The sequence below is a fragment of the Ramlibacter sp. Leaf400 genome (genome assembly GCF_001424545.1).
In the GTDB taxonomy this organism is placed as follows: Bacteria; Pseudomonadota; Gammaproteobacteria; order Burkholderiales; family Burkholderiaceae_C; genus Ramlibacter.
Genome location: NZ_LMQL01000001.1, coordinates 330410 through 385427, shown reverse-complemented (window position 1 = coordinate 385427; position 55018 = coordinate 330410). Strand labels below are relative to the sequence as shown.

Sequence of the window (55018 nt, the reverse complement as noted above, 5' to 3'; positions counted from 1 at the left end):
CTGCGTGGTGGCCGGCAGCACGTAGTCGGCGTAGTCGGCCGTGTCGGTCTGGAACTGCTCCAGCACCACGGTGAACAGGTCCTCGCGCGCGAAGCCCTGCACCACGCGGGCCGACTCGGGCGCCACCGCCACCGGGTTGCTGTTGTAGACCACCAGCGCCTCGATGCGCGGACCAAAGGCCGGCGAGGTGGGCCGCAGCAGGTCGTCGCCGATGGTGCTCATGTTGACCACGCGCGGCGTGCGTCCGGCCAGCAGGTCGGGCCGCTGCAGCGCCGCACGGTCGGCCGGCGACCAGCCGGAGCTGGACAGCAGCAGCCCGCCCGCGCGGTGGCGCCAGGCGCCGGTGAGCGCCGGCAGGCAGGCCACGGCGCGGGCCGCGTTGCCGCCGCCGCGCACCCGCTGCATGCCGTAGTTCAGGCGGATCGCCGCCGGCCGGGTGGTGCCGTATTCGCGCGCCAGGTCGCGGATCTGCTGCGCCGGGAGGCCGCACACCATCGCGGCGCGTTCGGGCGACCAGCGCAGCGCGCGCTCGCGCAGCGCCTCCCAGCCGAGTGTGTGCTGCGCCAGGTAGTCGTGGTCCAGCCAGTCGTGCTCGATCAGCTCGTGCATCAGGGCCAGCGCCAGCGCCGCGTCGGTGCCGGGCAGCAGGGCCAGGTGCTCGTGGCACTTCTCGGCGGTCTCGGTGCGGCGCGGGTCGATGCACACCAGCCGCGCGCCGTTGCGCTTGGCCTCCTGCGCCAGCCGCCAGAAGTGCAGGTTGCTGGTGATGGAGTTGCTGCCCCAGATCAGGATCAGCCGGGCCTCGGCAAAGAACTCCACCTTCATGCCCACCTTGCCGCCCAAGGTGTGGGTGAGGCCGGCGCCGCCGGCGCTGGCGCAGATCGTGCGATCGAGCAGCGACGCGCCCAGGCGGTGGAAGAAGCGCGCCGCCATGCCCTCGCCCTGCACCAGGCCCATGGTGCCGCAGTAGCTGTAGGGCAGGATGGCCTGCGGGTCGCGCGCCGCGATGTCCTTCAGGCGCGCGGCGATGTCGTCCAGCGCCTCGTCCCAGCCCACCGGCTCGAAGCGGCCCGAGCCCTTGGGCCCGGCGCGGCGCAGCGGCCGCAGCAGGCGCTCGTCGTGGTAGGTGCGTTCGGTGTAGCGCGAGACCTTGGCGCACAGCACGCCGTCGGTGGGCCGGTGCTCGGGGTTGCCCTGCACCTTGACCGCGACGCCGTCGACCACGGTGGTCACCAGCGCGCAGGTGTCGGGGCAGTCGTGCGGGCAGGCGCCACGCACCTGCTGCGGACCGCGAATGCTAGGGGGAATGCCGATGCCCGAATTCAAGGGTGAATCCTATAGTTCCTGCTGAGCTGAAATCTCTGAAATCCGTCGACCCAAGGAAACCCATGCATTCGATCCGCCAGTGGGCGCGAACCGCCATCGTAGCCGTCCTCGCCGCGGCCGGCACCGCGGCCCTCGCCGAGCCGGACGGCGTCACCAAGTCCAGCATCGTCATCGGCCAGTCGGTGGCCCTCACCGGCCCCGGCTCGGCGCTGGCCGCGCCGTTCTCGCAAGGCGCCAGGCTGTACTTCGACCGGGTCAACGCCGCCGGCGGCATCAACGGCCGCAAGATCGAACTGGTGACGCTGGACGACCGCGGCAACCCCGCCACCACCGCGGAGAACACGAAAAAGCTGCTGGGACAAGGCGTGCTCTCGCTGTTCGGCTACTACGGCTCGCCCCAGGTCACGGCCGCCTATCCGCTGATCAAGGAAAGCGACGTCGTGATGTTCGCGCCCATGGCGGCGGCCGACGAACTGCGCGGCGCGCTCTACCCCAACGTCTATTCCATCCGCCCGGGCTACTCGGAGGAGGCCGCGGCCATCACCAAGCACGCCGAGACGCTGGGCGCGCGCAAGCTGGCCATCCTGCACGGCAGCGACGGCGAGTCGATGGCGGCGCTCGATTCCGCCGTGCGCACCATGAGCGCGATGGGCGCCAACCTGGTGGCCCGCAACGCGGTGGCCAGCGGCAGCGTGGCCTCCAGCGTGGACAAGACCCTGGCCAGCAAGCCCGAGTCGGTGCTGGTGGTGGGCGACGCCAACGGCGCCGCCAGCTCGGTGCGCGACCTGCGCGCCAAGGGCTTCCGCGGTCCGATCTACGGCTTCTCCAACACCGGCGAAAGCCTGCTGGCCGAGGAGCTCGGCGCCACCGGCGCCGGCGTTGTGGTGGTGCGCGTGGTGCCCAAGAGCGACGGCTCCAGGATCGCCGTGGTGCGCGACCTGCTGGCCGATGCCACGGCCGCCCAGGCCGGCAAGCCCAACGTCTACATGCTCGAAGGCTACATCGCGGCGGGCGTCTACACCGAGGCGCTGCGCCGCATCTCGCGCGAGCCGTCGCGTGCGCGCCTGCGCAAGGCGCTGGAAGGCCTGGACGACCTGAGCGTGGGGGGCTTTCGGGTGCACTTCATCAACGAGCGGGTCGGCTCCAAGCTGGTGGAGCTGAGCCTGATCGACTCGCGGGGCCGGGTGCGCGAGTAGCGCCCATCAATGGGAGCTGTCGGCGCGCCGCGCGACCTGCTGTAGGAGCGTCTTGAACCTGCCCCAGCGGCAGCGGCGGCTTGCCATACTGCGCCTCATCCTTTTTCATCCAGGAACATCGATCAATGAAAACATCCATCCTCTCCGCCGCCCTGGTCCTGGCCTTCGCCGCCGCCCTGCCGGCCCAAGCGCAGGGCAGCAACCCGACCGGCCCGGACAACAAGTCCACCCAGAAGGCCGGCGAGGCCTACCCGAACGACAAGACGGCCGGCACCGACAAGGGCAAGCCCGAGACCGTGAAGAAGGTCGAGAAGACCCGCCCGGTGCAGGCCACCAAGGAAGTCGCCAAGGACGGCGGCAACGCCGTCAGCCGCACCGCCAAGCGCGCCGCCGACGCCACCCGCCGCACCGGCGACAACATCGCCGGCAAGCTGCCGGCCGGCAAGGAAGCCGCGCCCAAGCAGTGAGCGCGATGAGCGGGCCTTCGCGCCCGCTCAGCCGATCTCGCGCGTGGCCGCCAGGCCGCGCAGGAAGACCTCGCAGCGCGCCAGCTGCTCCAGGCTGACGTATTCGTCGGGCTGGTGCGCCTGCACGATGCTGCCGGGGCCGCACACCACCGTGGGGATGCCGGCCCGCTTGAAGAGGCCCGCTTCGGTGCCGAAGGCCACCAGCGTCGTGCGCTGCTCGCCCGCCAGCCGCTGGGCCAGGCGGGTGACCGGATCCTCCTCCGACCCCAGGAAGCTGGGGATCTCGCAGATGGTCTCGAAGCGGAAGCCCGCGTCGGGTGCCACCTTCTTCATCGCCGGCTCCAGCGATTGCGCGTGGGCCACCACCTGTTGCTGCATGGCGGCGGCGTCGGCCGTGGGCAGGTCGCGGAACTCGTAGCGGAACTCGGCGTCGCGCGGCACCACGTTGTCGGCGATGCCGCCGCGGAACTGGCCCACGCTGGCGGTGGAGAACGGCACGTCGAAGCCCTCGTAGTGCTTTTCCTCGCGCTCGAAGCCCTCGGCCATGTCGCGCAGCTTGCCGATCACGCGCGACGCCATCTCGATGGCGTTGACCGATTGCGGCGTCAGCGACGAATGCGCCTCCTTGCCGCGCACGCAGCACTTGTAGCGGTACACGCCCTTGTGCGCGATGGCCGGCACCATGGAGGTCGGCTCGCCCACGATGCAGGCCAGCGGCTTGACGCCGGCATCGCGCATGTCGGCGATGAGTTCGCGCACGCCGAAGCAGCCCACCTCCTCGTCGTAGCTGAAGGCAAAGTGGATGGCGAAGGGCGCGCGGCTTTCGAGGAAGGTCTGCGCATGCGCCACCGCGAGCGCAATGAAGCTCTTCATGTCGGCCGAGCCGCGGCCGTACAGCCGGCCGTCGCGCACCTGCGCCGACAGCGGGTCGACCGACCAGTCCTGCCCGTCCCAGGGCACGGTGTCGGTGTGGCCGGACAGGATCACGCCCGCAGGCTTGCCCTCGCCCAGGGTGGCGAACAGGTTGGCCTTGGTGCGCTCGGCGTTGAAGGTGAGCCGCGCGGTCACCCCCAGGCGGGCAAGTTCGTCGCGGACGAAATGGATGAGCTCCAGGTTGCTGTTGGCGCTGACGGTGTTCATTCGCACCAGGGCCTGCGCGAGCTCGAGCGCGCGGGCCGAAGGCGTGGCGGAGACAAGGGACATCGCCCGATTCTCGCGGATATCCCCTCATGCGCCTGGGGGGCCGCCACGGCTAGACTGTCCGGCTCGACTCACTCGAAGTTGCGACCATGAACGTCCTCGATTCCATCGTCACGCAGGCCGCGTCCATCGCCGCCGTGCGGCGCGACCTGCACGCCCACCCCGAACTCTGCTTCCAGGAAGTGCGCACCGCCGACCTGGTGGCGGCCAAGCTCACCGAATGGGGCATCCCCATCCACCGCGGCATGGGCACCACCGGCGTGGTGGGCATCGTCAAGAACGGCACCAGCGACCGCGCCATCGGCCTGCGCGCCGACATGGATGCGCTGCCCATGCAGGAGTTCAACACCTTCGCGCATGCGAGCAAGCATCCCGGGCGGATGCACGCCTGCGGCCACGACGGCCACACGGCCATGCTGCTGGCGGCGGCGCAGCACTTCGCGAAGAACCGCAACTTCGACGGCACGGTCTACCTGATCTTCCAGCCGGCCGAAGAGGGCGGCGGCGGCGCGCGCGAGATGATGAAGGACGGCCTGTTCGACAAGTTCCCGATGGAGGCCGTGTTCGGCATGCACAACTGGCCGGGCCAGGCGGTCGGCAACTTCGCCGTCAGCCCCGGGCCGGTGATGGCCTCGACCAACGAGTTCAAGATCACCATCCGCGGCAAGGGCGGCCATGCCGCCCTGCCCCACAACGGCATCGACCCGGTCCCGATCGCCTGCCAGATGGTGCAGGCCTTCCAGACCATCATCAGCCGCAACAAGAAGCCGGTGGACGCCGGCGTCATCTCGGTCACCATGATCCACGCGGGCGAGGCCACCAACGTGGTGCCCGACAGCTGCGAGCTGCAAGGCACGGTGCGCACCTTCACGCTGGAGGTGCTGGACCTGATCGAGAAGCGCATGAAGCAGATCGCCGAGCACACCTGCGCCGCCCACGAGGCGCAGTGCGAGTTCGAGTTCGTGCGCAACTACCCGCCCACGATCAACACCGCCCCCGAGGCCGAGTTCTGCCGCAAGGTGATGGCGTCCATCGTGGGCGAGGCCAACGTCCAGGCGCAGGAACCCACCATGGGCGGCGAGGACTTCGCCTACATGCTGCAGGCCAAGCCGGGCGCCTACTGCTTCATCGCCAACGGCGACGGCGCGCACCGCGAGATGGGCCACGGCGGCGGGCCGTGCATGCTGCACAACCCGAGCTACGACTTCAACGACGACCTGATCCCGCTGGGCGCCACCTACTGGGTGCGGCTGGCCGAAGCCTGGCTGGGGCAGGCCCGTCCATGACGCTGGACGACGCCTTCTCCCACAGCTACGCGCAGGCGCGGCGCAAGTTCATCGACGCGGCCGGCGCCGCCGGCGTGCTGGTGGAGGCCAAGCGCCACCCCGAGAAGGGCCGCGACGGCGAGGAGCTCGCGATGGACGTGGCGCGCGAGGGCGAGGCCGACGCGTCGCGCGTGCTGGTGCTGTCCAGCGCCTGCCACGGCGTCGAGGGCTTCTGCGGCAGCGGCGTGCAGGTGTCGGCGCTGCACGACGCCGAGTGGCGCGAGCACGCGCGCCGAAACGGCGTGGCGGTGGTCTACATCCATGCGCTCAACCCGTTCGGCTTCTCGCACATCCGGCGCACGACGCAGGAGAACGTGGACCTGAACCGCAACTTCCACGACTTCAGCAAGCCGCTGCCGCGCAACGCCCGTTACGGCGAGCTGCACGACATGCTGTTCCCCGACGAGTGGCCGCCGTCCAAGGAGAACGACGAAGCGCTGGCCGCCTGGGTGGAGAAGAACGGCCAGATGGCCTACCAGGCCGCCATCAGCAGCGGCCAGCACGAGTTCCCGCGCGGCATGTACTTCGGCGGCGAGGGCCCGACCTGGAGCAACCGCACGCTGCGCGAGGTGCTGCGCGCCCACGGCCGCCGCGCCGGCCGCATCGCCTGGATCGACTTCCACACCGGCCTGGGCCCCAGCGGCCTGGGCGAGCGCATCTTCGCCGGCCCGGACGATCCGGTGCAGGTGGCGCGGGCGCGCAGCTGGTGGGACGGCGGCGGCCGCACGCCGGTGACCTCGATCTACGACGGATCGTCCACGTCGGCCAAGCTGACCGGGATGATGTGGTCGAGCATCTTCGACGAATGCCCGCAGGCCGAGTACACCGGCATCGCGATGGAATACGGCACGCAGCCGGTGCTCCAGGTGCTGCATGCGCTGCGCGCGGACCACTGGCTGGACCAGCATCCGGAGGCTTCGCCGGAGCTGAAGGCGCAGATCAAGCGCGAGGTGCTGGAGGCTTTCTACACGGACACGCCGGAGTGGAAGCGGCGCATCGTGGAGCAGGCGCGCGAGGCGATGTTCCAGGCGGTGGACGGGTTGGCACACTAAGGCGGGAGCACTGGATTCCCGCCTTCGCGGGAATGACTGCTATTCGGCGAACTCCGCGAACACCTCGTCCAAGCGGTCCCGGTACTTGCGCTTCTCCCCGGCCCCGATGAAGCTGGCCTCGAAGCTGTTGTTCGCCAGCGTCCAGGCCTGCTGCGCCGACAGGCCGGTGGCCTCGAAAGTCTGCAGGAAGTTGTCGTTGACGTAGCCGCCGAAGTACGCCGGGTCGTCCGAGTTCACCGTCGCCATCAGCCCCGCGTCCAGCAGCTCGCGCAGGTTGTGGTCCTGCAACCGCGGGAACACGCACAGCTTCAGGTTGGACAGCGGGCACACGGTCAGCGGGATGCGGTCCTGCGCCAGCCGGCGCATCAGCTGCGGGTCCTTGCTGGACTGCACGCCGTGGTCGACGCGCTCCACCTTCAGCAGGTCCAGCGCGGTCCATACGTAGGCGGGCGGGCCTTCCTCGCCGGCATGCGCCACCAGGTGCAGGCCCAGCTCGCGGCAGCGCGCGAACACGCGGGCGAACTTCTCCGGCGGGTGCCCGACCTCGCTGGAGTCCAGCCCCACGCCGATGAACCTGTCGCGCCAGGGCAGCGCCTGCTCCAGGGTCTCGAAGGCCTCTTCCTCGCTCAGGTGCCGCAGGAAGCACAGGATCAGCGACGCGCTCACGCCCAGGTCGGTGGCCGCCTTCACGCAGGCCCGGTGCAGGCCGGCGATCACGGTTTCCATCGCCACGCCGCGCGCCGTGTGGGTCTGCGGGTCGAAGAAGATCTCCGCGCGCACCACGTTGTCGGCACGCGCCTTCTCCAGGTAGGCCCAGGCCATGTCGAAGAAGTCCTGCTCGGTGATCAGCACGCTGGCGCCGGCGTAGTAGATGTCCAGGAAGCTCTGCAGGTTGGTGAAGGCGTAGGCGCGCCGCAGTTCCTCCACGCTGGCGTACGGGATCGCCACGCCATTGCGCTTGGCCAGCGCGAAGATCAGCTCGGGCTCCAGCGAGCCCTCGATGTGGATGTGCAGTTCGGCCTTGGGCATGCGGCGCAGCAGCTCCGGGAGCCTTTGCGCGGGGATGGCGGGCAGCTTGTTCATGGCGGGCCATCGTAGCAACCGTGAGAAGGGTCCGCGCCTGTGTCCAATCCGAGACGGGCCCCTTGCCAAGAACACAATTTGAAACGACTATGCCCGACAGCAGACCTTGTCAAGGGCTTCGGGCAGTTGCGGAAGGGCCTCCGGCCAGCGCGCCACCGGCACTCGGCCACCGGTCCACTCCATTGAAGCAATCGTGAGAAAGAGGGTTCAACCAGCAGGACGGATCAGGGCCGCGAGCACGGCAGGCGCCGGGCTGCGCGTCGCGCTGTGCTGCGCCGCGGTGCTGCTGCCCCTGCAGGAAGCCCTGGCCCTGTCGCTGGGCCGGATGCAGGGCACGCCGACCCTCGGCCGGCCGCTGCAGGTGGCGGTGCCGGTCACGCTGCAGCCCGGCGAGGAGCTGCCCTGCGTGCGCGGCGAGCTGCTCCAGGCCGAGATGCTGCCCGCGGCCCTGACGTGGCGGCTGGACCGACAGGAGGGCGGCGCCGCCGTCCTGCGGCTGTCGTCCACCCAGAACGTGCTGGAGCCGGTGATCACCGTGCGGCTGGCGGTCGGCTGCAAGGACCAGTTCACCCAGGGCTACGTGCTGCTGGCCGACCCGCCGCGCGAGACGGTGCCGCTCGTCGTCGAGGCCCCCGCGGCGCCGACCGTAGCGGCTCCCGCGCCCGCGCCGGCCCGCGCCACCCCGCGCCCGGCCCCCGCCGCCCGCCAGGACGGCATGCGCTGGGAAACCTCGATCACCGCCCCCGTGCGCCCGCCCGCCGCGCCACCGCCCGCCCAGGCCGAGGCCCCGGCCGCGCAACCCGACAAGGCCGCCGCCGCGCCTCGCCGTCCCGCCCGGGTGGCGCAGGCGCCCACGCCGCCCAAGCCCGCGGCCGTCGCCGGCGAAGGCCGCCCGCGCCTGCAGGTGGACCTGCTGGACATCGAGATCGACCAGGCCCCGGCGTTGAAGGCATCGACCCAGCTCACGCCGCCGGCCGGCAACGCGCTCACCCGCACCGAGGCCGCCGCCGCGTGGCAGCAGATCAACGCGTCGCCCGAGCAGCAGATGGCCGCCGCGGCCCGCGAGCAGAACCAGGCGGTGCAGGCCGAGATCAAGGCCCTGCGCGAGCAGACCCGCCGCCAGTCCGAGCAGCTGCAGATGCTGGTGGAGCAGCGCAACCTGGTGCGCGACGTCGTCTCGGGCGTGGCCGGCGCCATCGCGCTCGGCCTGCTCCTGCTGCTCTGGCGGCGCTCGCGCGACACCTCGACCGGGCGCCCCTGGTGGCAGAAATCCCGCCCGGTGCCGGTGGCCGCGTCCCGGACCGACAGCAGCTTCGTCGACAGCAGCTTCCCCGTCCAGGACGACGCGCAGGTGCGCCTGGCGCCCGAGCCCGACAGCAGCTGGGGAACGCCCGCGCGCGCGCACGTCGCCGACGCCGTCGTCAGCAAGCTCCCGGAGAGCACCTACGGCCGCAGCCGCCTGCCCAGCGCCGACGAACTGCTGGACGTGCAGGAGAAGGCCAACTTCTTCCTGGCGGTCGGCCAGCCGGAGAAGGCGATCGAGCTGCTCGAGACGCGGCTGATGGAGCACCTGGGCGGCAGCCCCTTCCTCTGGCTGGACCTGCTGGACCTGTGCCGCAAGCTGAACCGCCGCGCCGACTACGAACGGGTGCGCCAGGAATTCCAGAAGGCCTTCGCCGCCCGCATGCCGGACTTCGACGACGCCCAGTTCAACAGCGAGGGCCTGGAGCGCTACCCGAAGGCGCTCTCGCGCATCGCACTGCTCTGGCCTTCGTCGCGCGTGCTGCTGGAGATCGAGAAGTCGCTGTTCGAGGAGCCGGCACCCGGCTCGATCATGTTCGACCTCGAGGCCTCGCGCGAGCTGCTGCTGCTGTACAGCGTGGCGATGGACGTGGTCTCGACGCACGAGGACGGCCGGCCCTACGACCGCACCGAGATCTCGCACCTCGAGACCCGGGAGCACAACACCACCATGCCGGTGCCGCTGATGGCGCTGGACGATTTCAAGCCCCAGCGGCATGAAGCGGTCGCCCTGGACCTGGACTTCGGCCGGCTGGTCATCCCGCCTCCCACGCCCGCACCGGTCGGCGCGGCGGCTGCGAAGCCGGTGGCGCCGTCGGCCGCCGAGATCCGCGCTGCCCGTCGTTCGGAGCCGCGCGAGATCGACTGGGTGATGCCGGACATGCCGGCTGTCGCGCCGCAAGCGCCGGCCCCCTTGCCCGAATCGGAAGCCGAGGAGGAAGCGGTGCTCCCGGCGCTCGACCTGGACCTGCAGGCCGACCCCACCCTGCCGCAGCCCCTGCAGCTGCTGGACGAGCCGCCTGCGGCCAACTGGGGCCTGGACATCGACCTCGACTTCAACGTCGCGCAGCCGGCCCGCACGCCGGTGAAATGAACGCCGGAGCCCCACCGTGAGACTTCGCGCCCTCCTCCATGCCGCCGCCCTGGCCGTGGCCGCGTCGGCCTTGCCGGCGCAGGCCGACGACTGGGTGAGCTACGGGCAGAGCGAGAACGGCTCGTACTACTTCGACCGCGCGACCCTGCGCACCGACGGCGACCGCAAGCGCGTGTGGCGCCTGTTCGCCCTGAAGGCGCCGCGCGGCGACGGCGTTCAGTCGGGCAAGGCGCTGATCGAGTTCAACTGCAAGGCCGAGACCTTCCGCTACCTGCGCACCATGTACTACTCGGGCCCCATGGGCCAGGGCCGCTATGTCGGCGGCGCCAAGGAGCAGTCGACCGAGCCGGTCGGGCCGGGCACGATGATCGGTGAGCTGGCGCGGAGGGTGTGTTAGCTCGCGCGCAGGCGCGCGAGCAGGGGCTAGGGACTAGGGACTAGGGGCTGGGGGCTAGGGAATAAAAAGGGGCTGGGGCCCGGGGCCATTCCCTAGCCCCTAGTCCCCAGCCCCTAGCCCCTGGCGAAAAGCGCCCGCCTCAGCGGGCGCGCCGCCTCACTTCTTCTCGCCGCCCGGCACCTTGCCTTCCACGCCCTGGACGTAGAAGTTGATGCCGCCCAGGAACTTGTCGTCGGCCGCGGCGTCCTTGGCCAGCACTTCCTTGCCGGCGTTGTCCTTGAGCGGGCCCTTCCAGATCACGAAGCTGCCGTCCTTCAGGCCGGCCTTGATCTCGTCGATGCGCTTCTTCGTGTCTTCCGGCACGTCAGCGGCGAGCGACACCATGTCGATGGCGCCTTCCTTCACGCCCCACCAGGCCTGCTGGCCGCCCTGCCACTTGCCTTCCAGCGCGTCGCGCACGGCCTTGGTGTAGTACGGGCCCCAGTTGATGATGGCCGAGCCCAGGTGGGCCTTGGGGCCGTAGGCCGTCATGTCGCTGTCCCAGCCGAAGGCGCGCTTGCCCATCTTCTCGGCGGTCTGCAGCACGGCCGACGAGTCGGTGTTCTGCATCAGCACGTCGGCGCCGCCGTTGATCAGCGAGGTGGCGGCCTCGGTCTCCTTGGGCGGGTTGAACCACTCGCCGACCCAGACCACGCGGGTCTTGACCTTGGGGTTCACCGACTGCGCGCCCAGGGTGAAGCTGTTGATGTTGCGCACGACCTCGGGGATCGGGATCGAGCCCACCACGCCCAGCGTGTTGGTCTTGGTCATCTTGCCGGCGATCACGCCGGCCATGTACGCGCCTTCGTAGGTGCGGCTGTCGTAGGTGCGCAGGTTCTCGCCGGTCTTGTAGCCGGTGGCGTGCTCGAACTTGACGTCCTTGCTGTCGTTGGCCACCTTGAGCATCGGCTCCATGTAGCCGAAGGTGGTGCCGAAGATCAGCTTGTTGCCCTGGCCCACCATGTCGCGGATGACGCGCTCGGCGTCGGCCGACTCGGGCACCTTCTCGACGAAGCTGGTGACGATCTTGTCGCCGAATTCCTTCTCGATCGCCTTGCGGCCGTTGTCGTGCGCGAAGGTCCAGCCGCCGTCGCCCACCGGGCCGACGTAGGCGAAGGCGATCTTCAGCGGCTCCGCCTTGGGCGCCGGGGCGGGGGCCGAAGCGGCGGGCGCGGCAGCCGTGGTCGCGGGTGCGGCTGCGGGCGCCGGCGGCTCCGACTTGCCGCAACCCACCAGGGCCGTGGCGGCGAGCGCCGACAGCGCGGCGGCCTGCAGCAGGGAGCGTTTTCCGAGATCGGTCATGGGGTCCTCTGATTGTTGAAGAAGGTGGAGGCGAAAGCGCAAATTATGTGCCCGGATGGAAGGGTTTCCCAAGCGAAGCCGGCATGTTGATGCGGATCCAGGCCGGGTTGCGGGAGATCAGCGCCAGCACCACGATGGTGGCCAGGTAGGGCAGCATCGTGAGGAACTGGCTGGGCACTTCAACGCCGCTGCCCTGCAGGTGGAACTGCAGCATCGTCACGCCGCCGAACAGGTAGGCGCCCAGCAGCACCCGGGCCGGCCGCCAGGTGGCGAAGGTGGTCAGCGCCAGCGCGATCCAGCCGCGTCCGGCGACCATGCCTTCCACCCACAGCGGCGTGTAGATCACCGCCAGGTAGGCGCCGGCCAGGCCGCACAGGGCGCCGCCCGCGACCACCGCCATCATCCGGATGCGGCGCACCGGGTAACCCAGCGCATGCGCCGAGTCGGGCGACTCGCCCACCGAGCGCAGCACCAGGCCGGCGCGCGAGCGGTACAGGAACCAGACCAGGAACACCACCAGGGCGATGGCCAGGTACACCATCGGGTGCTGGCGGAACAGCGCGGGGCCCACGAGCGGGATGTCGCCCAGCACCGGGATGGAGAACCGCGGCCGCTCGGGCAGCTTTTCCTGCACGTAGCGGATGCCGGCGAAGGCCGAGAAGCCGGCGCCGAACAGGCTGAGCGCCAGGCCGGTGGCGTACTGGTTGGTGTTCAGCCAGATCACCAGCAGGCCGAACAGGGCGGCCAGCGTGGCCCCGGCCGCCGCGCCGGCCACGAAGCCCAGCACGTCGCTGCCGGTGTGCACCACCGTCACGAAGCCGGCGAGCGCGGCGCACAGCATCATCCCTTCGGCACCCAGGTTGACGATGCCGGCCTTCTCGTTGACCAGGAGGCCCAGCGCCGCCAGCGCCAGGACCGTGCCCGCGTTGAGGGTGGCCGCCAGGAGCAGTGCGTAGCTGTCCATCACACCGCCTCCTTCCCGTCGTCCCCGCGCAGGCGACCCACCGCAACGTCATTCCCGCGGAGGCGGGAATCCAGTGCTTCCGCCTTCCCCGCCACCGCCGGCGCGCCGCGCGGGGTCCCCGCCTGCGCGGGAACGACGGCCTTCGTCCACCGCACCCGGTACGCGATCAGCGTGTCGCACGCCAGCAGCGTGAACAGCAGCAGCCCCTGGAACACCCCCGTGAGCGACTTGGGCAGCCCCAGCCGGCTCTGCGCCAGCTCGCCCCCGATGTAGAACATGCTCATGAGCACCGCCGAGAACACCATGCCCACCGGGTGCAACCGGCCGACGAAGGCCACGATGATGGCCGCGAAGCCGTAGCCGGCCGGCACGTAGGGCGTGAGCTGGCCGATCGGCCCCGCCACCTCCAGAGCACCCGCCAGCCCCGCGCAGCCGCCGCTCACCAGCAGCGCCAGCCACAGCGCCCGCCGCGAAGAGAAGCCCGCGTAACGCGCCGCCGCCGGCGCCAGCCCGCCCACCTGCTGCGCGAAGCCGGCCCGGGTGCGGAACAGGAAGACCCACAGCGCCGCCACGCCGGCCAGCGCCACCAGCACCCCGATGCTCACGCGCGAGCCCTGCATCAGCCGCGGGATCTGCGTGACGGAAGCGAAGGTCTTGGTCTGCGGGAAGTTGTAGCCGCCCGGGTCCTTCCAGGGCCCGAACACCAGGTAGAACAGCAGCTGCTCGGCCACGTACACCAGCATCAGGCTGACCAGGATCTCGTTGGCGTTGAAGCGGTCGCGCAGCAGCGCGGTGAGCGAGGCCCACAGCATGCCGCCCGCCACGCCGGCCAGCAGGATGGCCAGCACGATCCAGCGCCCGGTGGTCTTGTCCGCCATCAGCGCCACGCCGCCGGCCAGGATGGCGCCCAGCACGAACTGGCCCTCGGCGCCGATGTTCCAGACGTTGGAGCGGAAGCACACCGCCAGGCCCAGCGCGATGATCAGCAGCGGCGTCGCCTTCACCGTGAGCTCGCCCAGCGCGTACGGCGACTTGATCGGCTCCCAGAAGAACACCTGCAGCCCGCGCACCGGGTCCTTGCCCAGCGCCAGGAACAGCAGCACGCCGATGACGACGGTGAGCGCCAGCGCCAGCAGCGGCGAGGCGATGCTCCAGACCCGCGAGGCCTCGGGCCGTGCTTCCAGCCTAAGCATCGGCGGCCTCCCGTGCGGCGACTTCGGCGGGCGCGTCCCACAGGCCGCTCATCCACGCGCCGATCTTCTCCACCGTCGCCTCGCGGCGGGGCAGCGACGGCGACAGGCGCCCCTTGGCGATGACATGCAGCCGGTCGCTCACTTCGAACAGTTCCTCCAGTTCCTCGCTGACCACCAGCACGGCGCAGCCGGCGTCGCGCAGCGCCAGGATCGCGCCGCGGATCTGGGCGGCGGCGCCCACGTCCACCCCCCAGGTCGGCTGCGAGATCACCAGCAGCCTGGGATTCGCGTCGATCTCGCGCCCGACGATGAACTTCTGCAGGTTGCCGCCCGACAGCGATTTCGCCGCCGCGTCGGGCCCGCCCGCCTTCACGTTGAAGCGGCGGATCACGTCCTGCGCCTGCGTGCGCAGGCCCTTGACGTCGATCCAGCCGGCCCGCCCCACCGCGTCGGTGCGGGTGAGCATCAGGTTGTGCGCCAGCCCCAGCGAGGGCACGGCGCCGCGGCCCAGCCGCTCCTCCGGCACGAAGTGCAGGCCCAGCCGCCGTCGCTGCGCCGGACCCAGTCGCCCGGCGGGCTGGCCCGCGACGCGGACCGACGGCGCCGCCGCCCGCGTGTCCTCGCCCGACAGCGCGTAGAGCAGCTCGCGCTGGCCGTTGCCCGAGACGCCGGCGATGCCGACCACTTCGCCGGCGCGCACCTGCAGCGCGATGCCTTCCAGGTCCACGCCAAAGGGCGAGTCGCGCTCCAGCGTGAGCCCGTCGACCTGCAGCACCGCCTCGCCCGGCGCGTGCTCCCGGTGTTCCAGCTGCGGCGGCTCGGCGCCGATCATCATGCGGCTGAGCGAGGCGTTGCTCTCCTGGCGCGGATCGCATTCGCCGGTGACGCGGCCGCCGCGCAGCACGGTGCAGGCGTCGCACAGCTCGCGGATCTCGTGCAGCTTGTGGCTGATGTACAGGATGCTGCAGCCCTGCGACGCGAGCTGGCGCAGCACCACGAACAGCTTCTCCACCGCCTGCGGCGTGAGCACCGAGGTCGGCTCGTCCAGGATCAGCAGCTGCGGGTCGGTCAGCAGCGCGCGGATGATCTCCACCCGCTGCATCTCACCCACGGACAGCGTGTGCACCGGCCGCGACGGGTCGACGTGCAGCCCGTACTCGGCGGCCTTGGCCTCGATGCGGCGCGCGACTTCGGCGAGCTTCAGTTCCTTGCCCAGCCCGAGCCAGACGTTTTCGGCCACGGTCAGCGTGTCGAACAGGCTGAAGTGCTGGAACACCATGCTGATACCCAGTGCGCGCGCCTCGTGCGGGTTGCGCACCTGCACCGGCTGGCCGTTCCACAGCACCTGGCCGGCATCGGGCTTGACCGAGCCGTAGATGATCTTCATCAGCGTGGACTTGCCGGCGCCGTTCTCGCCCAGCACGGCGTGCGTCTGCCCGGGCAGCACCTGCAGCGACACGCCGTCGTTGGCGACCACGGCCGGATAGCGCTTGGTGATGCCCTGCAGCAGCAGGCGAGGGGTTGCGCTCATCGGGCCAGCCCCTTCTTTTCGTCATCCCCGCGAAGGCGGGGATCCAGTGCTTCCATCGAAGTCCGCTGAAGGCGGACGCTCTGGATTCCCGCCTTCGCGGGAATGACGGCGATGGAAGAGTTGCTCATGCTGGGTCCGTCCTCAGGCGGCCGGCCACGGCCTTGATGCGCCCGCGCAGCCAGCGCGCCGCCGCCGAGGCGTGGCTGCGCTCGTGCCAGAGCTGGTAGTACGTCAGCGGCGGGAAGTCCACCGGCGGCGCGAGCACGGTGACGGGAAGCCGCCCCAGGTAGCGCTCGCAGAACTGGCGGCCGGTCGTCATCACCAGCAGGCTGGAAGCGACCATGGCGGGGATCAGGCCGAAGTGCGCGCAGCGCGCCGTGATGTTGCGCGCCAGGCCCAGGCCTTCGAGGTGCTCGTCGATCACGCCGCGCGCGCCGGGGTGGGTGGGCGTGGGCGCGACGTGCTCCGAGGCCAGCCAGTCGTCCAGCGACCAGCCGCGGCGCACCGCCGGATGGTCGCGCGCCACCAGGCACACGACTTCGTCGGTGAACAGCTCGCCGCGGTGCAGGTCGCCGGGCGGCTGCAGCCAGTTGCCGATCACCACGTCGGTGTCGCCCTGCGCCAGCCGCTCGTGGTAGTGGCCGTCGGGCGAGAGCGGATGGATCTCGATGCGGGTGCGCGGCGCGGCCTGCTTCAGGTCGGCCACCAGGCCGGGCAGGAACTGCGGGTCCAGGTAGTCGCTCGCGGCCAGGCGGAAGGTGTGGGTGGCGGTGGCGGGGTCGAATCCGCGCGCATCGCTGAACAGGGATTCGGCCGCCTGCAGGATGCTGGCGCTGGGGTCCACCATGCGCAGCCCGGCGTCGGTGGGCACCATGCTGGCGCCCGATCGCACCAGCAGGGGATCTCCCGCGAGTTCGCGCAGGCGCTTGAGTGCCGCCGACACCTGGGGCTGGTGCATGCCCAGCCGCAAGGCTGCGCGGGAGACGCTGCGTTCTGTCAGCACGGTGTGCAGGACCCGGATGAGATGGAGATCGATCTTGTCGAAAAGCGCCTGGTCCCTCATACCCCCACCGGCATGGTTTTCATATGGCACGGCTTATGCCGGTGGCATGCTGGCGTTCTACGCTCCCGAAACCCGAGGGTCCTTCCTCCTGCCGCCTGCATGCATCCCAAGACCATCCGATTCATCCGCCGTGGCGAGCCCGTCGCGCTGGGCAATGTACCACCCGACCGCACGCTCCTCGAGGTGCTGCGCGAGGACCTCGGCGCCACCGGCACCAAGGAAGGCTGCGGCGAAGGCGACTGCGGCGCCTGCACCGTCGTGCTGGGCGAGGAGCGCGACGGCAGGCTGCACTGCAAGGCCGTCAACAGCTGCATCCAGCTGGCCCATTCGGTCGACGGCCGCGCGCTGTGGACGGTCGAGGACCTGGCCGGCGACGACGGCCAGCTGCATCCCGCGCAGGAGGCCATGGTGCAGTGCCACGGCTCGCAGTGCGGCTTCTGCACGCCGGGCTTCGTGATGAGCCTGTTCGGCATGTACCAGAACCATGTGGTCCCCGGCCGCCGCATCACGCGGGAGCTGGCGCAGGAAGAGCTGTCGGGCAACCTGTGCCGCTGCACGGGGTACCGGCCGATCCTGGAGGCGGCGCAGCGGATGGGGGAGTTGCCGAGGGTGGCGGTGGATGAGGCCGAGGTGCTCTCCCTGCTCGAACAAGCCCGTCATTCCGCCGAACCCCAACTTCGCCATTCCCGCGGAGGCGGGAACCCAGTGCTTCCCTCCCAGGGCGACGAAAGGCGGGAGCCCTGGATTCCCGCCTCCGCGGGAATGACGGGGACCGCGGGAATGACGGGGACCGAAACATCGTCCTACCTCGCCCCCGAATCCCTCGAAGGGCTCCTCGCCGCCCGCGCCGCCCATCCGCAGGCCCAGGTCGTGGCCGGCTGCACCGACGTCGGCCTGTGGGTCACCAAGCAGCACCAGCGCTTCGCCCAGGTCCTGGACGTCACGCGCGCCCGCGAGCTGCGCCGCATCGAGGACTACGAGCACCACATCGCCATCGGCGCCGCCGTCACGCTGACCGACGCCTACGCGGCCCTGGTCGCGCAGCGGCCGCAGCTCAAGACCTTCGCCAACCGCTTCGCCGGGCTGCCGGTGCGCAACGCGGGCACGCTGGGCGGCAACGTCGCCAACGGCTCCCCCATCGGCGACTCCATGCCGCTCCTGATCGCGCTGGACGCGCAGCTGGTGCTGATGAAAGAGGGCGCCAGCCGCCACTTGCCGCTGGAGGCCTTCTACACGGGCTACCGGCGCACCGTGCTCGCACCCGACGAGCTGGTGGCCTGGATCCTGGTGCCGCGGCCGCGCCCCGCCGAGTTCCTGCGCGCCTACAAGATCTCCAAGCGCTTCGACGACGACATCTCGGCCGTGTGCCTGGTCGTGCGGCTGGAACTGGACGGTGGCCGCGTGGCGCGCATCGGCATCGGCGCCGGCGGCGTGGCCGCCACGCCGGTCCGCGCCTCCCGCACCGAAGCCTTCCTGGCCGGCCGCCAGTGGACCATCGACACCGCGCGCGAGGCAGCGCAACTCCTGCGCGAGGAGTTCCAGCCGATCTCCGACATGCGCGCCAGCGCCGGCTACCGCAGCCAGGTGCTGGGCAACCTGATGCAGCGCTTCTGGCTCGAATCGCAGGGGGCCACGTCCATCAACCTCGAGCAGTTCCGCCTGCAGGAGCTGGCCGCATGACCGCGCGCGACGACGAATTCACCTCCGCCACCGGCGGCGGACCGGCCGGCCCGGCCGACGCGGGCGAGCGCAACCTGGCGCCGGCCACGCGCTCCGCGCACGCCCCGGCGTCGCCGCGGCCGGCGGTGGGCCACGCGCGGCCGCACGAGAGCGCCCGCGCCCAGGTGGCCGGCACCGCGACCTATGTCGACGACATTCCCGAGGTGAAGGGCACGCTGCACGCGGCGCCCATCCTCTCGACGGTGCCGCACGGCCGGCTGCGCGGGGTCGACACGCGCAAGGCACAGGCCCTGCCCGGCGTGCGCGGCGTGGTGCTGCCGCGCGACATCCCCGGCGATCCCATCCTCGCGACCTTCGTGCACGACGAGCCGATCTTCGCCATCGACGAGGTGCGCCACGTCGGCCAGGTGGTCGGCCTGGTGGTGGCCGACACGGTGATGCAGGCGCGCCGCGCGGCGCGCCAGGTGCAGCTGGACATCGAGCCGCTGCCGGCCGTGCTCGACGTGCGGCAGGCCCATGCCGCGCAGAGCTACGTGCTGCCGCCCGTGGTGGTGCGCCGCGGCGAGCCGGAAGCGGCGCTCGCCGCCGCCAGGCACCGCCTGGCCGGCCAGCTGGAGGTGGGCGGCCAGGAGCACTTCTACCTGGAAGGCCAGGTGGCCTACGCGCTGCCGCTGGAGCAGGACCAGTGGTGGATCCACTCCAGCACCCAGCACCCCGGCGAGGTGCAGCACTGGGTGGCGCATGCGCTCGGCCTGGAGAACAACGCGGTCACGGTCGAATGCCGGCGCATGGGCGGCGGCTTCGGCGGCAAGGAGACGCAGGCCGGCCACATGGCCGTCTGGGCCGCGCTGGCCGCTCGCAAGCTCAAGCGGCCGGTCAAGCTGCGCCTGGACCGCGACGACGACTTCCTGGTGACCGGCAAGCGCCACCCCTTCGCCTACGACTGGGAAGCGGGCTTCGACGACGACGGCCGGCTCACCGCGCTCAAGCTCACCATGCTGGCCAACTGCGGCTTCTCGGCCGACCTGTCCGGCCCGGTGGCCGACCGCGCCATCTTCCACACCGACAACGCCTACTACCTGTCGGACGTGGAGATCGCCTCGTACCGCTGCCGCACCAACACCCAGAGCCACACCGCCTTCCGCGGCTTCGGCGGGCCTCAGGGCGTGATCCTGATCGAGGCCGTCCTCGGCGACATCGCGCGCCACCTGGGCCGCGATCCGCTGGACGTGCGCAAGGCCAACCTGTACGGCGTGGGCGAGCGCGACGTCACGCACTACCGCATGAAGGTCGAGGACAACATCCTCGGGCCGCTGATCTCGCAGCTGGAGCGCTCATCCGCCTACCGCGCGCGCCGGCAGGCGATCGCCGCCTGGAACGAGGGCAGCGCGGTGATCAAGCGCGGCATCGCCATCACGCCGGTCAAGTTCGGCATCAGCTTCACCGCCACCTTCTTCAACCAGGCCGGCGCGCTGGTGCACGTGTTCACCGACGGCAGCGTGCAGGTCAACCACGGCGGCACCGAGATGGGCCAGGGTCTGCACACCAAGGTGATGCAGGTCGTGGCCGACGAGCTGGGCGTGCCCTTCGAGCGCGTGCGCTGCACGCCGACCGAGACGGGCAAGGTGCCCAACGCGTCGGCGACGGCGGCGTCCAGCGGCACCGACCTCAACGGCCGCGCCGCCCAGTTCGCGGCGCGCAACGTGCGCGACAACCTGGCGGCCTTCGTCGCCGGCCTCGATGGCTGCGGCGCGGGGGCGGTGTCGTTCCGCGCGGGCCAGGTGATCTCGCCCAAGAGCACGCGCAGTTTCGACGAGGTGGTCAAGGCCGCCTACGCCAACCGCATCCAGCTGTGGAGCGACGGCTTCTACCGCACGCCCAAGATCCACTACGACAAGGTGACGCTCACCGGCCGGCCGTTCTACTACTTCAGCTACGGCGCGGCCTGCAGCGAGGTGGCGATCGACACGCTCACCGGGGAGAGCCGGCTGCTGAAGGTGGACATCCTGCACGACGTGGGCACCTCGCTGAACCCGGCCATCGACCTCGGGCAGATCGAGGGCGGCTTCATCCAGGGCGTGGGCTGGCTCACCACCGAACAGCTGGTCTGGAACGACAAGGGCGTGCTGGCCACGCACGCGCCCAGCACCTACAAGATCCCCGCCACCGGCGACGTGCCGGAGCATTTCGTGGTCGAGCTGTGGCCCGAGGGCAACCGCGAGGACAACGTCGGCGGCAGCAAGGCCGTGGGCGAGCCGCCCTTCATGCTGGCGATCAGCGCCTGGGAGGCGATCCGCGATGCGGTGCATGCCGCGCGCGGCAACGCCTCGGCGCTGGTGGCGCCCGCGACGGCGGAGAACGTCCTGCGCGCGCTCGACTCATCCTGCCGATGAGCACCTGAACCCTGCGTGGCCGGGCAGAATGCCCGCATGCGCATCGTGAGCACCTCGCTGCTGTTCTGGGCCGACGGGATGACCGTCGCGCCGGGCCTGGTCTTCGTGCATCCGCGCGTGCGCACCGATGCCGGCCTGCTGGCGCACGAGGCCGTGCACTGCCGGCAGATGCGCGAGGTGGGGCTGCTGCGGTTCTGGTGGTTCTACTTCACCTGCCCGGCCTTCCGCCTGTGGGCGGAGGTCGAGGCCTATCGCGTCTCGCTGCGCCACCAGCCCAGCGGCGTGCGGCACTTCGCCCGCGCGCTGGCGCACGGCTACCTGCTGCGCATCACGCCCGCGCAGGCCGAAAGCCTGCTGCGCGGCTGACACGCGCGGCAGGTGCTTCGCTTTCCGGGGATCTCAGAGGTACCAGACCGCCAGCAGGCTGGCGCAGCCCCACATCAGCAGGCTGGCCACGCCGCCGAGCAGGCCGACCGTCGCGGCCTCCGCGTCGATGGGCTCGTACGCTTCCGCGACTTCGGGCGCCCAGGACGTCCAGCCGCTGGCCGGCATCGGCCTGGCGATGGCGACGAGGGGGGTGGAAGTCTCGGGGGACATGGCGGGCTCCGTGGTGGCGTTGGTGGTTGGCAGCCATGGTCCGGTAGCCGCCCCGCGCCGGCTGTAGGAAGCCTGCCGTTGTTGGGGGCGGAGAACGGCGCGGCGTGGGGGCGAAGGGAAGGCGCCGCTTGCAGGAGGCGGGCTCGCCGCCGCGTGCAAGGCGGCGCGCGCGGGACGAGAATCCGCGCATGGAAACCCCCGCCGTCACCTTCGATGAGTTCCGGCGCGACGCGCTGGCCCGCGGCTTCGACGAGGTGCTCGAACGCCAGTGGGCGCCGGGCACGGTGCTGGAGAGCCACACCCACCCGTTCGGCGTCGAGGCGCTGGTGGTGCAGGGCGAGATGTGGCTGGACGACCGCCACCTGCTGCCCGGCGCGAGCTTCCAGCTCGATGCGAACGTGCCGCACACCGAGCGCTACGGCAGCGAAGGCGCGACCTACTGGGTCGCGCGGCGCAACGCCTAGGAGCCTGCTCCTAGCCTTCGCGCGCCAGGCGCAGGCCGCGGCCCAGGGCCCAGACGCCCCAGCACACCATCGTCAGCGCGGCCGTGTAGCCGGCCGCCGATTCCGGCACGAAGAAAGTCGGCCAGTCGGGGAAGCGGTCGGCCAGCGTGCCGGCGGTGCGCTGCGCCCCCAGCTGCGCGAGCAGGCCGCACAAGAGGGCGATCGTCCCGGCGAAGAACATCCAGAGGCCCGCCTGTACGCTGCGGCGGGCGGCCATCGGCGCGGCCGAAGTGGGGGTGTGGAGCATCAGCTCATCATGGGGTCCGGTCGTCCGGTGTCCATGCGCCGGGAAGCCGGTAGCGCCGTAAAGCCGAGCCTCCGTGGCGCGCTGCGCGTGCGCGATGCGCCAGCCCCACAAAGCCCCAACCCATCCATTGCGATTCGGTACAGCTTGAATCGCGACGCTCAGGCGTTGTCGGCGGCGGCTGACACACGGACGAGCGATTGCCGACTAAGGTGCGGGCCATCGAATGCGTGGATCAGCGGTACCCGGATGAATGAGAAAGACGTAAGAAAAGAGAATCAGGACGAAGCCCGGCAGCAGGAGCAGCGGGCACAGGACGAACCCACGGGCGCGGCCGGCCGCCGTCGCCCCCGCAGCGGCGAAGGCATGGCCAGCGTGCTGACCCACCTGCGCGAGCAGGAGTCCCAGCGCGTCCAGGACGACCCCACGGTAGGCCCCGGCAGCCGGGACTGACGCGTCTGTCCGGTCCTACGCGCGGCCCGGTTCGCATCGCACGCACATGCGGTGCACATTCCGACCTCCAGCAGGCCGGGGGCCGCGAACACTTCCATGTCCAGGTGCGACATGGAACGCAAGCCCCCACCCCCCGCCAGCAGCAAGCGCCCGGCCGGCGAAACCCGGCCGCAGACGGGTGCGGGCCGCTCGGGCCGCGGCTCGGCCAGCGCGCTGGAGGCCTGGAAGAAGCTCGAGCAGTCCCGCAACCCCCGCGGGCCGCGCGACCCCGACCCGCCGTCGCGCTGATCGGACACTCGGGGCCGGCAAGCGCCCACCCGGGGTTCTTTCCTACACGCCGGCTACCTCTTCCGTTGTACGTTCCGGGCATGGGCTCCCCCGTGCAGGAAATCCCCGTCCACGTCGGCCAGCGCCTGCGCGATCCGCACGGGCGCCTGTGGGTCGTGCGCGAGCTGATGCCGATCGCTCGCACCACCGACAGCGCCCACTGGTTCGTGGCGCGCATGGATTTCTGGTCGCCTTCCGGCAATGCCGGCACGGTCACCATGTCCTCTCAGGAGTTCGCGACGCTGGTGAAGGAGTCCGTGCCCTCGCCGCGCCGCCGCCCCGCAGGCTGAGCTGTAGTCCGCTCAGCCCGTCAACTCGCCTTCCTCTCCTACAGGGCCGCCGCTGAGGCAGCCGCAACATGCCTTTTCGAACATCCCGATACCGGGAGGTGAGACGGACTGGGAACCGCATGGGCGCTCCGTCGGCCCCGCAAGGGGCTTGCCTCGCGCCCTGCGCCACGCCCCCGCGGCCCCGCGCCGCTAGAGGGCCTTCATCCAGGCGGCCATGTCGTCGGCCACCTGCGCCACCAGCTGCGGCTGCCCCGCCAGGTAGTGGTTGCCCCCCTTCACGTCGATGTTGCGGATGCGGCCCGTGGCGGCCGCGAGCCAGGCATCGCGCGTGCTGGGAAACGTCGACTGGTCCCCCGTGTAGGTGTGCAGCAGCACCGGCACCGAGGTCCGGGCCAGGTTGGACGGCCCGTCGGCGCGGCTGCGCGGCGACCACTGCGAGAGGAATGCCGTGAGCGAGGTGATGCGTCCCATCTGGCTGGCCGCATAGTTCACCGCGCGCGCCCCGGCCGCGCCCGCGCCCCACACGCTGCCGACCTCGCGGTCGTTCGCGTCGAGCGACAGGTCCAGGCAGCGCGGGTCGGCATGCGTGCGGTGGATGACGAACACCTGGTCGCGCGGGCTGCCCGGCGTGCGCAGGCTGCGCAGCAGCGCGAGGCGGTGCTCGACCCAGGTGTCGATGCGCTTCAACCGCGACTGCTGCCCCTCCTGGAAGCGCGCCAGGAACTGCGGCGAGTACGGCGGCCCGTTGGCCGGGTCATACATGTCCAGGTCGGGGTTGGCCGACAGCGGATCGGCCTCGTCGAACACCGAGGGATCGATCCAGCGCCGCATCAGGTGCGAGCGGCCCTCGTGCGCCGCGCACAGCGCCAGGCCCTGCACCGGCGGCAGGTCCTGCGGCGACAGGCCGGCCGGGTCGCCGTCCAGCAGGCGGTCGATCGTCAGGTGCTCGGCCTGCGCCTGGTAGAAGGCCGCGAGCGAAGCACCACCCGAGTTGCCCACCAGCACCACCTTGTCGTAGCCCTCCGATCGCAGGAACTGCACGCCCGCGCCCAGGTCCTGCAGCACGCGCTCCATCAGCAGCAGCGTGTCGTTGCCGGCGTAGCGAGAGTTCAGCCCCAGGCAGGTGACGCCGCGGTCGGCCAGCGGCCCGATCAGGTAGTGCCCCATGAAGTTGCTGGTGGGGTGCATGACGATGGCCGCCACCTTCTTGGGGCCCACGGGCTCGGCCCAGGCGCCGTAGATGCGCGGGCGCAGCATCTGCAGGCCCGACTGGCTCTCCAGCGCGGCGCCCGGTTTGACGTCGATGACGGCGAGCTGAAGCGGCGGTGCGGTCATGTCGGCGGGTTCTCCGGGTCCTGGGCCGACGATTGTGGCCTCAGTCGCCTTCGCGGAACAGCGCCTCGATGCGCCCGCGCAGCCAGGCATTGCCCGGCTCGGCCTCGAAGCGGCGGCTCCAGTGCAGCGACACGGTGAAGTCGCGCCCCGCCACCGGCGGCTCGACGATGGCGTAGCCGCCCTGGGCCGCGAAGCCGAGCGCGATGTCGCGCGGCATGATCACCGCCAGGTCGGTGGCGCGCACGATGGCGGGCAGCACCATGAAGTGCTCGGTGGTCAGCCGCAGCCGCTCCTCCACCCGAAGCCGCTGCAGGATGCGCAGCGTGTCCGAATGGGTGCGCACGTTGACGAACTCGAGTTCGCGCAGCGCCTGCAGCAGGGCCGCGCCGGTGCGGCGCTTGCGGGTGAAGGGATGGCCCTCGCGCAGCAGCACGATGTAGCGGTCGCGCAGCAGCTCCGAACGCTGCGTGTCCCGCACCGTGGGCAGGAAGCCGAAGGCGAAGTCGATGCGGCCGGCGTCCAGCGCGTCGGCGATCTCCTCGCGGCGCAGCGGCAGCGTCTCGATGCGCACGCCGGGCGCCTGCTCGCGCAGCGCCACCATCAGCTCGGGCAGGAAGCGGCCTTCGCCGATGTCGCTCATGTGGATGCGGAAGGTGCGCTGCGCCCGCGCCGGCTCGAACCCCGCCGATTCGCCCAGCGCCAGCTCCAGCGTGGCCAGCGCACTGGCCACCGCGGGCGCCAGCCGCTCGGCCTTGGGCGTGGGCTGCACGCCGCCGGCCGCGCGCATGAAGAGCGGGTCGCGGATGAGCGTGCGCAGCCGCTGCAGCCCCTGGCTGGCGGCCGGCTGGGTGAGCCCCAGGCGTTCGGCGGCGCGGCTCACGCTGCGCGCCCGGTAGACCGCATCGAACAGCCGCAGCAGGTTGAGGTCGACGTCGTTGAGATGCATCCTGCTTATGACGCTTAGTCGGTTCATTGTATTGATGGATACCGGCACGAAGCGCACACTCGCCGGCTGCACCGACCGGAGCCGCATCTTGGAAGTCTCTTTCAGCAAGGAAATCGAACAGCTGCGCCTCAAGCAGGGCGAGGTGTTCCACGGCGAGGGGATCCTCGCCATCACCAAGGCGCTGCTGCAGTCCGGGGTCGCCTACGTCGGCGGCTACCAGGGCGCGCCCGTCTCCCACCTGCTGGACGTGATGGTCCAGGCCAAGCCCTACCTGGACGAGCTGGGCGTGCACGTGGAGGCCTGCTCCAACGAGGCGTCCGCGGCCGCGATGCTGGGCGCCTCGATCCACTACCCGCTGCGCGGCGCGGTGACCTGGAAGTCCATCGTGGGCACCAACGTGGCGTCCGATGCGCTGTCCAACCTGTCGTCGCCGGGCGTCAAGGGCGGCGCGCTGATCGTGGTGGGCGAGGACTACGGCGAAGGCGCCTCGGTGATCCAGGAGCGTACCCACGCCTACGCGCTCAAGTCCACCATGTGCCTGCTGGACCCGCGGCCCGACCTGCCGCAGATGGTGGACATGGTCGAGCACGGCTTCCGGCTGTCGGAGGCCTCCAACATGCCGGCCATCCTGGAGCTGCGCATCCGCGCCTGCCACGTGCGCGGCAGCTTCGAGGCCCGCGACAACCTGCCGCCGGCGGTGTCGACCCGGCAGCTGATGGAGCAGCCGGCGGCCTTCGACTACATGCGCCTGGCGCACCCGCCGGTGACCTTCCGGCACGAGAAGCTCAAGGCCGAGGAGCGCATCCCGGCGGCGCGCCGCTACATCGTGGAGAACCGGCTCAACGAGCTGATGCCCGGGCGCCACGAGGACGTGGGCATCATCGTCCAGGGCGGCCTGTACAACGCGCTGGTGCGCAGCCTGCAGCAGCTGGGCCTGGCCGACGCCTTCGGCGCCAGCGAGATCCCGCTGCTGGTCTTGAACGTCACCTGTCCGCTGGTGCCCGAGCAGGTCGCCGAGTTCTGCGCCGGCAAGCGCGCCGTGCTGGTGGTCGAGGAAGGCCAGCCCGAGTACATCGAACAGGAGATCGCCACCCACTTGCGCCGGCGCGACCTGCAGACGCGCCTGCACGGCAAGGACCTGCTGCCTTCGGGCGGCGAGTACACGGTGGAGGTGCTGTCGCAGGGCCTGACGCAGTTCGCTTCCAGCTACCTGCCGGGCGAAGGCCCGGAAACCGCCAAGCGCTGGCTCACCGCGAACCGCGAACGCCGCGAAGCGGCCACCGCCCTGCTCGCCAAACCCCTGCCCGCGCGCCCGCCGAGCTTCTGCATCGGCTGCCCCGAACGCCCGGTGTTCGCTGCGCTCAAGCTGGCGCAGCAGCAGATGGGCCCGGTGCACGTGGCCGCCGACATCGGCTGCCATGCCTTCGGCACCTTCGAGCCCTTCTCCATGGGCCACTCCATCCTGGGCTACGGCATGAGCCTGGCCAGCCGCGCCGGCGTGTCGCCCATGATGCAGAAGCGCACGCTGGCCATCATGGGCGACGGCGGTTTCTGGCACAACGGCCTGCTCACCGGCGTGCAGAGCGCCCTCTTCAACGGCGACGACGCGGTCCTGCTGATCTTCAAGAACGGCTACACCTCGGCGACGGGCACGCAGGAGATCATCTCCACGCCGGCCGACGATGCGAAGTTCGAGGGCGGCGACAAGAGCAAGAGCGTGGTCCACACCAACCGCACCATCGAGTCGACGCTGCAGGGCCTGGGCATCCAGTGGATGCGCACCGTCCACACCTACGAGGTGGAGGCGATGCGCCGCACGCTGATCGAGGCGTTCACCAGCGACTTCAACGGCCTGAAGGTGATCGTGGCCGAAGGCGAATGCCAGCTGGAGCGCCAGCGCCGCATCAAGCCCTGGATCGCCGGCCTGCTGAAGAAGGGCAAGCGCGTGGTGCGCGTCAAGTACGGCGTCGACGAGGACGTGTGCAACGGCGACCACGCCTGCATCCGCCTGTCCGGCTGCCCGACGCTCACGCTCAAGGACAACCCCGACCCGCTCAAGGTCGACCCGGTCGCCACCGTGATCGACGGCTGCGTGGGCTGCGGCCTGTGCGGCGCCAACGCCCATGCGGCCACGCTGTGCCCCAGCTTCTACCGTGCCGAGGTCGTGCAGAACCCGCGCTGGCACGAACGCCTGTTCCACTCCCTGCGCGGCGCCTTCGTCCGTGCGTTGCAGCCCGCCTGAAGCCATGAACACCCAACGACCCCTCACCCTGCTGGTCTGCGCCCTGGGCGGCGAAGGCGGCGGCGTGCTCACCGAATGGCTGGTGGAGACGGCGCGTCGCGCCGGCTACGCGGCGCAGGCCACGTCCATCCCCGGCGTGGCGCAGCGCACCGGCGCGACCACCTACTACCTGGAAGTCTTCCCGGTGCCGCTGGCCGGACTCGGCGGCCGCAAGCCGGTGTTCAGCCTGAGCCCGGTGCCCGGCGCGCTCGACGCGCTGGTGTCGTCGGAGCTGCTGGAGACGGCGCGCCAGATCGGCAACGGCATGGCCTCGCCGGACCGCACCCGCGTGCTGAGCTCCACCGCCCGCCAGCTGACCACGCAGGAGCGCATGCAGCTGGCCGACGGCCGCACCGATGCGGCCGAGCTGCTCAAGCTGGTGCAGGCCTTCAGCCGCGAGCACCAGGTGTTCGACATGAGCGCCGTCGCGCGCGAGTGCGGCACGGTGGTCAGTTCGGTTCTTCTGGGCGCGATCGCGGGCAGCGGGCTGCTGCCGTTCGAGCGGCGCTTCTACGAGGAGGTGGTGCGCGGAGGCGTGCCGCACGAGAAGGCGAATGCGTCGGCGCAGGCGAGCCTGCGAGGGTTCGCGCGGGCGTTCGAGATCGTGGCGGGGCAAAGGCAGAAGGCGGCGTTCGTGTCGCAGGTGCTGGGAGGGGGAGCGGAAGCACTGGATTCCCGCCTGCGCGGGAATGACGGGAATGACGGGATGGGCGGGATGGGCGGGAATGACGGGAATGACGGGAAGGGCGGGAATGACAAACATGCCGTCATCCCCGCGAAGGCGGGGATCCAGGGCTTCCCCGACCCCGTGCGCGAATTCGCCACCCTCGGTTACGCACGCCTCGTCGACTACCAGGACCGCCCTTACGCCGACCTGTACCTGAAGCGCCTCAACCAGGTCCTCGCCGCCGAACGCGAAGCCGACCCCACCGGCGCCAACGCCTACGCCATCACCCGCGAGATGGCCCGCTGGCTGGCCCTGTGGATGGCCTTCGACGACATCGTGCGCGTCGCCGACCTCAAGAGCCGCGCCAGCCGCTGGGAGCGCGTGCGCGGGGAAGTCAAGCCGGCGCAGGACGACCTGCTCAAGGTGTACGACCACTTCAAGCCCGGCGTGCCCGAGTTCGCGGCCCTGCTGCCGCCTTCGCTCGCGCGGCGGCTGGTCGCCTGGGACCGCCGCCGCATCGGCGCCGGCCGCGAGCCCTGGGCGATGCCGCTGAAGGTCGGCACCCACACGGCCGGCGGGATGCTGGCGCTGCGCACGCTGGCCAGCCTGAAGTGGCTGCGCGTGCGCGGCAGCCGCTTCGCGATGGAGCAGCAGATGATGGGCCGCTGGCTCGACGGCGTGCTGCAGGGCACGAAGCGCGGCTGGGCCCTGGGCCACGAGATCGCCCTGTGCGGCCGCCTGATCAAGGGCTACGGCGCCACCAACGAGCGCGGCAAGGAGAACCTGCTGCACGTGCTCGACCACCTGGCGGGCCGGCCGGATCCCGCGCTCGCCGCCAAGGCCATCGCGCAAGCGCGCGCGGCCGCCCTGGCCGACGACGCCGGCCGCGCGCTCGATGCCACCTTGCAGCAGCACGGCGCGCCCGCCCGCGAGGTCCGTCCGCAGCCGATCCGCTTCATCCGCAAGAAACCGGCCGCGGCCGCGGCCGCGCGGCCCGCCGCCTGACCCGAATACGAACGAAGGAGACCGACATGCGTGCAATCCGATCCACCTCCCGCCGGGCGCTGCTCGCGGCCGCCCTGGCCGGCGGCCTGCTGTCCGCGCCGCTCGCGATGGCCCAGGGCGCCCCGGCGGGCGCCTGGCCGAGCAAGCCGATCCGCGTGGTGGTCAACTTCCCGCCCGGCGGCGCGGCCGACCAGCTGGCCCGTGCCGTCGGCCAGCCGCTTTCGGAAGCGCTGGGCCAGCCGGTGGTGGTGGAGAACCGCGCCGGCGCCAACGGCAACATCGGCGGCGAAGTGGTCGCCCGCAGCGCGCCCGACGGCTACACCCTGCTCATGAGCTCGGGCGGCATGGTGTCGGTCAATCCGCACCTGTACGCCAAGATGTCGTTCGACCCGGCCAAGGACCTGGTACCCGTGGCCGCGGCCGCGCGTGTCGCCGTCTACCTGATGGCCAAGCCCTCGCTGCCGGCGGCCGACGTCAAGCAGTTCATCCAGTACGTGAAGTCCAACCCCGGCAAGCTGTCGTTCGGCTCGCCCGGCAACGGCAGCTCGCCGCACCTGGCCGCCGAGATGATGAAGAGCCAGGCCGGCCTGTTCGCGGTGCACGTGCCCTACCGCGGCGCGGCGCCCGCGCTGCAGGACCTGCTGGCCGGCCAGCTCGACTTCTACTTCGACCCGGGCATCGGCCTGCAGCATGCGAAGAGCGGCCGGCTCAAGCTGCTGGCGGTGGGCAGCATGAAACGCTCGCCGCTGTTCCCCGACGTGCCCACGCTGCACGAGGCGGGCTTGAAGAACTTCGACGCGGACACCGTGTTCGGCTTCTACGCCCCCGCCGGCACGCCGGTCGACGTGGTCAACCGCCTCAACACCGAGATCAACAAGGTGCTGCGCACCAAGGCGCTGCAGGACCGCATCGTCGCCATGGGCGGCGAGGCGCTGCCGATCCCGGCGGCGGAGTTCGGCGCCAAGGCGCTGGAGGACTCCAGGCGCTTCGGCGCGATCATCAAGGAACGCAAGATCGCGGCCGACTGATGACCAGGGAAATCGTCTACACCCAGCGGGTCGAGTTCGGCGACTGCGACCCGGCCCGCATCGTCTGGTTCCCCAATTTCTTCCGCTGGATCGACGCGGCCTCGCGGCACTTCTTCATCGAGTGCGGCGTGCCGCCCTGGACCGAGACCGAGAAGACGCTGGGCGTGATCGGCACGCCGCTGGTGGACACGCACGCGCGGTTCATCAAGACGGCGACGTATGGCGACACGCTGCAGATCCGCGTGAGCATCGCCGAGTGGCGCGGCAAGAGTTTCGTGCAGCGCTACCGGGTGATGAAGGGCGAGGAGCTGCTGATGGAGTGCGAGGAGGTTCGCATCTTCGCCGGGCGGCGGGAGGGTGGGGGCATCTTTGCGCTGCCTGTTCCGGAGTCGGTGCGGGGGTTGTGCGAGTGAGTTCTTTGCCGTGCGTCATCCCCGCGGAGGCGGGGATCCAGTGCTTCCATGAAGTCCGCTGAAGGCGGACGCACGGGATTCCCGCCTCCGCGGGAATGACGGGTTGGGGCTATCGCATAAGGCGCCCCCCGACCAGCCACACGCGACTGTGCGAACCTTCGCTCAGCGCGCTGTTCACCACCACGACGTCACCCCGCGCGTTCACCGCGAGCTTCGGAACCAGCAGCCCCTGGCTGCTCCCATTGAAGCCGCCGCCGGGATCGCGGCTGTTCGGGACGAGCTGTGGCGCGGCGAAGGTCGCACCCCCATCCGTCGACACGGCGAAGGCCAGCCCACGCGGCCGCTGCCTCAGGTCTTCCTGCAATTCGGCCAGGACGACCACTCCCCCATTCGCATCCAGGCCCAGGGAAGGAAAGCCCGCGCCGATCGAGGCCGCGGCCCCAGAGCCGACCACAGTGCGCGGCGCCTCCCAACGCCGGCCTCCATCGCGCGAACGCGCGTACAGCACGCGCTGCCGCCGGAACGGCCCGCCTTCGCTCTCGCCCCAAACCAGGTGCACCACGCCCTGTCGGTCGACCGCCAGGCGCGGCGCGTCGGAATAGCCAGGGCTGCGCACGACGACGGGCGCGTCGAACGTGCCGCCGTCGGAGGAGCGGGCCAGCTGGATGTCGGCTTCCGCATGGTCGCCCTCGGTCCAGGCGAGCAGCACGGCGCCGTCTCGCGCCATCGCCAACGCAGGTGCGCGGGCCGGACGCTGGCCCGCACCGCCCGCCACGCGCACCGGCCTGCCGAAGGACTCACCGCCCTTGGCCGAGTGCGCGATCCACAACGGCCCGTCGTACTCGGTCCAGGCCGCCCACACGCGGCCCTCGCCTGCCGCCAGCAGGTCGTAGCTGCCGTTGTGCCAGTACTCGGGCGTGATGCGTCCCTTGCCGTCGCCGCCCGGGGAGGCCGAGAGGTTCGAGGCCGACGAGAAGCTGCGGCCTCCATCCGTCGAGCGCGCGAACAACATCTCGCCGCCATGCGAGCCGCCGGAAAAAATGATCTCCTGCCACAGCAGGTACGCGGTGCGCGGCGCGTCGGGCGCCAGGGCGATGCGCGGGATCCAGGAGAACGCCTTCGGGTTGCCCGGCACTTCGATCGGCGACCCCGAGGGCGCGCCGCCAACATCGCGCCGCTGCACGAGCACGGCCTTGCGCGCCTGGTCCACCCAGGCGACGACCATCGCGCCATCCCGTGCCAGCGCCACGGCCGGGTCATCGACGAAGTCGTAGCGCGAATCGTTCTGCCGCCAGAGCCCGCGCTCGCCGCGGCCCCGTGCCAGCTCGACCGGCGCCTGCCACTGCACGGCAGGGCGCGGCTCGGAAGCCGCGAGCCGCAGCGGCAGCGCCGCGACGAGGGGTACGGCCAGGAGCGATCGGCGCGAGACCATCCCGCTTGGAGGGCTGGCGCGGGCGGCGGTTTCAATGCCGGTCGACGCTCAGGTGTAACGCCCGGTTCCCGCGTCTTGCAATGCGGCCCGCGGGCCGCAAACTTCGCGGTGCGCCCGAGGGGCGACGTGGAGTCCAGACCGAATGTTCAAACGCCTGACCTTGCTGTGGACCGTGGTGCGTGGCGACGCGCGACAGCTGTGGTTCGCGCTGCGCCATCCCGCCGCGCCGGCCTGGCTCAAGTGGGGCACGGCGCTGATCGCGCTGTACCTGTTCTCGCCGATCGACCTGATCCCGGACGCGATCCCGTTCCTGGGCGCGATGGACGACCTGGTGCTGGTGCCGCTGGCGATCCGCTGGCTGCTCAAGCGCCTGCCGCCGGAGCTGTCGCGAGCGACCTCCCAGCGACGCGGGGCCTGACCCGTCTTGCTCCCTCTCCCCCTGGGAGAGGGCTGGGGTGAGGGCACTCCGAGGCGAAGACGGATGCACTGGATTCCCGCCTCCGCGGGATGACGGGCCTTCGCGCGGGCGACGGGCTACAAAACCAGGATCGCCCGGAAGTCGTTGACGTTGGTGTGCGTCGGCCCCGTGACGACCAGATCCCCGATCCCGCTGAAGAACCCATACGCATCGTTGCGGTCCAGGTGCAGGTCCGCTTTCATCCCGGCGGCCGCTGCCCGCTGCAACGTGTCCGGCGCGACGAACGCCCCCGCGTTGTCCTCCATCCCGTCGATGCCGTCGGTGTCCGCCGCCAGCGCCCACACCTGCGCCTGCCCCTGCAGCGCCTGCGCCAGCCCCAGGCAGAACTCGCCGGCCCGACCGCCACGTCCGCGCGGCGTGCCTTCGGGCTGCTTGCGCACGGTGACGGTCGTCTCGCCCCCCGACAGGATCACGCAAGGCCGCGCGAACGGCTCGCCGCGCCGCGCCACCGCGCGCGCCAGCGCCGCCTGCACCTTGCCCACCTCGCGAGATTCGCCTTCCATCTCGTCGCTGAGGATGTAGGCCGCCAGCCCGGCCGCGCGGGCCTCGGCCGCGGCCGCTTCCAGCGACTGCTGCGGCGTGGCGATCATGTGGACCGCCTGGCCGGCGAACGCGGCGTCGCCCGGCTTGGGCGTCTCCAGCGCGCCTTGCTCGAGCAGGCTCATGACCGCCCCCGGCACGTCGATGCCATAGCGCTGCAGGATGGCCACCGCATCGGCGCAGCTGGTCGCATCCGGCACCGTCGGTCCGCTGGCGATCACGGAAGGGTCGTCGCCCGGCACATCGCTGATGGTGAGCGTCACCACGCGCGCCGGCGCGCAGGCCGCGGCCAGCCGCCCGCCCTTGATGCGCGACAGGTGCTTGCGCACGCAGTTCATCTCGCCGATGTGGGCGCCGCTGTCCAGCAGCTGGCGGTTGATGCGCTGCTTGTCCTCCAGCGTCAGGCCTTCGGCCGGCAGCGTCAGCAGCGCCGAGCCACCGCCCGAGATCAGGCACAGCACCAGGTCGTCGGCCGTGAGGCCGTGCGCCAGCGCGACGATGCGCTGCGCCGCCGCCAAACCGGCGGCGTCGGGCACGGGATGGGAAGCCTCGACCACCTCGATGCGCTGCGGCAGGCCCTCGGGCCGCGGCGGCGTGTGGCCGTAGCGGGTGACCACCAGGCCGGACAGCGGCGCCTCCTTCGGCCACAGCGCTTCGACCGCCTGGGCCATGGCGCCGCCGGCCTTGCCGGCGCCCAGCACCACCGTGCGGCCGCGTGGCGGCGGCGGCAGGAAGGCGGCCGTGTTGTGCAGCGGCAGCGCACGGCGCACGGCGGCGCGGTAGAGGTGTTCGAGGAAGGCGCGCGGGTCGCGGTCGGGATCGGGCGGCAGGTTCATGTTCATTCGCCAAGGATGGTGACCACCACGCTGCGCTGCTGCGGCTGCGTGCGGTGTTCCCAGAGGTAGAGGCCTTGCCAGGTGCCCAGCAGCAGCCGGCCGCCGCCGATCGGCACCGTGAGCGACTCGCCGCTGATCACGGTGCGCGCGTGCGCGGCCATGTCGTCGGGGCCTTCGGTGTCGTGTCGGTAGGCGGGGTCGCCGTCGGGCGCGAGGCGCGCGAGCACCGTCTCCAGGTCGCGCCGCACGTCGGAGTCGGCGTTCTCGGTGATCACCAGCGCGCAGCTGGTGTGCTGCGCGAACAGGTGGACCAGGCCGGTCCGCACGCCCGAGGTGGCGACGACGCCGGCCACCGCCTGCGTGATGCTGCGGGTGCCGCGGCCGGAGGTGGCGAACTGGAGCGTGGCCTGGTGGTGCACAGCGGCCGATTGTGCCGCCGGAAAAATGCCGTCATTCCCGCGGAGGCGGGAATCCAGGGCGTGCGTCTTGCGACGCTGCTGAGGGAAGCACTGGATCCCCGCCTTCGCGGGGATGACGGAACTTCGACAAGCGGTGGCCCTAGTCGACCTTGGCGCCGTCGCGGAACCACTGCCCGACCACGGCCCGCTCCTGCTCGGTGAGGCCGGTGGCGTTGTTCAGCGGCATGAGCCGCGTCACCACGGTCTGCTGGTAGACGTTGGCCGCGTGCTGCTTGAGCGCCTGGGGCGAGTCCAGCCGCACGTTCTTCATCTGCAGCTGCGCACCGTGGCACTGGTAGCAGCGCTGCTCCAGGATGGGCTTGACCTGCGCGTAGCCCGCCGCCTGCGGCGCGGCCGCGGCCACCGCGGCGCCGGGCGCGGGGGCCAGCCAGATCGCGGTGGCGACGATGGCCACCACGCCGACCGCGGCGTAGGGCGCCGGATGCCGGTTGCGGCCCAGCTTCCAGCCGTGGCGCAGCACGAAGAACTGGCGGATCGCCGCGCCCGCGAACATCAGGAGGATCAGCACCAGCCAGTTGCGCGGGTGGTTCCACAGGAAGCTGTAGTGGTTGGACAGCATGGCCAGCAGCACGGGCAGCGTGAAGTAGGTGTTGTGCACGCTGCGCTGCTTGCCGCGCTTGCCGTGGATCGGGTCCACCGGCCGGCCCTCGCGGATGGCGGCGACCATCTTGCGCTGGCCCGGGATGATCCAGAACAGCACGTTGGCGCTCATGGCCGTGGCGACCATCGCCCCCACCAGCAGGAAGGCGGCGCGGCCCGGGTACCAGTGGCAGGCCAGCCAGGCGGCGATGGCGACCAGGACTGCGACCAGTGCGCCGACGATGGTGTCGCCCTTCTCGCGTTCGCCGAACACCCGGCAGATCGCGTCGTACGCGAGCCAGAACACCACCATGAAGCCCACCGCCGTGGCCCCGGCCGCCAGCGGCGACCAGTCCACCAGCGACTTGTCGACCAGGTAGCTGCCCGCGTTCCAGAGGTAGGACACGGCGAACAGCGCGAAGCCGGACATCCAGGTCGTGTAGCTCTCCCAGTAGAACCAGTGCAGGTGCTCCGGCAGCTTCGGGGGCGCCAGCGCGAACTTCACCGGGTGGTAGAAGCCGCCGCCGTGCACGGCCCACAGCTCGCCGCTCACGCCCTGGCGCTTGAGGTCCTCGTCCACCGGCGGCGTGAGGCTGGAGTCCAGGAACACGAAATAGAACGAGGAGCCCACCCAGGCGATGGCGGTGATCACGTGCAGCCAGCGCAGCAGCAGGTTGGCCCAGTCGAGGAGGTAGCTTTCCATGGAGGTCTGTTTCTGACGGTCAGGCGCGCGGCGGCGCCGCTTGCAGGAGTTGGGCCAGGGCGCTGACGGCCACCACCGCCGGCTGCTTGCCGGCCAGGCCGGGCACGCCGATCGGGCAGTGCACCGCATCGAGTTCGGGGCCGGTGAAGCCGCGCTGCTCCAGCCGGTGGCGGAAGGTCGCCCACTTGGTCTTGCTGCCGATCAGGCCGACGAAGGGCAGGTCCTGGCGCTCGCGCCGCCGCTGCAGGCACGCCGCGAGGATGTCCAGGTCCTCCGCGTGGCTGAAGCTCATGATCAGCACCAGGCTGCCGGGGGCGAGGTCGGCCACCGCGCGCTGCACCGGGTCGGAGTATTCGCAGCGCACGTTGGCGGGCACTTGCTCCGGGAAGATCTCGTCGCGGCTGTCGATCCAGGTGAGCTCGAAAGGCAATCCTCCGATGCGCTGCGCGATCGCGCGGCCCACGTGGCCACCGCCGAACAGCGCCACCGGCGTGGCGGGCTCGGCCAGGCGCACCTTCAAGGACGCCACGTCGTTCGCGGTCACGCGTTCGAAGGCCAGGTGCACGACGCCGCCGCAGCACTGCCCCAGGCTGGGGCCCAGTGCGTAGCGGCGCTGCAGGGGCCTGGCGCCCGGGCCGGCGGACAGCAGCTCGCGGGCTTCTGTGGTGGCGTCGAACTCCAGCCGCCCGCCCCCGATGGTTCCGGCCTCGCCGCGCTCGAAAACCAGCATCCAGGCGCCGGGCTCCCGCGGCCCGGAACCCTCGACCGAGGCGACGGTGACGAGCACCGCCTGACCCTGCTGCGCGAGGGTGTCCGACCACTCATTCATGTTTCCGCACCGCTCATCCGTGACCGAACGCAACAACATTTGTCAGCCGTAAGCAAGGTCATCCGTACTTGCCCCGTTCCCGTTGGCCGGGGGCGTGACGATGATCGTCCGCGGGAAAAGGGCGGCCTTGTCGCCCCTGAGGAGACGTGATGAAGAAAGAAGTTTCGATCCGCATCGCCGGTTGGTCGGCCATCGCCGCAGCCGCCGTGCTGGCAGCCTGCTCTTCCCCTCCGCCGCAGCCCGCGGCCCCGACGCCGCCCCCGGTGGTCCAGGCCCCGGAGCCGCCGCCCCCGCCCGTCGTCCAGGAGCCCAACCCCGCCCGCGTGTCCGAGGCCGCCACCCCGCGCGCCTACCGCCGCGATGCCGCCGGCCACCTCTACGGCCTGCACGGCGACCGCATCTACAAGGGCCGCATGCCGCCGCTGCTGTACGCGGTGGGCGTGCTGCAGGTCGAGGTCGACCGCCAGGGGCTGGTCAAGGAGGTCAGCTGGATGCGTGCGCCCAAGCACGCGCCCGAAGTGATGGCCGAGATCGAGAAGATGGTCCGTTCCGCCGCGCCCTACCCCGCGCCCATGCGCATGGGCCGCGTGACCTACACCGACACCTGGCTGTGGCACAAGAGCGGCCGCTTCCAGCTGGACACGCTGACCGAAGGCCAGGATTGAGCGTTCACGAGCCACGGTAGGTCGAATAGCTCCACGGGCTGACCAGCAACGGCACGTGGTAGTGCTCCTGGGGCCGGGCGACGCCGAAGTCCAGCGTCACCTGGTCCAGGAAAGGCGGCTCGGGCAGGTCCACGCCCCGGCCGCGGAAATAGCCGGCGACATCGAACACCAGCCGGTACGTTCCCTCGCGCAACTCGGCGTCCCGGTACAGGGGACCGTCCGGGTTGCGCCCATCCTTGTTCAGCTGGAAGCGGCGCACCAGCGTCGCGGCTCCCCCCTGGGTGGTGTAGAGCGCCACCGTCATGCCCGCGGCCGGCGTTCCATGCATCGTGTCCAGGACGTGGGTGCTCAGGCCCATGGGCGCTCCTCGTTTGGTCCACAGAAGTGTATACACTTTTGCCGCGCGCCACTATCATCGCCCCCGTGCAGCCGACCACCACCAGCGTCATCGTCCAGGAGCTGACCCAGGCCATCGCCGGCCACCGGCTGCAGCCGGGGACCAAGCTGGCCGAGCAGAAGCTGGCCGACCACTTCGGCGTCTCGCGCACCCTGGTGCGGCAGGCGCTGCACCAGCTGGCGCAGAACCGCCTGGTGACGCTGGAGCCCGCGCGCGGCGCCTTCGTGGCCGCGCCCACGGTCGAGGAAGCCCGGCAGGTGTTCGCCGTGCGCCGCATGCTGGAGGCCGGCATGGCGCGCGCCTTCGCCCGCGAAGCGACGCCGGCACGCATCCGCGCCCTGCGCGAGCACGTCGCCGCCGAGAAGGCCGCGGTGGACGCGCAGGATGCCGCCGGCGGCGTCGAGCTGCTGGGCGACTTCCACGTGCGCATGGCCGAACTGATGGACAACGAGGTGCTGGCGCAGATCCTGCGCGACCTGATCTCGCGCAGCTCGCTGGTCACGCTGATGTACCAGCGCGCCGGCGCCGCCCACCACTCCCAGCAGGAGCACGTGGAGATCGTGCGCGCGCTGGCCGCCCGCGACGCCGACAAGGCGGTGCGGCTGATGGAGGAGCACCTGCAGAACGTCGAGGCCAGCCTGGCCTTCGACCGGCCGCCGCCCACCCACGACATCGCCCAGGCGCTCGCCGCCTAGAGAGGACAGCCCCCCATGCCCTCGATCTACGACGCCAGCGCCTCCTACCCGCGCGACCTGGCCGGCTACGGCCGCAACCCGCCGCACCCGCAGTGGCCCAACAAGGCCCGCATCGCCGTGCAGTTCGTCCTGAACTACGAGGAAGGCGGCGAGAACGCGGTGCTGCACGGCGACCCGGGCTCCGAGCAGTTCCTCTCCGAGATGTTCAACCCGGCCAGCTACCCGGGCCGGCACCTGAGCATGGAGGGCATCTACGAGTACGGCTCGCGCGTGGGCGTGTGGCGCATCCTGCGCGAGTTCGAGAAACGGCGGCTGCCGCTGACCGTGTTCGGTGTCGGCATGGCCCTGCAGCGGCACCCCGAGGTGGCCGCCGCCTTCGTCGAGCTGGGCCACGAGATCGCCAGCCACGGCTGGCGCTGGATCCACTACCAGGACGCCAGCAAGGCCACAGAGCGCGACCACATGCGCCTGGCCATCCGCGCCATCGAGCAGCTGACGGGCGAGCGCCACGGCTCGCCGGGCGCGATCCACGGCGCCGGCTGGTACACCGGCCGCGACAGCCCCAACACCCGAATGCTGGTGGTGGACGAAGGCGGCTTCGAGTACGACAGCGACTACTACGGCGACGAGCTGCCGTTCTGGATGAAGGTGCGGCGCTCCGACGGCATCGTCGTGCCCCACCTCGTGGTGCCCTACACGCTGGACGCCAACGACATGCGCTTCTCGCTGCCGCAGGGCTACTCGCAGGCGGAAGACTTCTTCATCTACCTGCGCGACACCTTCGACGCGCTCTACGCCGAGGGCGACCCCGAGGGCCTGGACCAGCCGAAGATGATGAGCGTGGGCATGCACTGCCGGCTGCTCGGGCGGCCGGGGCGCATCGTCGCACTGCAGAAGTTCCTGGACCACGTGGAGCAGCACGATCATGTGTGGGTGTGCCGGCGCATCGACCTGGCGCGCCACTGGAAGCTGATCCACCCCTACCCGGCCAAGCCATGACACCGACACTGGAAAAACTCAACGCCGCGAACGCGCAGGAGGCCGCGGCCCTGCTCGACGGCCTGTACGAACACTCGCCCTGGATCGCGCAGGCGGCGCTGGAGCAGCAGCCCTTCCGCTCGCTGGCGCACCTGAAGCACGCCATGGCCCGCACCGTCGACGAGGCGGGCGCCGAGCGCCAGCTGGCCCTGCTGCGCGCGCACCCCGAGCTGGCCGGCAAGGCCATGGTCAGCAAGACGCTCACGACCGAATCGACGAACGAGCAGGGCAAGGCCGGCCTCACGGACTGCACGCCGGCCGAGTTCGAGAAGATCCAGCAGCTGAACGCCGACTACAACGCGAAGTTCGGTTTTCCCTTCATCCTGGCGGTGCGCGGCCCGCGCGGCGGCGGGCTGACGCGGGCCGAGATCATCGAGACCTTCGAGCGGCGGCTGGGCAACCCGGTGGACTTCGAACGCGGGGAGGCGCTGCGCAACGTGCATCGCATCGCCGAGATCCGGCTCAACGACCGGTTCGGCGTGTCGCCCTCGCAGGGCGAGCAGGTCTGGGACCAGCTGGAGCACCTGTCGCAGTTCAGCGATCCGGGCTTCAAGGAGAAGGGCCAGCTCACCGTCACCTACCTGACCGACGCGCACCGCTGCGCGTCCGCGCGGATTGAGCAGGACATGAAGGAGGCGGGGTTCGACGAGGTCACGGTCGATGCGGTCGGCAACGTCGTCGGCGTCTACCACGGCGCTTCTCCGCAGTCCCGGCGGCTGCTGACCGGCTCGCACTACGACACCGTGCGCAACGGCGGCAAGTACGACGGCCGGCTGGGCATCTACGTGCCGATGGCCTGCGTGCGCGCGCTGGCCGCGGCCAGGCGCCGCCTGCCCTTCGGGCTCGAGGTGGTGGCCTTCTCGGAAGAGGAAGGCCAGCGCTACAAGGCCACCTTCCTGGGCTCGGGCGCGCTGATCGGGCAGTTCGATGCCGCCTGGCTGGACCAGAAGGATGCGGACGGCATCAGCATGCGCGAGGCCATGCAACGCGCCGGGCTGCCGGGCACGACGGAGGCGATCGCGGCGCTGCGGCGAGATCCGTCGCGCTACCTCGGCTTCGTCGAGGTCCACATCGAGCAGGGGCCGGTGCTCAGCGAGCTGAACCTGCCGCTGGGCGCGGTCACTTCGATCAACGGCGGCGTGCGCTTCCTGTGCGAGGCGATCGGCATGGCCAGCCACGCGGGCACCACGCCGATGAACCGCCGGCGTGACGCCGCCGTGGCCGTCGCGGAGCTGGCGCTCTTCATCGAGCAGCGCGCGGCGCGCGACGGCGACTCGGTGGGCACCATCGGCATCCTCAACGTGCCGGGCGGCTCCACCAACGTGGTGCCGGGCCGCTGCCAGTTCACGCTGGACCTGCGCGCGCCCAACGATCCGCAGCGCGACGCGCTGGTGGCCGACGTGCTCGGGCAGCTGAAGGCCATCTGCGAACGCCGCGGCCTGCGCTTCACCTGCGAGCAGACCATGCGCGCCGCGGCGGCGCCCAGCCATCCGCAGTGGCAGGCCCGCTGGGAACACGCCATCGAGTCGGTGGGCGTGCCGCTGCACCGCATGCCCAGCGGCGCGGGCCACGACGCGATGAAGCTGCACGAGGTGATGCCGCAGGCGATGCTGTTCGTGCGCGGGCAGAACTCGGGGATCAGCCACAACCCGCTGGAGAGCACCACGGCCGACGACATCGAGCTGTCGGTGCGGGCGTTCTCGCAGCTGCTCGAGCATCTCGCGCAGGAAGGCAACCGGCCATGATCGACCCCACCCCCGTCGTCCCCGCGAAGGCGGGGACCCAGCGCAGCGCGCCGGCGATGTCCAAGGCGGGAGCCCTGGATTCCCGCCTTCGCGGGAATGACGGAATCACACCATGACAGATCATCAGCAACTCGACGCCTGGATCGACGCCCACTTCGACGAGGAGGTGCGCTTCCTGCAGGAGCTGGTGCGCGTGCCCACCGACACGCCGCCGGGGAACAGCGCGCCGCATGCCGAGCGCACGGCGCAGCTGCTGCAGGCCTTCGGCTTCGAGGCCGAGAAGCATCCCGTGCCGGCGGACGAGGTGCAGGCGGCCGGGCTGCAGTCCATCACCAACCTGGTCGTGCGCCGCCGCTACGGCGAAGGCCGGGTCGTCGCCCTCAATGCCCATGGCGACGTGGTCCCGCCGGGCGAGGGCTGGCAGCACCCGCCCTATGGCGCGGAGATCGACGGCGGCTTCCTCTATGGCCGCGCCGCGGCGGTGAGCAAGAGCGACTTCGCCACCTTCACCTTCGCCGTGCGCGCGCTGGAATCGCTGGGCGCATCACTGGCCGGCGGGGTGGAACTGCACTTCACCTACGACGAGGAGTTCGGCGGCGAGCTCGGCCCGGGCTGGCTGCTCAAGCAGGGCATCACCCGCCCCGACCTGCTGCTGGCCGCGGGCTTCAGCTACCAGGTGGTGGTGGCGCACAACGGCTGCCTGCAGATGGAGGTGACGGTGCACGGCGAGATGAGCCACGCCGCCATCCCCGACAGCGGCACCGACGCCCTGCAGGGCGCCACCCACCTCCTGCAGGCGCTCTACCGCCTCAACGAGCAGTACAAGCAGGTGAGTTCCAGGGTCGAGGGCATCACCCACCCGTACCTGAACGTGGGCTGGATCGCCGGCGGCACCAACACCAACGTCGTGCCCGGCAAGGTGGTCTTCAAGCTGGACCGCCGCATGATCCCCGAGGAGGATCCGGCGCAGGTCGAGGCCTCGATCCGCCGCGCCATCGAGGAGGCCGCCGCCAGCTTTCGCCCGCCGCGCGGCGGCAACGGCATCCGGGTCGAGGTGCGGCGACTGCTGCTGGCCCGCGCGATGGTGCCGCTGGCGGGCAACGGGCCGCTGGTCGAGGCGCTGCAAAGGCACGGGCAGGAGGTCTTCGGCGAACCCATCCCGGCGGTGGGCACGCCGCTGTACACCGACGTGCGCCTCTACACCGAGGCGGGCATCCCGGGGGTGATCTACGGGGCGGGACCCCGCACGGTGCTCGAATCGAACGCCAAGCGGGCGGACGAGCGGCTGGACCTGGAAGACCTGAGGAAGGCGACCAAGGTGGTCGCCAGGACGCTGCTGGACCTGCTCGGCCAGGGCCAGGAAAGCACTGGATCCCCGCCTTCGCGGGGATGACGGGAGAGCTGCGTCAGCGGGGATTACGGGAGAGCCAATGAAAAAGGCCGGGCATGACCCGGCCTTTTTCAAATCTCGAACCGTGACTCAGCGAACGCGACCGCGGCGGAACAGGTTGACGATGGCCAGCAGGATGACCGCGCCGACCAGCGACACCAGGACCGAGCCGATGCTGATGCCTTCGTTGATGGTTGGCACGCCCACCATCGGGGAGATCACCCAGCCGCCGATGAAGGCGCCGACGATACCCACGATCACGTTCAGCAGGATGCCCTGCTGGCCGTCAGTGCGCATGATCAAGCTGGCCAGCCAGCCCACGATACCACCCACGATCAACCAAATGAGAAAGCCCATGATTGCACTCCTAAAGCCGCGAACGGCATGTTGTTGATAGCCGGCCGGATCCCGGGTTGGGCCCCGACCCCCCTGCCACCCATCTCCGGCAGCCGGTGAACGCAATATGGTTCTGCATCCCTAGCGCGGGCGTAGTCGGCGATAGAGCCTCACCGTGCGTGCCCGGCGCGCCGATACGTCAGACAACCCCTACTCCCGCTCGGCTATGGCCGGGACCCGCGCGCCCGGGGGAATTTCCGGAGAAGCAGGCAGCCCGACAACGTCGACAATCGCCAGCGGCACCCTTCTTGCTTTTGGGTTTTTCATCGTTTGATCCGTATCGTGATTCGAGGCTTCCAATGACCAAGAGACTCTTCCTGCAAACCGTCGCCGCCACCGCGCTGCTGGCCACCCTGGCCCCGGCGTCGGCCCAGGGCCTGACCCCCATCAAGTTCCAGCTGGACTGGCGCTTCGAAGGCCCCGCGGCGCTGTTCCTGCAACCGGTGGCCAAGGGCTATTTCCGCGACGCCAAGCTGGATGTCACCATCGATGCCGGCACCGGCTCGGGCGCCGCCGTGCAGCGGGTCGCCACCGGCACCTACGACATGGGCTTCGCCGACCTCGCGGCGCTGATGGAGTTCCACGCCAACAACCCCGACGCGCCCAACAAGCCGGTGGCGGTGATGATGGTCTACAACAACACGCCGGCCGCCGTGATGGCGCTCAAGAAGTCCGGCATCAAGTCGCCCAAGGACCTGAACGGCAAGAAGCTGGGCGCGCCGGTGTTCGACGCCGGCCGCCGCGCCTTCCCGATCTTCCAGAAGGCCAACGGCGTCGCCGGCGCCAACTGGGTGTCCATGGACCCGCCGCTGCGCGAGACCATGCTGGCCCGCGGCGACGTCGATGCGATCACCGGCTTCTCGTTCACTTCGCTGCTCAACCTGGAGGCGCGCGGCGTCAAGCTGGACGACGTGGTCACCCTGCCCTACGCCGACCACGGCGTGAAGCTGTACGGCAACGTGATCATCGCGTCGCCCAAGCTGGTCAAGGAGAACCCGGCGGCGGTCAAGGCCTTCCTCAGCGCCTTCGCCAAGGGCGCCAAGGAGGTGATGGCCAGCCCGGACGCCTCGATCGAGTACGTCAAGCAGCGCGACGGCATCATCAACACCGACCTGGAGAAGCGCCGCCTGCGCATGGCCATCGATGCCGTGATCGCCAGCCCCGACGCGCGTGCCGACGGCTTCGGCCAGGTCAACCCGGGCCGCCTCTCGCTGATGGCCTCGCAGGTGTCCGACGCGTTCAACACCAAGACGCGCGTCAAGGCCGACGAGGTCTGGAACGGCAGCTTCCTGCCGGCCAAGGCCGAACTGAACGTGCTGCCCCCGGCGAAGAAGTGAGCGCGGTGTCGGCCACCGCGTTCATCGACTTCCAGGGCGTCTGGCTGGCCTACAACGACGAACTGCTCGCCAACGGGCAGTTCGCGGTGGAGGCCATCGACCTGAACGTCACGCAGGGGGAGTTCATCGCCATCGTCGGGCCCTCGGGCTGCGGCAAGTCCACCTTCATGAAGCTGGCCACCGGGCTGCGCATGCCCTCGCGCGGGGGCATCCGCATCGACGGCCAGCCGGTCACCGGGCCGCTGAAGATCTCCGGCATGGCGTTCCAGGCGCCTTCGCTGCTGCCCTGGCGCACCACGGTCGACAACGTGCTGCTGCCGCTGGAGATCGTCGAGCCCTACCGCAGCAGCTTCAAGGCCAGGCGGGCCGAGTACGAGCAGCGCGCCCGCGCGCTGCTGCAGAAGGTGGGCCTGGGCGGCTACGAGGACAAGTTCCCGTGGCAGCTGTCGGGCGGCATGCAGCAGCGCGCCAGCATCTGCCGCGCGCTCATCCACGAGCCCAAGATGCTGCTGCTGGACGAGCCCTTCGGCGCGCTGGACGCCTTCACCCGCGAGGAGCTGTGGTGCATCCTGCGCGACCTGTGGACCGAGCAGCGCTTCAACGTCATCCTGGTCACGCACGACCTGCGCGAGTCGGTCTTCCTGGCCGACACCGTCTTCGTCATGAGCAAGAGCCCGGGCCGCTTCGTGGTCAAGAAGCACATCGAGCTGCCGCGCCCGCGCGAGCTGGAGATCACCTACACCAAGGAGTTCACCGACATCGTGCTCGACCTGCGCGGCCACATCGGCGCCATCCGCAAAACCACCGGGGTGGAGGCATGAAGGCGGACCGGCATTTCGAGCGCTGGGCGCCGGTGATCCTGGGCGCGGCCATCGTCCTGCTCTGGCAGCTGGGCGTCACCGCCTTCCAGGTGCCCGAGTTCATCTTCCCCAGCCCCTGGCAGATCGCGCAGCAGTTCGCCGAGTTCAAGGGACCGCTGCTGGCGGCCGCCTGGACCACCTTCTGGGTCACGATGGTGGGCTTCGCCCTGTCCATCGCCGCGGGCGTGCTGCTGGGTTTCCTGATCGGCTCGTCGCGCGTGGCGTATGCGGCGGTCTATCCGCTGATGGTGGGCTTCAACGCGGTGCCCAAGGCGGCCATCGTGCCCATCCTGGTCGTGTGGTTCGGCATCGGCATCGGCCCGGGCATCCTCACCGCCTTCCTGATCTCGTTCTTCCCGATCATGGTGAACATCGCCACCGGCCTGGCCACGCTGGAGCCGGAGCTGGAGGACGTGCTGCGCGTGCTGGGCGCCAAGCGCTGGGACGTGCTGGTCAAGGTGGGCCTGCCGCGCGCCATGCCGTACTTCTACGGCTCGCTGAAGATCGCCATCACGCTGGCCTTCGTCGGCACCGTGCTGGCGGAGATGACGGCGGGCGACTCGGGCATCGGCAACCTGATCCAGACCGCCGGCAGCCAGCAGCGCATGCCGCTGGCGTTCGCCGGGCTGGTGGCCATCAGCGTCATGGCCATGGCGATGTACGAGCTGTTCAGCTGGATCGAGCGCCACACCACGGCCTGGGCGCACCGCGGTTCGCAGAACACCTGACGCGATGTCCTGGCACGCGCGGCTGCGGCTGGACCTGCGGCGGGAAGGCGAACGCTGCACCGCCCGCTTCGAGCACCAGGGCCCGCTGCGCGTACTGCAGACGCTCTACCCGGAAGGGCCGGCGATCTGCCACAACGTGCTGGTGCATCCGCCCAGCGGCCTGGTGGGCGGGGACGAGCTCGACGTGCACATCCGCGTGGGCGCCGGCGCGCACGGGCTGGTCACCACGCCGGGCGCGGCGCGCTTCTACCGCAGCGAGGGCGCGGCGGCCGTTCAGCGCACCCGCATCGAGGTCGAGGCCGGCGGCCGCTTCGAGTGGTTGCCGCTGGAGGCGATCTGCTACAGCGGCTGCATCGCCGAGAACCGGCTTGAGCTGGCGCTCGCGCCCGGCGCTGAGGTGCTGGGCTGGGACGTGTGCGCGCTCGGCCTGCCCGAAGCCAGCCAGCCCTTCGTTGCAGGCAGCCTGCTGCAGCACCTGGCGCTGGGCGACCGCTGGCTGGAGCGTGGACGCCTGGACGCCGCCAATGCCCGGCTGATGGACGGCCCGCTGGGCCTGGCGGGCCGGCGCTGCCTGTCCACGCTGTGGTTCGCCTGCGGCGAACCGCTCGCGCGCGACCGGCGTGAGCGCGCGCTCGACCTGGCCCGCGAGGTGATCGGCCAGCACGGCCTGGCCGCCGACGCGGGCGCCACCAGCCCGGCGGACGGCGTGGTGGTGGTGCGGGTGCTGGCACCGCTGGTCGAGCCGGCGATGGCGCTGCTGCGCGCCATCCGGTCGGCCTGGCGGCCGGCGTTGTGGGACCTGCCGGCAGTCGCGCCTCGGCTGTGGGCGCTGTAGCGCCTTACGTTCGTAGGCACTCACCTGCAAGCAGGGTCCTACGGGGACCGCCGGAGCGCGCCGCCCCACTGCCCGGGCCTCCTCCGGCACCACGGGCGCGGGCCACTGCCTAGAGTGAGCCCATCCAGATTCGCAAGGAGCCCGCCATGAACAGGAAGCACCCGATGCGTCCGCGAAAAAGCCTGCTGCCCTTCGTCGCCGCGTCGCTGCTGGCCATGACCGCCGCGACCGCCCAGGTGGCCGGCAGCGCCACCGGTGCGACGGGCATCGACGCCAGCGGCAACTACCAGTCCGAAGTGCAGGCCTGCCGCAGCGGCCGCACGCAGCAGGACATCGACACGTGCCTGCGCGAGGCGCGCAATGCGCAGGCCGAGCGCAACAAGGGCGCGCTGCGCCAGCCTTCCGACGACTTTCAGGCCAACGCCATGGCGCGTTGCGAGCCGCTGGCCGGCGAAGAGAAGGCCGCCTGCAAGGCCCGCGTCATGGGCTACGGCGATGTGAGCGGCAGCGTGGCCGGCGGTGGCGTGCTGCGCCAGGTCGAGACGGTGGTGATGCCGCCGGGCGCGACCGAGATCAAGGTGGAAGCGCCCAAGACCCAGGAGCCGGTGGTGCTGGTCCCGATGCCCGCGCAGGTCAGGCCCCTTTCGCCGCTACCGCAGCAGTAAAGCAACACCCGGCGCGCGCCGCGAAGGCCGCGCGCCCTTGCTCTTCCTCTCGCGACCCGCGTTGCCGCTCGTAACAGCACGAAGACGGGCCGTTGTCCTACAAGCGTGTACGACGCCGCAGCTAGTCTTGTTGACGTCCGCGGCGTGGCCGCGCGCCTGGCCAAAAGAGCCGACAACCGAGGGTTCAAGCAGTGAAAGAGCAGACGACCACCGCCACCATCGCGCCCGTCAAGACGACCGCTCCCGCGCGCCATGGCTACCGCAACGAAGTGAACTGGGAAGGCGGCTCCAGCCGCCACGAAGATCCGCCGCTGGGCCACTGGCAGCTCAAGGGCCGGCAGCCGTACGCCAACCGGCCGACGGAAGAGGCGTCCGCGCCGGGGGCCAGCGAAGAGTACGCGGCGGGCAACCGCGGCGAGCGGTCCGGGCGGAACCTGGACCAGCTCGAGCGCGTGAAGACGCGTCCCTGACGCGTCGGCGTCAGAGCACGCCGAACAGCATCAGCAGGACGATGACGGCGAGGGGAACGCCCAGCAGCCAGAGGATGACCGGCATTTGAATCTCCTTGGGTTGATGTCGATGTCCCCAAGGTAGTCCCGGGGCCTGCCGCACCGTGCCGGGCGGCGGCACCAGACGAGGTAGGCACGCGCCTACCGGCCCGTCTCAGATCGCCACCAGGCGGCGTACGCCGTCGGCTTCCATCGCCTTGCCGTCGCCCTGCGCGATGACCTCGCCCCGTTCCATGACCAGGTAGCGGTCCGCCAGTTCCTGCGCGAAGTCGTAGTACTGCTCGACCAGCAGGATGGCCATGTCGCCCCGTCCCGCCAGCATGCGGATGACGCGGCCGATGTCCTTGATGATGCTGGGCTGGATGCCTTCGGTGGGCTCGTCCAGCACCAGCAGCCTGGGGCCGGCCGCGAGGGCCCGGGCGATCGCCAGCTGCTGCTGCTGGCCGCCCGACAGGTCGCCGCCGCGGCGCCCCAGCATCTGCTTGAGCACGGGGAAGAGCTCGAACAGGTCGGGCGGGATGGGCGTGCCGGCCTTGCGGTAGGCCAGGCCCATGCGCAGGTTCTCCTCCACCGTCAGCCGCGCGAAGATCTCGCGGCCCTGCGGCACGAAGCCGATACCGGCTCGCGCCCGCTGGTAGGGCGTCCACTGCTGGATGGGCTGGCCGAGGAAGTCGATCGAGCCGGACCGGATCGGCACCAGGCCCATCAGCGACTTGAGCAGCGTGGTCTTGCCCACGCCGTTGCGCCCCAGGATCACCGTGACCTGGCCGGGCTTGGCCTCGAGGCTGACGTCGCGCAGGATGTGCGAGCCGCCGTAGAACTGGTTGATGGTGCGGATGTTGAGCATGGGAAGGGGCTAGGGGCTAGGGGCTAGGGGCTAGGGGTTAGGGGCTCGGCGCTGGCGTTCGATCGGTTCTTCCCTAGTCCCTAGCCCCTGGTCCCTAGCCCCTGCGAAGGCCGCATCAGCGGCCGAGATACACCTCGATCACCCGCACGTCGTTCTGCACCTGCTCCAGCGGGCCCTCGGCCAGCACCGCGCCCTCGTGCAGGACGGTCACTTTCTCCGAGATGGTCTTGATGAAGCCCATGTCGTGCTCCACCACCATCAGCGAGTGCTGGCCCTTGAGCGACAGGAAGAGCTCGGCCGTGCGCGCGGTCTCCTCGTCGGTCATCCCGGCCACCGGCTCGTCCAGCAGCAGCAGCTTGGGGTCCTGCATCAGCAGCATGCCGATCTCCAGCCACTGCTTCTGGCCGTGGCTGAGCGTGCCGGCCAGGCGGTTGACGTGCGCGGCCAGGTGGATGGTGTGCAGCACCGAGGCCAGCCGGTCCGACTGCTCCGAATCGAGCGCATGGAACACCGATGCGCGCACGCCCTTGTCGGTCTTGAGCGCGAGCTCCAGGTTCTCGAACACCGTGAGCTGCTCGAACACGGTGGGCTTCTGGAACTTGCGGCCTATGCCCAGCTGCGCGATCTGCGCCTCCTTGTAGCGCAGCAGGTCGATGGTGCTGCCGAAGAACACCGTGCCGCTGTCGGGCCGGGTCTTGCCGGTGATGATGTCCATCATCGTGGTCTTGCCCGCCCCGTTGGGGCCGATCACGCAGCGCAGCTCGCCGGGGGCGATGTCCAGCGACAGCCTGTTGATCGCGCGAAAGCCGTCGAAGCTCACGCTCACGTCTTCCAGGTAGAGGATGCGCCCATGGCTCACGTCCACCTCGCCCGGCTTGACCAGGCGGGCGAATCCGGCGGCGCGACCGCCGGACTCGGTCTTGCCGGGGGCCGAAGCCGCGCGTGCCGCCGCGGCGCGTCGCGCCCCCTCCTCCATCAAGTCCGGTGTCATGCGGACCTCCGGTTCCAGATGCGGCGAGCCAGCCCCGCGATGCCGTCCGGCAGGAACAGCGTCACCACGATGAACAGCCCGCCCAGGAAGTACAGCCAGAACTCCGGCGCGCTCACCGTCAGCCAGCTCTTGGCACCGTTGACCAGGAAGGCGCCGGCGATCGGCCCGACCAGGGTGCCGCGGCCGCCCACGGCCGCCCACACGGCGATCTCGATGGAGTTGGCCGGGCTCATCTCGCCCGGGTTGATGATGCCCACCTGCGGCACGTAGAGCGCGCCGGCCACGCCGCACATCACGGCCGACAGCGTCCACACCGCGAGCTTGTAGCCCACCGGGTTGTAGCCGCAGAACATGACGCGCGATTCGCCGTCGCGGATGGCTTGCAGCACGCGGCCGAACTTGGCCCCCACCAGCCAGCGCGCCAGCAGGAAGAAGCCCAGCAGCGTCACGCCGGTCAGCACGAACAGCGCCATGCGCATCTGCGGCGTCTGCAGCGCCACGCCCAGGATGCGCTTGAAGTCGGTGAAGCCGTTGTTGCCGCCGAAGCCGGTCTCGTTGCGGAAGAACAGCAGCATGGCGGCATACGTGAGCGCCTGCGTGATGATGGAGAAGTAGACGCCCTTGATGCGCGAGCGGAAGGCGAAGTAGCCGAACACGAAGGCCACCAGGCCCGGCACCGCGACCACCAGGAGGCAGGTGGCGACGAAGCTGTCGGAGAAGGTCCAGTGCCAGGGCAGCGCCTTCCAGTCCAGGAACACCATGAAGTCCGGCAGGTCGCTCTTGTAGTTGCCGTCGCGGCCGATCTGCCGCATCAGGTACATGCCCATCACGTAGCCGCCCAGCGCGAAGAACAGGCCGTGGCCGAGCGACAGGATGCCGGTGTAGCCCCAGATCAAGTCCATCGCCAGGGCGGCGATGGCGTAGCACATGATCCGCGCGGTGAGCGCCACCGCGTAGTCGCCCATGTGGAAGGCGCTGTCGGCGGGGACGACCAGGTTGAGCAGGGGCGCGACGGCGCAGACCATCACCAGGGCCACCAGGAAGGCGGTCCAGCCGGTCTTCGTCAGCAGCGGCTTGCGCGACGGAAGGAGTTCCTCCCTCCCCCSSYGGGGGAGGGTTCCAGCAGCCGGGCGTCGGGAGGCAGGACCGCGCTCATGCTTCCGCACTCCTTCCCTTGACCGCGAACAACCCCTGCGGCCGCTTCTGGATGAACACCACGATCAGCACCAGCACGGCGATCTTGGCCAGCACGGCGCCGGCCCAGCCTTCGATGAACTTGTTGAGCACGCCCAGCCCCAGCGCCGCGTACACCGTGCCCGCCAGCTGGCCCACGCCGCCCAGCACCACCACCATGAACGAGTCCACGATGTAGGCCTGTCCCAGGTCCGGCCCCACGTTGCCGATCTGGCTCAGCGCGCAGCCCGCGAGACCGGCGATGCCGGAGCCGAGCGCGAAGGCATAGGTGTCCACCCGCGCCGTGTTCACGCCCATGCAGGAGGCGATCGGCCGGTTCTGCGTGACGCCGCGCACGAACAGCCCGAGCCGCGTGCGCGCGATCAGGAAGGCCATGCCGGCCAGCACCGCGAAGGCGAAGCCGACGATCACGATGCGGTTCCAGGGCAGCTGCAGGTTGTCCATCAGCACCACGCCGCCGCTCATCCAGCGCGGGTTCTCCACCGCGACGTTCTGCGCGCCGAAGACCGTGCGCACCAGCTGCATCAGCATCAGGCTGATGCCCCAGGTGGCCAGCAGCGTCTCCAGGGGCCGGCCGTAGAGGAAGCGGATCACGCCGCGCTCCAGGATGGCGCCGACGCCGGCCGACGCCGCGAAGGCCACCGGCACGGCCGCCACCAGGTACCAGTCGAACGCGCCCGGGAACCAGCTGCGGAACACGCCCTGCACCACGTAGGTGGCGTAGGCGCCGATCATCATCAGCTCGCCGTGCGCCATGTTGATCACGCCCATCAGCCCGTAGGTGATGGCCAGGCCCAGCGCCACCAGCAGCAGGATGGAGCCCAGGCTGATGCCGGAGAACACCTGCGCCAGCCGGTCGCCCCAGGCCAGGGCCGACTCGACCTGGCGCAGCGAGGCCTGCAGCGCCGCCTTCACGTCGGCTTCGCCCTCCTCGCGCAGGCGCTCCAGCAGCAGCGTCTTGGTGGCCGGGCTGCGGCTGCCCGCCAGCAGCGTCGCCGCCGCCAGGCGCTTGGCCTTGTCGCTGCTGCCCAGGAGCGCCGCCGCCCGCACCAGCGCGAGCTGCTCCTTGATCGCGGCGTCCTTCTCGGCGGCGTAGGCCTTCTCGATCATCGGCAGCTTCGACTCGTCGGGCTCCTTCTGCAGGGAGGCCACGGCCTGGGCGCGCAGGTTGGCGTCGGGCGAGGAGAGCTTGATCGCGGCCAGCGCGCCGTCGATCTCGCCGCGCATGCGGTTGTTGCTGACCACGTCCTCGGCGTCGGCGGGCACCGCCACGGCGGCGCCGCTGACCGGATCGAGCCCCTGGCCGTCACGCACGATGAAGACCTTGTCGCCGGCCGCCTTGACCGCGTCGTCCCCCAGCGCCTGCAGGAACACGACGGTCCTGTCGTCGGCCGTGGCCACGGCCTTGTTCATCGCCTCGATCCGGGCGTCGGTCTCGCCGACCGCCATGGCCGTGGCCTCGGCCGCCGTGAGGGCGTGGGCCTGCACGCTGAAGGCGGCGGCCAGGAGGAGAAGGAGGAATCGCTTCATGCAGGAACCTGTGGGATGGACGGCGCGCCGCCCATCGCGCAGGACCCGAGGCCCCGGAGGAACAACGCTTCCCCGTCATTCCCGCGGAGGCGGGAATCCAGGGCTTGCGCCTTCAGCATCGTCGAAGGGAAGCACTGGGTCCCCGCCTTCGCGGGGACGACGAAGTGGTTGGTTCGCCGGCTTGCTCAGACCTTGCTCTTGCCGTCTGGCTCGTCCTTCTTCTTGTCGTTGCCTTCGATGAAGGGCGACCAGGGCTTGGCCTTCACCGGACCCGGCGTCTTCCACACGATGTTGAACTGGCCATCGCCCTTCACCTCGCCGATGAACACCGGCTTGTGCAGGTGGTGGTTCTTCTCGTCCATCTTGGCGGTGAAGCCCGAAGGCGCCTTGAAGGTCTGGCCGCCCATGGCCGCGATCACCTTGTCGACGTCGGTGGACTTGGCCTTCTCCACGGCCTGCTTCCACATGTAGACGCCGATGTAGGTGGCCTCCATCGGGTCGTTGGTCAGCGGCTTGTCCTTGTGGCCGGCGATGTTCTTGGCCTTGGCGTAGGCGGCCCACTTCTTGGTGAACTCGTCGTTGGTCGGGTTCTTGACCGACATGAAGTAGTTCCACGCGGCCAGGTGGCCCACCAGCGGCTTGGTGTCGACGCCGCGCAGTTCCTCCTCGCCCACCGAGAAGGCGACCACCGGCACGTCCTTGGCCTTCAGGCCGGCGTTGCCCAGCTCCTTGTAGAACGGCACGTTGGAGTCGCCGTTGATGGTGGAGATCACGGCCGTCTTGCCGCCGGCGGAAAACTTCTTGATGTCGGCGACGATGGTCTGGTAGTCGGCGTGGCCGAACGGCGTGTACTTCTCTTCGATGTCGCTGTCCTTCACGCCCTTGGACTTCAGGAAGGCGCGCAGGATCTTGTTGGTGGTGCGGGGATAGACGTAGTCGGTGCCCAGCAGCACGAAGCGCTTGGCGCCGCCGCCTTCCTTGCTCATCAGGTATTCCACCGCGGGAATGGCCTGCTGGTTGGGCGCGGCACCGGTGTAGAACACGTTCTTGGACAGCTCCTCGCCCTCGTACTGCACGGGGTAGAACAGCAGGCCGTTGAGCTCCTCGACCACCGGCAGCACGGACTTGCGGCTCACGCTGGTCCAGCAGCCGAACATCACCGCCACCTTGTCCTGGGTGAGCAGCTGCTTGGTCTTCTCGGCGAACAGCGGCCAGTTGGACGACGGATCCACCACCACGGGCTCGAGCTTCTTGCCGAGCACGCCGCCCTTGGCGTTGATCTCCTCGATGGCCATCAGGGCCGTGTCCTTCAGGACGGTCTCGGAGATCGCCATGGTGCCGGACAGGCTGTGCAGGATCCCCACCTTGATGGTGCCGCCGGACTGCGCCAGCGCGGGAAGGGAGGCGGTGCCCGCCAGGGCCACCGCGGCGGTCAACGCCTTGAGGGTGAATCGTCTTTGCATCTTGCTGCGCTCCAAAAGAGGAAGGGGCCGGGAGGTTGGGACCACCGGGCGTCGGGGCCCGAATGGACGAGGTCCATGCTAGGGAGCCGATCAGGCAGCGGAAATACGCCGCATGGCGTACAGGGGCCGCGCGAAGGCACGCTCTCGTAACAAAGGCAAACCAGCCGACCGCGAGGTGGGAGGCGAAAAAGCCGTGTTCCTACAGGGGCCGGCGCGCAGGCTCGGCATCATGGCCGCCCGACGAAGGAGCCCGACATGTCTTCCATGCTCAGCAAGGTGTCCCCCACCATCACCAACATGATCCGCATGGACCACACGCACGTGGTCTCGGCCTTCCACCAGTACCAGGTCGACACGCCCGCGCGCGTGAAGAAGGGGCTGGCCGACAACATCTGCCTGGCCCTGGAGGTGCACGCCCAGCTGGAAGAGGAGATCTTCTACCCGGCGCTGCGCGAGGTGGCGCCGGACGAGGCGCTGGAGAAGGCCAAGCCCGAGCACGACGAGATGCGCAGCCTGATCGCGCGCCTGCGCGTGCTGCAGCCCGCCGACGCGGCCTTCGACCAGACGGTGTTCGACCTGATGCGCACCGTGCTGCACCACGTGGCGGAGGAAGAGACGCAGCTGCTGCCCAAGGCCGAACGCCTGCTGGCCAGCCAGCTGTCGGAGATGGGCGCGCGCATGACGCGCCGGCGCATGCAGCTGGTCGGCCCGCGCACGGGTGAACTGGCGGGGAGCATGGCCCGGTCGATGAGCACGGGGACCATGCTGGCGGCGGCCGGGGCGATCGCTGCCGCGGGCGGGTTGTTGCTGGCGCGCAAGACTTCGGCGACGCCCAGCAGGGGCCAGTGGTTCAACCCGACCCGCTGGGGCCACTGAGCCCGTCATTCCCGCGGAGGCGGGAATCCAGGGCTTCCGTCTTCGACGCCGCCCCGGGCGCGCTGCGCTGGGTCCCCGCCTGCGCGGGGACGACGATCATTCCCCGAACCCCGGATGCAGCTGCCGCATCCGGTTCATCGCCATCGCCGCCGCCGCCGTGCGCGTCTCCACCCCCAGCTTGGACAGGATGCGCTCCAGGTGCTTCTTCACCGTCGCCGGGCTGGCGCCCAGGATGTCGGCGATGTCGCGGTTGATCTTGCCCTTGGCCACCCAGTAGAGGACCTCC

55 protein-coding genes (2 of these 55 cut by a window edge) are annotated in these 55018 nt (G+C 70.5%); 30 read left to right on the top strand and 25 right to left on the bottom strand.

Annotated features, from left to right (window positions below):
• Window positions 1-1326: the 5' portion of a molybdopterin-containing oxidoreductase family protein gene (locus ASG30_RS01870; protein WP_235579711.1), read on the bottom strand. 741 nt of this gene lie to the left of the window's left edge; the window shows 1326 of its 2067 coding nt (coding positions 1-1326); its start codon is at window positions 1324-1326; its stop codon lies off the left edge, out of view.
• A 62-nt stretch (window positions 1327-1388) separates the two neighbouring features.
• Here ASG30_RS01870 and ASG30_RS01865 point away from each other — a divergent pair, with 62 nt between their 5' ends.
• Window positions 1389-2522, top strand: coding sequence for an ABC transporter substrate-binding protein (locus ASG30_RS01865; protein ID WP_055891689.1), 1134 nt, complete (start codon window positions 1389-1391; stop codon window positions 2520-2522).
• 125 nt (window positions 2523-2647) lie between these two features.
• Complete coding sequence (locus tag ASG30_RS01860; RefSeq protein ID WP_055891687.1) at window positions 2648-2989, top strand: hypothetical protein; 342 nt, start codon at window positions 2648-2650, stop codon at window positions 2987-2989.
• 27 nt (window positions 2990-3016) lie between these two features.
• Here ASG30_RS01860 and argE read toward each other — a convergent pair whose 3' ends face one another.
• On the bottom strand, window positions 3017-4192 hold the full coding sequence (argE, locus tag ASG30_RS01855) for an acetylornithine deacetylase (RefSeq protein WP_055891686.1): 1176 nt from the start codon (window positions 4190-4192) through the stop codon (window positions 3017-3019).
• An 86-nt stretch (window positions 4193-4278) separates the two neighbouring features.
• Between argE and ASG30_RS01850 the strand changes: the two genes are divergently transcribed.
• Window positions 4279-5475 (top strand): M20 aminoacylase family protein, encoded by a 1197-nt coding sequence (locus ASG30_RS01850; protein ID WP_055891685.1) that lies wholly within the window; start codon window positions 4279-4281, stop codon window positions 5473-5475.
• A complete protein-coding gene (locus tag ASG30_RS01845; protein ID WP_055891684.1) occupies window positions 5472-6566 on the top strand; it encodes a M14 family metallopeptidase in 1095 nt (364 codons plus the stop codon). The genes ASG30_RS01850 and ASG30_RS01845 overlap by 4 nt, the downstream gene beginning before the upstream one ends.
• 39 nt (window positions 6567-6605) lie before the next feature.
• Here ASG30_RS01845 and ASG30_RS01840 read toward each other — a convergent pair whose 3' ends face one another.
• Entirely contained in the window at window positions 6606-7649 is a 1044-nt protein-coding gene (locus tag ASG30_RS01840) for an adenosine deaminase (RefSeq protein ID WP_055891681.1), read from the bottom strand.
• A 193-nt stretch (window positions 7650-7842) separates the two neighbouring features.
• Between ASG30_RS01840 and ASG30_RS01835 the strand changes: the two genes are divergently transcribed.
• Together ASG30_RS01835 and ASG30_RS01830 are read left to right on the top strand one after the other, a co-directional pair.
• Window positions 7843-10044 (top strand): hypothetical protein, encoded by a 2202-nt coding sequence (locus ASG30_RS01835; protein ID WP_156385377.1) that lies wholly within the window; start codon window positions 7843-7845, stop codon window positions 10042-10044.
• 16 nt (window positions 10045-10060) lie between these two features.
• The gene (locus tag ASG30_RS01830; RefSeq protein ID WP_055891676.1) at window positions 10061-10441 is read left to right on the top strand and encodes a surface-adhesin E family protein; all 381 of its coding nucleotides are present in this window, start codon (window positions 10061-10063) and stop codon (window positions 10439-10441) included.
• Between the two features lie 156 nt (window positions 10442-10597).
• On the opposite strand, the gene ASG30_RS01825 is transcribed toward ASG30_RS01830, so the two are convergent.
• The 5 genes from ASG30_RS01825 to ASG30_RS01805 all read right to left on the bottom strand — a co-directional run bounded on the left by ASG30_RS01825 (window position 10598) and on the right by ASG30_RS01805 (window position 16533).
• Window positions 10598-11782, bottom strand: a complete 1185-nt coding sequence (locus ASG30_RS01825) for a BMP family ABC transporter substrate-binding protein (RefSeq protein ID WP_055891674.1) — start codon at window positions 11780-11782, stop codon at window positions 10598-10600.
• Between the two features lie 43 nt (window positions 11783-11825).
• Window positions 11826-12746: an ABC transporter permease gene (locus ASG30_RS01820; protein ID WP_055891671.1), complete on the bottom strand. Its 921-nt coding sequence runs from the start codon at window positions 12744-12746 to the stop codon at window positions 11826-11828.
• Window positions 12746-13939, bottom strand: coding sequence for an ABC transporter permease (locus ASG30_RS01815; protein ID WP_082521816.1), 1194 nt, complete (start codon window positions 13937-13939; stop codon window positions 12746-12748). The genes ASG30_RS01820 and ASG30_RS01815 overlap by 1 nt, the downstream gene beginning before the upstream one ends.
• Window positions 13932-15470, bottom strand: a complete 1539-nt coding sequence (locus ASG30_RS01810) for an ABC transporter ATP-binding protein (RefSeq protein WP_055891669.1) — start codon at window positions 15468-15470, stop codon at window positions 13932-13934. Before ASG30_RS01810 ends, ASG30_RS01815 begins: the two co-directional genes overlap by 8 nt.
• A 124-nt stretch (window positions 15471-15594) precedes the next feature.
• Window positions 15595-16533, bottom strand: coding sequence for a LysR family transcriptional regulator (locus tag ASG30_RS01805; protein WP_055891666.1), 939 nt, complete (start codon window positions 16531-16533; stop codon window positions 15595-15597).
• Between the two features lie 99 nt (window positions 16534-16632).
• Between ASG30_RS01805 and xdhA the strand changes: the two genes are divergently transcribed.
• Genes xdhA through ASG30_RS01790 form a run of 3 tightly spaced genes read left to right on the top strand, consistent with a single transcriptional unit; the run spans window position 16633 to window position 20972 of the window.
• Window positions 16633-18213 carry a xanthine dehydrogenase small subunit gene (xdhA, locus tag ASG30_RS01800; RefSeq protein WP_055891664.1) on the top strand — a complete coding sequence of 527 codons (1581 nt, stop codon included), beginning with the start codon at window positions 16633-16635 and terminating at the stop codon, window positions 18211-18213.
• Window positions 18210-20606 (top strand): xanthine dehydrogenase molybdopterin binding subunit, encoded by a 2397-nt coding sequence (gene xdhB, locus ASG30_RS01795; protein WP_055891661.1) that lies wholly within the window; start codon window positions 18210-18212, stop codon window positions 20604-20606. Before xdhA ends, xdhB begins: the two co-directional genes overlap by 4 nt.
• Before the next feature lie 36 nt (window positions 20607-20642).
• A complete protein-coding gene (locus tag ASG30_RS01790) occupies window positions 20643-20972 on the top strand; it encodes a hypothetical protein (RefSeq protein ID WP_055891659.1) in 330 nt (109 codons plus the stop codon).
• Between the two features lie 33 nt (window positions 20973-21005).
• Here ASG30_RS01790 and ASG30_RS01785 read toward each other — a convergent pair whose 3' ends face one another.
• Window positions 21006-21203 carry a hypothetical protein gene (locus tag ASG30_RS01785; protein ID WP_055891656.1) on the bottom strand — a complete coding sequence of 66 codons (198 nt, stop codon included), beginning with the start codon at window positions 21201-21203 and terminating at the stop codon, window positions 21006-21008.
• A gap of 188 nt (window positions 21204-21391) precedes the next feature.
• Between ASG30_RS01785 and ASG30_RS01780 the strand changes: the two genes are divergently transcribed.
• Window positions 21392-21667, top strand: coding sequence for a cupin domain-containing protein (locus tag ASG30_RS01780; protein ID WP_055891653.1), 276 nt, complete (start codon window positions 21392-21394; stop codon window positions 21665-21667).
• Window positions 21668-21677: 10 nt separating this feature from the next.
• Here ASG30_RS01780 and ASG30_RS01775 read toward each other — a convergent pair whose 3' ends face one another.
• Window positions 21678-21953 carry a hypothetical protein gene (locus tag ASG30_RS01775; RefSeq protein WP_055891650.1) on the bottom strand — a complete coding sequence of 92 codons (276 nt, stop codon included), beginning with the start codon at window positions 21951-21953 and terminating at the stop codon, window positions 21678-21680.
• A gap of 246 nt (window positions 21954-22199) precedes the next feature.
• On the opposite strand from ASG30_RS01775, the gene ASG30_RS01770 reads away from it, so the two are divergent.
• From ASG30_RS01770 to ASG30_RS01765, 3 genes are all read left to right on the top strand, one after another.
• Window positions 22200-22403: a hypothetical protein gene (locus tag ASG30_RS01770; protein WP_055891648.1), complete on the top strand. Its 204-nt coding sequence runs from the start codon at window positions 22200-22202 to the stop codon at window positions 22401-22403.
• A gap of 111 nt (window positions 22404-22514) precedes the next feature.
• The gene (locus ASG30_RS22320; RefSeq protein WP_156385376.1) at window positions 22515-22691 is read left to right on the top strand and encodes a hypothetical protein; all 177 of its coding nucleotides are present in this window, start codon (window positions 22515-22517) and stop codon (window positions 22689-22691) included.
• Window positions 22692-22771: 80 nt separating this feature from the next.
• Window positions 22772-23020, top strand: a complete 249-nt coding sequence (locus ASG30_RS01765) for a hypothetical protein (protein WP_055891644.1) — start codon at window positions 22772-22774, stop codon at window positions 23018-23020.
• 189 nt (window positions 23021-23209) lie between these two features.
• On the opposite strand, the gene ASG30_RS01760 is transcribed toward ASG30_RS01765, so the two are convergent.
• Both ASG30_RS01760 and ASG30_RS01755 read right to left on the bottom strand, forming a co-directional pair.
• Entirely contained in the window at window positions 23210-24355 is a 1146-nt protein-coding gene (locus ASG30_RS01760; protein ID WP_055891642.1) for an alpha/beta hydrolase family protein, read from the bottom strand.
• 40 nt (window positions 24356-24395) lie between these two features.
• On the bottom strand, window positions 24396-25301 hold the full coding sequence (locus tag ASG30_RS01755) for a LysR family transcriptional regulator (protein ID WP_200947218.1): 906 nt from the start codon (window positions 25299-25301) through the stop codon (window positions 24396-24398).
• An 88-nt stretch (window positions 25302-25389) separates the two neighbouring features.
• On the opposite strand from ASG30_RS01755, the gene ASG30_RS01750 reads away from it, so the two are divergent.
• The 4 genes from ASG30_RS01750 to ASG30_RS01735 are packed head-to-tail and all read left to right on the top strand — an operon-like array spanning window position 25390 to window position 30695.
• On the top strand, window positions 25390-27543 hold the full coding sequence (locus ASG30_RS01750) for a thiamine pyrophosphate-dependent enzyme (RefSeq protein ID WP_055891951.1): 2154 nt from the start codon (window positions 25390-25392) through the stop codon (window positions 27541-27543).
• A 4-nt stretch (window positions 27544-27547) separates the two neighbouring features.
• On the top strand, window positions 27548-29254 hold the full coding sequence (locus ASG30_RS01745; RefSeq protein WP_055891638.1) for an indolepyruvate oxidoreductase subunit beta family protein: 1707 nt from the start codon (window positions 27548-27550) through the stop codon (window positions 29252-29254).
• Between the two features lie 26 nt (window positions 29255-29280).
• Window positions 29281-30282 (top strand): Bug family tripartite tricarboxylate transporter substrate binding protein, encoded by a 1002-nt coding sequence (locus tag ASG30_RS01740; RefSeq protein ID WP_055891635.1) that lies wholly within the window; start codon window positions 29281-29283, stop codon window positions 30280-30282.
• Window positions 30282-30695 carry an acyl-CoA thioesterase gene (locus ASG30_RS01735; protein WP_055891632.1) on the top strand — a complete coding sequence of 138 codons (414 nt, stop codon included), beginning with the start codon at window positions 30282-30284 and terminating at the stop codon, window positions 30693-30695. Before ASG30_RS01740 ends, ASG30_RS01735 begins: the two co-directional genes overlap by 1 nt.
• A gap of 109 nt (window positions 30696-30804) precedes the next feature.
• Here ASG30_RS01735 and ASG30_RS01730 read toward each other — a convergent pair whose 3' ends face one another.
• Window positions 30805-32127, bottom strand: coding sequence for a sialidase family protein (locus tag ASG30_RS01730; protein ID WP_055891630.1), 1323 nt, complete (start codon window positions 32125-32127; stop codon window positions 30805-30807).
• Between the two features lie 142 nt (window positions 32128-32269).
• On the opposite strand from ASG30_RS01730, the gene ASG30_RS01725 reads away from it, so the two are divergent.
• Entirely contained in the window at window positions 32270-32545 is a 276-nt protein-coding gene (locus ASG30_RS01725; protein WP_055891627.1) for a YkvA family protein, read from the top strand.
• Between the two features lie 116 nt (window positions 32546-32661).
• Here ASG30_RS01725 and ASG30_RS01720 read toward each other — a convergent pair whose 3' ends face one another.
• The 4 genes from ASG30_RS01720 to xdhC form a co-directional block, all read right to left on the bottom strand.
• On the bottom strand, window positions 32662-33987 hold the full coding sequence (locus ASG30_RS01720) for a glycerate kinase type-2 family protein (protein WP_055891623.1): 1326 nt from the start codon (window positions 33985-33987) through the stop codon (window positions 32662-32664).
• Window positions 33984-34400 carry a secondary thiamine-phosphate synthase enzyme YjbQ gene (locus tag ASG30_RS01715; protein ID WP_055891620.1) on the bottom strand — a complete coding sequence of 139 codons (417 nt, stop codon included), beginning with the start codon at window positions 34398-34400 and terminating at the stop codon, window positions 33984-33986. Before ASG30_RS01715 ends, ASG30_RS01720 begins: the two co-directional genes overlap by 4 nt.
• Before the next feature lie 139 nt (window positions 34401-34539).
• Window positions 34540-35742 carry a urate hydroxylase PuuD gene (locus ASG30_RS01710; protein ID WP_055891618.1) on the bottom strand — a complete coding sequence of 401 codons (1203 nt, stop codon included), beginning with the start codon at window positions 35740-35742 and terminating at the stop codon, window positions 34540-34542.
• A gap of 19 nt (window positions 35743-35761) precedes the next feature.
• Window positions 35762-36571 (bottom strand): xanthine dehydrogenase accessory protein XdhC, encoded by an 810-nt coding sequence (xdhC, locus tag ASG30_RS01705; RefSeq protein WP_055891615.1) that lies wholly within the window; start codon window positions 36569-36571, stop codon window positions 35762-35764.
• Window positions 36572-36720: 149 nt separating this feature from the next.
• Between xdhC and ASG30_RS01700 the strand changes: the two genes are divergently transcribed.
• The gene (locus ASG30_RS01700) at window positions 36721-37236 is read left to right on the top strand and encodes a hypothetical protein (protein ID WP_055891612.1); all 516 of its coding nucleotides are present in this window, start codon (window positions 36721-36723) and stop codon (window positions 37234-37236) included.
• A 4-nt stretch (window positions 37237-37240) separates the two neighbouring features.
• On the opposite strand, the gene uraH is transcribed toward ASG30_RS01700, so the two are convergent.
• Entirely contained in the window at window positions 37241-37594 is a 354-nt protein-coding gene (uraH, locus tag ASG30_RS01695) for a hydroxyisourate hydrolase (RefSeq protein ID WP_055891609.1), read from the bottom strand.
• 65 nt (window positions 37595-37659) lie between these two features.
• Between uraH and ASG30_RS01690 the strand changes: the two genes are divergently transcribed.
• The 4 genes from ASG30_RS01690 (at window position 37660) to ASG30_RS01675 (ending at window position 42504) form a co-directional block, all read left to right on the top strand.
• Window positions 37660-38328 (top strand): GntR family transcriptional regulator, encoded by a 669-nt coding sequence (locus ASG30_RS01690; RefSeq protein WP_055891948.1) that lies wholly within the window; start codon window positions 37660-37662, stop codon window positions 38326-38328.
• Window positions 38329-38343: 15 nt separating this feature from the next.
• A complete protein-coding gene (puuE, locus tag ASG30_RS01685; protein ID WP_055891607.1) occupies window positions 38344-39327 on the top strand; it encodes an allantoinase PuuE in 984 nt (327 codons plus the stop codon).
• On the top strand, window positions 39324-41111 hold the full coding sequence (gene uraD, locus ASG30_RS01680; RefSeq protein WP_055891603.1) for a 2-oxo-4-hydroxy-4-carboxy-5-ureidoimidazoline decarboxylase: 1788 nt from the start codon (window positions 39324-39326) through the stop codon (window positions 41109-41111). Before puuE ends, uraD begins: the two co-directional genes overlap by 4 nt.
• A 112-nt stretch (window positions 41112-41223) precedes the next feature.
• Window positions 41224-42504: a M20 family metallopeptidase gene (locus tag ASG30_RS01675; protein ID WP_055891599.1), complete on the top strand. Its 1281-nt coding sequence runs from the start codon at window positions 41224-41226 to the stop codon at window positions 42502-42504.
• Window positions 42505-42591: 87 nt separating this feature from the next.
• On the opposite strand, the gene ASG30_RS01670 is transcribed toward ASG30_RS01675, so the two are convergent.
• Window positions 42592-42858, bottom strand: coding sequence for a GlsB/YeaQ/YmgE family stress response membrane protein (locus ASG30_RS01670; RefSeq protein ID WP_055891594.1), 267 nt, complete (start codon window positions 42856-42858; stop codon window positions 42592-42594).
• Between the two features lie 338 nt (window positions 42859-43196).
• Here ASG30_RS01670 and ASG30_RS01665 point away from each other — a divergent pair, with 338 nt between their 5' ends.
• The 6 genes from ASG30_RS01665 to ASG30_RS01640 all read left to right on the top strand — a co-directional run bounded on the left by ASG30_RS01665 (window position 43197) and on the right by ASG30_RS01640 (window position 47792).
• Window positions 43197-44234 (top strand): ABC transporter substrate-binding protein, encoded by a 1038-nt coding sequence (locus ASG30_RS01665; protein ID WP_055891592.1) that lies wholly within the window; start codon window positions 43197-43199, stop codon window positions 44232-44234.
• A gap of 5 nt (window positions 44235-44239) precedes the next feature.
• Window positions 44240-45055: an ABC transporter ATP-binding protein gene (locus ASG30_RS01660; protein WP_055891589.1), complete on the top strand. Its 816-nt coding sequence runs from the start codon at window positions 44240-44242 to the stop codon at window positions 45053-45055.
• Window positions 45052-45822 carry an ABC transporter permease gene (locus ASG30_RS01655; RefSeq protein WP_055891586.1) on the top strand — a complete coding sequence of 257 codons (771 nt, stop codon included), beginning with the start codon at window positions 45052-45054 and terminating at the stop codon, window positions 45820-45822. Before ASG30_RS01660 ends, ASG30_RS01655 begins: the two co-directional genes overlap by 4 nt.
• A gap of 4 nt (window positions 45823-45826) precedes the next feature.
• The gene (locus ASG30_RS01650; protein WP_055891583.1) at window positions 45827-46657 is read left to right on the top strand and encodes an urease accessory protein UreD; all 831 of its coding nucleotides are present in this window, start codon (window positions 45827-45829) and stop codon (window positions 46655-46657) included.
• 146 nt (window positions 46658-46803) lie between these two features.
• Window positions 46804-47322 carry a hypothetical protein gene (locus tag ASG30_RS01645; RefSeq protein WP_055891581.1) on the top strand — a complete coding sequence of 173 codons (519 nt, stop codon included), beginning with the start codon at window positions 46804-46806 and terminating at the stop codon, window positions 47320-47322.
• Between the two features lie 191 nt (window positions 47323-47513).
• Window positions 47514-47792 carry a hypothetical protein gene (locus ASG30_RS01640; RefSeq protein WP_055891578.1) on the top strand — a complete coding sequence of 93 codons (279 nt, stop codon included), beginning with the start codon at window positions 47514-47516 and terminating at the stop codon, window positions 47790-47792.
• Window positions 47793-47985: 193 nt separating this feature from the next.
• On the opposite strand, the gene urtE is transcribed toward ASG30_RS01640, so the two are convergent.
• The 5 genes from urtE to urtA form a co-directional block, all read right to left on the bottom strand.
• Window positions 47986-48678 (bottom strand): urea ABC transporter ATP-binding subunit UrtE, encoded by a 693-nt coding sequence (gene urtE / locus ASG30_RS01635; protein ID WP_055891575.1) that lies wholly within the window; start codon window positions 48676-48678, stop codon window positions 47986-47988.
• Window positions 48679-48793: 115 nt separating this feature from the next.
• A complete protein-coding gene (urtD, locus tag ASG30_RS01630; RefSeq protein WP_055891572.1) occupies window positions 48794-49669 on the bottom strand; it encodes an urea ABC transporter ATP-binding protein UrtD in 876 nt (291 codons plus the stop codon).
• Entirely contained in the window at window positions 49666-50706 is a 1041-nt protein-coding gene (gene urtC, locus ASG30_RS01625; RefSeq protein WP_327212914.1) for an urea ABC transporter permease subunit UrtC, read from the bottom strand. Before urtC ends, urtD begins: the two co-directional genes overlap by 4 nt.
• A gap of 115 nt (window positions 50707-50821) precedes the next feature.
• Entirely contained in the window at window positions 50822-52393 is a 1572-nt protein-coding gene (urtB, locus tag ASG30_RS01620) for an urea ABC transporter permease subunit UrtB (protein WP_055891569.1), read from the bottom strand.
• A gap of 185 nt (window positions 52394-52578) precedes the next feature.
• Complete coding sequence (gene urtA / locus ASG30_RS01615) at window positions 52579-53856, bottom strand: urea ABC transporter substrate-binding protein (RefSeq protein ID WP_055891943.1); 1278 nt, start codon at window positions 53854-53856, stop codon at window positions 52579-52581.
• 255 nt (window positions 53857-54111) lie between these two features.
• Here urtA and ASG30_RS01610 point away from each other — a divergent pair, with 255 nt between their 5' ends.
• On the top strand, window positions 54112-54732 hold the full coding sequence (locus tag ASG30_RS01610) for a hemerythrin domain-containing protein (RefSeq protein ID WP_055891568.1): 621 nt from the start codon (window positions 54112-54114) through the stop codon (window positions 54730-54732).
• A 96-nt stretch (window positions 54733-54828) separates the two neighbouring features.
• Here ASG30_RS01610 and ASG30_RS01605 read toward each other — a convergent pair whose 3' ends face one another.
• Window positions 54829-55018, bottom strand: the end of a protein-coding gene (locus ASG30_RS01605) for a response regulator (protein WP_055891565.1). 785 nt of this gene lie beyond the right edge of the window; 190 of the gene's 975 nt are visible here — the last part of the coding sequence; the start codon falls outside the window, past its right edge; it ends in the stop codon at window positions 54829-54831.

Bases quoted from the DNA above. Each gene is read 5' to 3' on its own strand.
- xdhA (WP_055891664.1), top strand. From the start codon at position 16,633: ATGCATCCCAAGACCATCCGATTCATCCGCCGTGGCGAGCCCGTCGCG.
- urtE (WP_055891575.1), bottom strand. From the start codon at position 48,678: ATGCTCAACATCCGCACCATCAACCAGTTCTACGGCGGCTCGCACATC.
- ASG30_RS01670 (WP_055891594.1), bottom strand. From the start codon at position 42,858: ATGGGCTTTCTCATTTGGTTGATCGTGGGTGGTATCGTGGGCTGGCTG.
- ASG30_RS01665 (WP_055891592.1), top strand. From the start codon at position 43,197: ATGACCAAGAGACTCTTCCTGCAAACCGTCGCCGCCACCGCGCTGCTG.
- ASG30_RS01865 (WP_055891689.1), top strand. From the start codon at position 1,389: ATGCATTCGATCCGCCAGTGGGCGCGAACCGCCATCGTAGCCGTCCTC.
- ASG30_RS01610 (WP_055891568.1), top strand. From the start codon at position 54,112: ATGTCTTCCATGCTCAGCAAGGTGTCCCCCACCATCACCAACATGATC.
- puuE (WP_055891607.1), top strand. From the start codon at position 38,344: ATGCCCTCGATCTACGACGCCAGCGCCTCCTACCCGCGCGACCTGGCC.
- ASG30_RS01825 (WP_055891674.1), bottom strand. From the start codon at position 11,782: ATGACCGATCTCGGAAAACGCTCCCTGCTGCAGGCCGCCGCGCTGTCG.
- urtA (WP_055891943.1), bottom strand. From the start codon at position 53,856: ATGCAAAGACGATTCACCCTCAAGGCGTTGACCGCCGCGGTGGCCCTG.
- ASG30_RS01850 (WP_055891685.1), top strand. From the start codon at position 4,279: ATGAACGTCCTCGATTCCATCGTCACGCAGGCCGCGTCCATCGCCGCC.
- urtB (WP_055891569.1), bottom strand. From the start codon at position 52,393: ATGAAGCGATTCCTCCTTCTCCTCCTGGCCGCCGCCTTCAGCGTGCAG.
- ASG30_RS01790 (WP_055891659.1), top strand. From the start codon at position 20,643: ATGCGCATCGTGAGCACCTCGCTGCTGTTCTGGGCCGACGGGATGACC.
- ASG30_RS01760 (WP_055891642.1), bottom strand. From the start codon at position 24,355: ATGACCGCACCGCCGCTTCAGCTCGCCGTCATCGACGTCAAACCGGGC.
- ASG30_RS01730 (WP_055891630.1), bottom strand. From the start codon at position 32,127: ATGGTCTCGCGCCGATCGCTCCTGGCCGTACCCCTCGTCGCGGCGCTG.
- ASG30_RS01820 (WP_055891671.1), bottom strand. From the start codon at position 12,746: ATGGACAGCTACGCACTGCTCCTGGCGGCCACCCTCAACGCGGGCACG.
- ASG30_RS01650 (WP_055891583.1), top strand. From the start codon at position 45,827: ATGTCCTGGCACGCGCGGCTGCGGCTGGACCTGCGGCGGGAAGGCGAA.
- ASG30_RS01780 (WP_055891653.1), top strand. From the start codon at position 21,392: ATGGAAACCCCCGCCGTCACCTTCGATGAGTTCCGGCGCGACGCGCTG.
- ASG30_RS01745 (WP_055891638.1), top strand. From the start codon at position 27,548: ATGAACACCCAACGACCCCTCACCCTGCTGGTCTGCGCCCTGGGCGGC.
- ASG30_RS01645 (WP_055891581.1), top strand. From the start codon at position 46,804: ATGAACAGGAAGCACCCGATGCGTCCGCGAAAAAGCCTGCTGCCCTTC.
- argE (WP_055891686.1), bottom strand. From the start codon at position 4,192: ATGTCCCTTGTCTCCGCCACGCCTTCGGCCCGCGCGCTCGAGCTCGCG.
- ASG30_RS01655 (WP_055891586.1), top strand. From the start codon at position 45,052: ATGAAGGCGGACCGGCATTTCGAGCGCTGGGCGCCGGTGATCCTGGGC.
- ASG30_RS01755 (WP_200947218.1), bottom strand. From the start codon at position 25,301: ATGCATCTCAACGACGTCGACCTCAACCTGCTGCGGCTGTTCGATGCG.
- ASG30_RS01840 (WP_055891681.1), bottom strand. From the start codon at position 7,649: ATGAACAAGCTGCCCGCCATCCCCGCGCAAAGGCTCCCGGAGCTGCTG.
- xdhB (WP_055891661.1), top strand. From the start codon at position 18,210: ATGACCGCGCGCGACGACGAATTCACCTCCGCCACCGGCGGCGGACCG.
- ASG30_RS01860 (WP_055891687.1), top strand. From the start codon at position 2,648: ATGAAAACATCCATCCTCTCCGCCGCCCTGGTCCTGGCCTTCGCCGCC.
- uraD (WP_055891603.1), top strand. From the start codon at position 39,324: ATGACACCGACACTGGAAAAACTCAACGCCGCGAACGCGCAGGAGGCC.
- ASG30_RS01775 (WP_055891650.1), bottom strand. From the start codon at position 21,953: ATGCTCCACACCCCCACTTCGGCCGCGCCGATGGCCGCCCGCCGCAGC.
- ASG30_RS01675 (WP_055891599.1), top strand. From the start codon at position 41,224: ATGACAGATCATCAGCAACTCGACGCCTGGATCGACGCCCACTTCGAC.
- ASG30_RS01815 (WP_082521816.1), bottom strand. From the start codon at position 13,939: ATGCTTAGGCTGGAAGCACGGCCCGAGGCCTCGCGGGTCTGGAGCATC.
- ASG30_RS01720 (WP_055891623.1), bottom strand. From the start codon at position 33,987: ATGAACATGAACCTGCCGCCCGATCCCGACCGCGACCCGCGCGCCTTC.
- ASG30_RS01785 (WP_055891656.1), bottom strand. From the start codon at position 21,203: ATGTCCCCCGAGACTTCCACCCCCCTCGTCGCCATCGCCAGGCCGATG.
- ASG30_RS22320 (WP_156385376.1), top strand. From the start codon at position 22,515: ATGGAACGCAAGCCCCCACCCCCCGCCAGCAGCAAGCGCCCGGCCGGC.
- ASG30_RS01735 (WP_055891632.1), top strand. From the start codon at position 30,282: ATGACCAGGGAAATCGTCTACACCCAGCGGGTCGAGTTCGGCGACTGC.
- ASG30_RS01765 (WP_055891644.1), top strand. From the start codon at position 22,772: ATGGGCTCCCCCGTGCAGGAAATCCCCGTCCACGTCGGCCAGCGCCTG.
- urtD (WP_055891572.1), bottom strand. From the start codon at position 49,669: ATGACACCGGACTTGATGGAGGAGGGGGCGCGACGCGCCGCGGCGGCA.
- ASG30_RS01770 (WP_055891648.1), top strand. From the start codon at position 22,200: ATGAATGAGAAAGACGTAAGAAAAGAGAATCAGGACGAAGCCCGGCAG.
- ASG30_RS01845 (WP_055891684.1), top strand. From the start codon at position 5,472: ATGACGCTGGACGACGCCTTCTCCCACAGCTACGCGCAGGCGCGGCGC.
- ASG30_RS01700 (WP_055891612.1), top strand. From the start codon at position 36,721: ATGAAGAAAGAAGTTTCGATCCGCATCGCCGGTTGGTCGGCCATCGCC.
- xdhC (WP_055891615.1), bottom strand. From the start codon at position 36,571: ATGAATGAGTGGTCGGACACCCTCGCGCAGCAGGGTCAGGCGGTGCTC.
- ASG30_RS01810 (WP_055891669.1), bottom strand. From the start codon at position 15,470: ATGAGCGCAACCCCTCGCCTGCTGCTGCAGGGCATCACCAAGCGCTAT.
- ASG30_RS01740 (WP_055891635.1), top strand. From the start codon at position 29,281: ATGCGTGCAATCCGATCCACCTCCCGCCGGGCGCTGCTCGCGGCCGCC.
- ASG30_RS01805 (WP_055891666.1), bottom strand. From the start codon at position 16,533: ATGAGGGACCAGGCGCTTTTCGACAAGATCGATCTCCATCTCATCCGG.
- uraH (WP_055891609.1), bottom strand. From the start codon at position 37,594: ATGGGCCTGAGCACCCACGTCCTGGACACGATGCATGGAACGCCGGCC.
- ASG30_RS01710 (WP_055891618.1), bottom strand. From the start codon at position 35,742: ATGGAAAGCTACCTCCTCGACTGGGCCAACCTGCTGCTGCGCTGGCTG.
- ASG30_RS01725 (WP_055891627.1), top strand. From the start codon at position 32,270: ATGTTCAAACGCCTGACCTTGCTGTGGACCGTGGTGCGTGGCGACGCG.